A 57,671-nucleotide genomic window follows, 5' to 3' on the forward strand; every position below is an offset into this window, starting at 1 on the left:
TTGCTTCGGGCACGCTCATGCCTCCGAATTTACTGCGCCACAGGTAATAAGAAGCCTCACTGAAGCCGTGCTTGCGGCACTGCTCCTTGACTGGCATGCCGGCTTCAACCTCTCGCAGGAAGCCGATGATCTGCTCTTCGGTAAAACGCTTCTTCACGTCCAATCTCCTTCGGTTGGGGGATTGGACTCCAAATCGAATCGCTACTCAAAAGCGGGGGGACGTCGCGCGCCTACTGATCAAACAGTATGGGGTCAGTCCCTGACGATTGGGCCCGAGAGGTACTGCTCATCGGTGACCGGTTCCATCCAATTCACATTGGTGCCGTCGAGCATTTCGGTGATCGCCACATGAGTCATGGCGGTGGTGTCGGTGGCGCCATGCCAGTGGCGACGCTGACATGGGCACCAGATGACGTCGCCGGCACGAATCTCTGTGCGCGGGCCGCCTTCGCACTGCGTCCAGCCCACGCCGTAGGTCACGATCAGTGTTTGTCCCAGCGGATGGGTGTGCCACGCGGTACGTGCGCCGGGTTCGAACGTGACGATCGCGCCACCGGTTCGCGCCGGCTCGTCGGCCTGGAAGAAGCTGTCGATCCGGACGGAGCCGGTAAAAAAGTCGGCCGACCCTTTGACGGACGGTCGCGAACCATTTCTTGTGATCTTCATGCAGAGACTCCATTTGAAATCGACGCGCGTGTCGCTGCGCTTGCGGCGCAACGCATCACGTGTTCTTGGTCAAATGGTATGCCCGGAATCATGGCGTGATAATCCACGTCCGCCTGCATTCACTTGTGAGCAACGCTCAGCAATCACTCGCTAGCCCGTGGCGCATCAAGGTGGATTTTCGGAGGGTGCGTAAGCGATCCATCCCTTGAACGTGAAGCCTGCATAGAACAATTCGATGGATGCGAAGCCAGCCTGTCGCATCAAGGCCACATCGTGTTCCGGCGAGATCAACGGAAGCTTGGCATCGATAGCAATGATGGCTGCTTTCGCGTTCGACTCCGCGATGCCAGATGACACCGCGAACGCTGCGTATCGGGCCAGCCAGCGAGCCTTGTCGGGTGCTTCCTGCGGAAAACTGTGGTGTGCCACCACCAGTGGAGCACATGGCTTCAGGCGGCGCCGTAGCGCCGTGAGTGTGTGCAGTCGTTCCTCGTGCGTGAGGAAGTGTAGGGTCAGCAGGCAAGTGGCACCGTCGAAGCGTTCATCAGGAGCGTCGTCGACATAACCTTGCAGCAGCTCCACGCGTGAAGCGAGCGGCCCCAGTGTGTTTTCCGCCAGCTTGAGCATCTCCGCCGACGGATCGATGCCTAGCAGTCGCCACTGGGGATGCGCCTCCGCAAACACCTTTAGTTCAAGGCCGCCACCCGCGCCAAGGACGAGTACACGACCATCCGTCGGGACACTCTCGGCCAGAAGGAGTGATGCCATGTGCTGAAGGGCGTGAAAGCCGGGGACTTGCCTGACAGGCCCCTCGGCGTATCGGGCAACGGCGTCGGGGTCGGAGAACGAGGACACGATGTGCTCCCGATGAAGTGAGCTAGTCAGGTTGATGGACCGTCGCTGCCGCTTCAGCCTTCCGGCCAGACAAGCGAGCGGTGGATCTGCGCTCCCGCCCAGGCACCGTCGCCTACAGCAAGAGATACCGAGTGCGGCGCACGGGCCACATCACCGCAGGCGAAGGCGCCTCGGATACTGGTTTCCTTGGTTTCGGCCGTCCAGATCTGTTTGCCCATGAGGGTGTCCATCAGTTCGCAACCCAGGTTGCTGGCGACGGGGCTGGATGGCGTGCAACGCGAGGCGGTGAACAGTCCGGCCAAAGGCAGGCGTCGTCCGTCGGCAAGCAGCACGTCGGCGTCGCCATCGAGCTTGTCGATGAGTGCTTCCTCGATGACTACGCCGCGCTGGATCAGGTCGCGTCGCGCATCTGCGTCGAGGGAAACACAGCCGTTGGTCAGAAAGGTGACTTGCCCCCATTCCGGAAGTAGTTGCGCCTGATGTATCGACATCGGCCCGGTGGCGATAACGCCGATACGACCCTGGTCGAGTTCGTAGCCGTGGCAATAAGGGCAATGGAACACCGCTTTTCCCCAGCGTTCGGCCAGTCCGTCAATGGCGGGAAGTTCATCTGACACGCCTGTCGCAAACAGTAGGCGTCGGCCAGAGTGGGCATCTCCATCATCTAGCATCACGCTGAAATCGTCCTTGCTGCCGGATGCTGATGTGACCAGCCCGTCTATCCAGCGCAGTGATGGATAAGCCTGCAACTGGCGACGCGCCTCGGTCGCGATATCAGCGGGGCTCACGCCGTCCTGTCCAAGGAAGCCGTGCGAATGACTGGCAAAACGGTTGCGTCGCTGGCCGGCATCAATCACCAGTACCGTCTTGCGGGCACGTACCAACTGCAGTGCCGCAGCCATGCCGGCATAACTGCCTCCAACCACGATGACATCGTGCATGTTCTAAACCTTTCGTGTACGCCGTTGTGCGTGCCGCCGCGCAAAGTCGGTGGCAAGGTCGGCAAGAGTGATGTGGGCGAAGCGCTCTAGCAGGACGGCTTCCGCTTCAGAAATGGCGTCGGCCAGTGCGGCGTTCACGGCCTGCTCGACCAGGCATTCGGGTCTTTCGTTTCGATTGCCGATGGCGAAGATCGCCGGTTCGCCGAGTGCTTCATGCAGATGAAGCAGCGTAACACGGGAGAGGTCGGCGGCAATGCGCCACCCGCCGGCATGCCCTCGATCTGACGTGACGAGTCCCGCGTCGCGCAGCAGTCCCATGGTTCGCCGAACAACGACCGGGTTGGTGCCGAGGCAATTGGCCAGGGAATCGGACGTCATGGGCTGATCCTGCTCCGCCATGTGCAGAAGGGCGTGCAACACAGAGGAAAGGCGGCTGTCGGATTTCATGTAACAACGATAGTTACATGAAATCCGGCGGGCATCAAGCGCATGGCGTGAGTTCTAGCGTCGGACCATGACAGCTCCGGCGATGAGCATGGCGGCGCCGAGCCATCGGATCGGATGGGCGATATGTTGCGGCACGCCAAAGAGGCCGAAGTGATCAATGGCGATGCCCGCCGTCATCTGTCCCACCACGATAAGGGCCAGCACGGTGGCTGCCCCGAGTCGTGGAATCATCAGGATCGCCGTGCCCACGAAGATCGCGCCGAAGACGCCGCCCATCCAGGACAGGGGTGTTGTCCGGGCCAACAGCACGTCGCCAAGGCGAGGACCCTTGGTTGCCAGGGCGAGCATCAGCATGACCATTGTGCCGATCAGGTAGCTGGTAAAGCCTGCCCACCACGGAGATCCGATCGCGGTGCGCAGATTGGCGTTGAGTACTTGCTGCACGGCCACGCTGATGCCCGCGCCGATCACGAGCAGGTAAAGGCAGGCATTGAGTGCGATGGTCATGAAGGTTCCGGCACGAGAGGGGCTGTGTGCAGAAGCGTAGGCTTCGCTGGCCGCACTGTCTGGAACGAATGTGACCTGCGCTATCGGGTTCGGTAGCGCCCAGGTGTCACGCCAAAGGCGCGGCGGAAACAGCGCCCCAGGTGACTTTGGTCTGCAAACCCGGACATGACCGCGGTGTCGACGAGTGGCGTTCCCGCGCGCAGGAGCTTTCGTGCGTCGTTAAGTCTGGATGTCATCGCAAAGGTTTTGGGTGGCATACCATGAGCGCGTCGGAATGCCCGTGAATAGCCCTCGCGACTCATGCCGATGTTCGTGGCGGCGAGGTGAACTGGGGTCATAAAGTCACTGGGCAATGACAGCGTGCTTTCGACAGAGGATGCGCGATGCTCGGGGAGTGCATGAAAAAGCAGTGCCGGCGAAAAGTTCTCCTCGTTGCGCCAGTCATCCTTCAGGCGAGTAAGTAGTGCAGCCACGTCTAGAGTGCGGGCATGGGTGTAGATGTTCAGGCAGGTTACGCCGTGTGGTTGTGGCAAGGATCGATGGGGTAGGCCGGATGGAATGCATATGCCTTCACCTGCCTCTACGATGACCACTTTGCCGCCAATGACGAAACGCCTGCGACCGGTGAGCACGAAAGTGATCTGGTCTTCATCGTGAAAATGATCGGGAAGTGCCACCTCGGTGCCGTGCACCAGCGCAAGCTCCACGATGTCCTCGATGCCCGGGCTCCAGTACGTCCACGCGCCGCTGGGGTTTGCGATGGAAACGATGCGGTCGATGGCGAGTGCGGAGTTCAATAGGGTTCCCGGGAAGACGCTTGCCTAGCCGGATGGGGAGGTGGTGGCGCGGGGCGCTTCGCATCCATTCTAGATCAACGTGCCACCGGTTTTTGCTGTTGTCTCCCGGATAGCTCGCGTTGTCACGTCTGTTTCTCCATGGGGCGTGTCGGGACTGGGCAAGTGACGGCTTTAGAGGTAATGCTGTGATCCGGGATGGGCGCTTTCGATGCGGGCGGCCACGGTCGATGGATGAGAACCTGATCTTTGTGTCACGCCACCAGGAGCGACGCCATGCTGATCATCAAGGGAAGTCTGGGGTTAGAGTCTGACGGGCGAAACTTTGGCGGCCACGATCGCATCGCCCTGTTGGCCAAGATAGGTGAGCTGGGCTCGATCGCTGCGGCGGCGAGAGAGGTTGGCTTGAGCTACAAAGGGGCCTGGGACGCTGTGGATGCCATGAACAATCTGGCAGACGAGCCCCTCGTTCTGCGCGCCGTGGGCGGCCGTAGCGGTGGCGGTGCCGACCTGACGGATCGCGCGCGCCGACTGATTGAAGTCTTTGGTTACATGGAGGCGTTGCATCAACGATTCATGGAGCAACTGAGTGCTTTCGCCGACGATCCCCTTTCCGACATTGACCTTGTGAGGCGATTCCTGATGAAGACGAGTGCGCGAAATCAACTGGCTGGCGTAGTGGCGTCGGTAGAGGCTGGTGCGGTCAACGACGTGATACAGCTCGATATTCAGGGTGGGCAGCGGCTGGTGGCCACCGTGACGAGCGAGAGCACCAAGAGCCTGGGTCTGGCGCCCGGAAAAAAGGCGTTTGCCTTGATCAAGGCATCCTCGGTCATTGTTGCGATCCCTGACGGCTCAGTGCGGCTTTCGGCGCGCAACCAGTTGGCCGGCGTCGTCTCTTACGTACGGCGTGGCGAGGTCAATGCAGAAGTGGGGATCGAGCTCAAGGGCGGCACCGTACTGGTGGCCATCATTACGCTTGCCAGCGTGGATGCGCTTGGATTGCGCGAGGGCCTGGATGCGATGGCCATCGTCAAGGCATCGAGCATTATTCTGGGGACGCTGGAATGACCCTCGCGGCGTGCGGAGCGCTACGCGTTTCCGCACGCCGTCGGTCCTGCATCGCTAGCTCAGAACTTGTAAGAGATCATCAGGCGGTTGTAGGTGAATGATTCATTGCCCGGATTGAGGTTGGCAATGCCACCCACCGAGCGTTCCCAGCGGTCGCGCAACTGAAAGCCTTTGAGCGCGCCGTCGAAGTTGTAGATGATGTCCAGGTACAGGTCGTGGCTGTCGCCACGCTCAAGTGCCGTGTACTTCGCGTAGGCAGCCACCAGTTGCAGCTTCTTGTCGAAGAAGTTGTATAGCGCGCGACCCTTCCAGGCATGTCCCGGGCCGATTTCCACCAGGCCGCGAATCATCGAGGTGGTGAATAACGGGTCGGTGCCGTAGTTCACCGTGTACGGTGAAATCAATGCACCGTCGCCAACGGCGCCCGATTCGCCATCCAGCTTGTTGTAGGCAAAATCGATGCGTCCGTCGTAGATCGACGTACCGATATCGGCGCCCCATGCCTGCGCCTTGACGCGATCGCCCGCCACGCCCACCAGCTTGGTCTTCGTCTCGACCAGGATGTTGTCGCTGCCACTACCGTTCTGGGTGAGTGCCTGCACGGCAATGAAGGGGTTGAATGGCGTTTCGGTGGTGAACGTGTAGCTGCCGTTGATGTAACCCATGTGCGCGAAGCGCAGAAAGTCGTAGTACCACGCTTCGGCTTTCAGGCCGCCGTTGACGTAGTTGGTGCCCGCCGCCCACGTGCCCGGCGTCTTGGGTGAGTTGATGGGCAAGGAGCCGTTGTTGCCATACATGGAATCACTGTCGAACTTGGACGGGTAATACAGGTTGTCCGCATACATGCCGTTGGATGTACGGCTCTTCCAGCTGTACTCGCGAATGGCGTAGATGTTCCAGTCCGTCACCGGCGTGAAGCCCATCAATAGCGCGTTGTAGGACGAAGGGATGACGCGCGAGTCGTTGTTGCCCATCCATGGCGTATCCAAATACTGGTAGCCGCCGCGGAAGAGAAACCAGTCGCGCTTGTACTGCACAAACGCCTGGCTCCATGCGCCCAGCGAACTGTTGGGGCCCATCAACGAGGTGTCTACTTTCGCCGGGTTGTCGCTCTTGGTGCCAAGCATATTGGCCGTGACGAACGATCCGCCGAAACTCAGGCCGCCGAGCACCGTGCCGGTTTGTGCATTGATCAGAGCGGCAAGGGAGAGTGCATGCGCATCGGGCGTGGTGCGGGCGTCGTACATGCGGTTGAAATCGTACAACCGCAATTGGCCGTCCACATGGCCGTTGGTAAAGAGGTCGTTGAAGCTATCGTCTGCGTGGGCTGATGAGCATGCCGCGATAACGCAGGCGGAGAGCATCCACAAGCGGGAGTTGCGCATAAACACCCCTTTTCATTTCTCTGAGCCGCGGTGATGGGAGCGCCTGCCGAAACAGCGCAGGCGCGCGTGACGACCGTACAAACGCAGGATCCTATCGATATCACCTTCACTATATAGCGGCTGGAAGCTTTGGTGAAACCGCCTTGGAACAAGGCAACGGGGCCTCATGCCGCATCTTTTTGCGATGCGGACGAATTGAGGGGAGGGGCTGCCTTTCTGTCGTCAGGGCGGGGTTTCCGCCCGCATAGTGAGATGCGCCCGATCGTCTTGGCGGCAACGAGCGATCAGCCCCTTTCAGCCGGCCCGTTCCATGGCTGGCCTGCGGCGACGCGCTCGCCAGAACAGGAACCCTGTGACGAGCATGAAGGTGGGTAGCGCGGCACCAATGGCGAGCAGCGCACGCCATATGCCGCCGCCGACAGCGGCGGAATGGATGGGAAAGAGTGCGTTGGCCAGGCGTGCCCCGGGGCCTAGTCGGGTGGCATCTTCACCACCCAGCACCTGGGCGGTGTAGGGGTTGAGAAAAAGTGTGCTCCGGCCGCTCGGGTTCCATTCCCCTGGGCGCCGCACACGCATGACGAGCGCAGCGCCGGGGCGCATCGGCAAGCTGATGCGCGTGATGATGGCGTCCGCGGCCGCCGCGTGTGCGGCCTCTAGCAAGGTGGGCCAGCGGATGCCGCCGCCATCGCTGGTTACCTTGGGCGGCCGAGCCGGCTGCGGTTCGCCAAAGGCCTGGATGAGCCCTGTGCGCACCGCGCCGCGATACGCCATGGTGGTGCCGGTGCCGATGGTTACGAGCAATAGGGGAAACGCGAGCACGCCGACCATGCGATGCCAGCTTGCCCAGCGCAGGATGGGCGGATGCGCGTGCGGCTTCAGGTGGGTAACGGCCCGGCGTCGGCCTGGCCAGTAAAGCCACAGGCCGGAAGCAAGCATGAAGAGTCCGCCACATGCCACGATGCCGAGTACGGTTTCGCCCGTGCTGCCTGATAGCAGATGCGTATGCCAATCCAGCAGAATCAGCAGCGCGTCGTGGTTCGCGGCACGCACCAGCAAAGGGTGTCCGTCGACGGGATCGAAATAGTGGCGGTCGCCGTTCTTTGCGACGCCCTCGAACGCCGTCAACCCATCTCCAGGCAGAGCGATGCTGCGCAGTTGCTTGCCTTCGCTGGTGGCGAGTATCTGTTCGAGCGCTGGCCCAAGCCCCGTCTGCTCGGGAACGGTGCGACCGATGAGCTCGGGATGCGTCATGGCAAGCAGCGGCCGCTCGAACAGCAACACGCCACCGGCCAGCATCACCAGGGACAAGAGCACACCTAGACTAAGCCCAAGCCACAAATGCAGCGTCTTCAGCGCGTGGCGGAAACGCCGCCGGTGGTGTGCTTGCGGCGTGCCGCTCATGAAGCCTTCCTCAGAAATCGAACGATGCCTGCACGTAATACGTGCGCGGCTGCCCCACGTAAAGCCCGTCGTTGTTGTCGGTGGACCGCGTGAAGTAACGGCGGTCGAAAAGATTCTTCACGCCCAGGCCCAGTTTGAGGTTCGAGAGTGACGGCCCGAAGGCATATTCGCCGCGCACGTTCCAGGTGGTCCAGCCGGGGATATCGCCCAGGTCACCGTCCGGCGTGCCTGTCGTCTGGTAGACCGCGGGGTGCGCGGGATCGAAGCTCGGCGAGCCGGGAGAATGCTGGCGCGATTGCGAGAACGCATCGAGATTGAACGTCCATGCGGTGCGCTGGTAGCGCAGGCCAAGGTTGGCCGTGCGGCGCGAATAGAACGGCAGGTCACGTCCCGCGAACGAACCGTACTTGTACATGGCATGCGTATAGGTGGCCGTACCCCACAGGGTTAGGCCCTGTAGGCGGGGGTCATACGCACCGAGATCCACATGCCCGCCGGACTCGATGCCTTTGTGCGTGGTGGCGCCGAGACTGGTCCAGCCATCCACCGAGTCCGGCACGCCGGGCAGCTTGCCCACGTACTGGAGTTCGTGGTCGAAATTGATGCGGAACAGCGTGAGTTCTCCACCCCAGGCTCCGTTGTCGTAACGCGTGCCTATCTCGTACGTGCGTGCCTTCTCGGGCTCCAGGCCCTGGGCGAACTGGTTGTTCGAATCCTTCTGGCTGATCTGGAAATACTGCAAGGCACCGAATGACGTTTCGGCGTTGGCGTACAGCTTCCAGGCGTCCGTCAGGTGATAGATCACGTTGAGCGAGGGCAGGGGCTGCGAGTAGTGCTCGCGGCGGAAGGTCGGGCCTTTCACGATAACGGTGCTACTGGGATGCGCCTGCCACCAGCTATTGATGCGCTCATAGCGAAGGCCTGGCGTGATGGTCCAGTTGCCGACATTGATGGTGTCGTCCACGTAGAGCGCGTTGGCTTCGTTGGAGCCAGTGTTGTTGCCCGTCAGTACGTAGGGCGCCTCATAGATGCCACTGTCGAATGGCGTGTAGTTCAGTCGCGAGACGAACTTGTTGTTGCGCAGCGTGCGCTCGTTCATCCATTCGGTGAGATAGCGATAGCCCACACTGATCTCGTGCGTCCACTGCCCCCAGTCGAACAACTGCGAGTAGCGCGGCTCGATGGCGAAGGTGTGGTAATTGCGCGGGTAGGCGTTGAGCTGGTGCGTGTACAGGCCCGTGGCCGCGTTCTGCGTGATGGTTTCGATATGGCTGCCGCGGAAGCTTTGGGTGTAATACGTCTGCACCTCGAAACTGCGCCGGTCATCGGTGTGGCTGTAGCGCAGTACGGCATCCTGGCGGCGACCGTGGAAGTCATCGAACGGACGGCGCGACTGGAACGGGTCGGCATTGTAGTCGGCCTGAGTAAGGCCGCCGGGCATGCCTGCCTGGCCGTCGTAGTAATGCAGGCTGCCGCTGATCTCATCGGTGGAACTGAGAGCGTACTTTGCCTTCAGCATGAGATCGTCGATGCTTTCGTTGTCTTCCTTCTCGCGATAGCCCGGGCCGTGGGAGCCGTTGTAGAGCAAGGCGAGGCCAAGGCCCGATGCTGTGGTGCCGCCAAGGAACAGGTTGCTCTGTGTGCGGATGCCGCCGTACTCGCCGCCCTGCAACTGCACACCCGCATCGCCGCCGAAGTTCTGCGGGATGTCGCGCGTAACGAAGTTGATGATGCCGCCGACATTCTGCGGCCCATAACGCACGGAGCCGCCCCCGCGCACCACGTCGATGGCCTGCAGGTTGCCCAGCGCCACCGGCGCCATCGAGACCTGAGGCTGCCCATAGGGCGCCACGGCAATGGGTACGCCATCCAGCAGCAGCGTCGAGCGCGGAGAGAGGCGGGAGGTCAAGCCGCGTACGCCCACGCTAAGCGACACATCGCTGCCGCCGGTGCCGTTGCTCTCCTGTACTTGCACGCCCGGCACTTTGCGCAATGCGTCGCGTAGGTTCACGGCGCCGGCCTCGCGCATGTCTTCGCGACGAATGACGGTGCGTGCGCCGGGATGGTTCGCCACCACGTTCTGGTTCGCTTCGCTCAGCCAGTCGCCCACCACGGTGACGCCCTCCAAGCTGGCTGGCTTCTTGGCATCGGTGGAGGCGGGTAGCGGGGCATGTTCTTGCTGGGCACTGGCAACACCGGTGTAGGCGGTGCCGGCAAGCGCCAGAAGGACGGCGTGTCGAAGGGAGGGCATGGCGAGGAGGCAACTTCTTACGAAAAGTCGCACATCCTAGTTGCGAATGATTATCATATCAAACATTGGGCCGACTGCCGTGCGGACGGCGGCGCTGCTTCACAATGTGCATAACCAAAGACTGATATCTGTCTGCTGTCAGTGGCGTGCTGATATGTCCCTTCGCGCGCCACTTATGTGGTGAGCATCACACTCATGACGTGGTACTGGAGCACGTCTTGCGTACTCGCCGCTTTATGTCTTCCTGAAGGCGAGGGTGTTTCACTGCCGCTTCACAGCCGAACCGCTGTCATCAATACTTTGCGCGTGCGTACAGGGTCGAATTGGACTTTGGAGGGGAGCAATGCACGTAGGACCGAGGGCGGGGGCCCTTTTGCGACAAGCCGGAGTGGCTGCGATCTACCTGGTCGCGCTCATGTTGTTTCGTCAGATTTCCATCCCACACTGGATCTTGCTGACTGGATTTCACCTGGCGGTTCTGATGCTCGTACCGTACCGGTACTGGCCAGCGCTGTTTGTGGGTGACTTCGTTCGTCTGGCCTACATTAGCCTTACATGCCTGGATCAATACGGCCCACTCTGGGCATTAGCGAACAGCATTCCTTCGATCGCGTACGAGGCGCCGATCGTGTGGTGGTTCCGCGAACGCTGGCATTTGTTCCCGGCGAAGGGCGCGGTGAACATGGTGGCCTTCGTTGCGTGCGCGCTTGTTATCGCGGCCATCGCCACCGTGGAAACCATTGGTCAGGTGCAACTCGCGCCGCTACCGCCGGGCTACGACATACAGTACGGTGAAGTGATTGCCCGGCTGATGCTGGGCAACTTCATGGGCGTGCTGACCATCACGCCTTTTGCGCTGGTGATTTACCAGAGTTTCGTCGCCGCGAATCATCGTGTATCCAGCTGGATTCACCAGGTCCTGGACAGTCGGCTCTTTCTGGAAAGCGTCTTCATGGTGGTGCCGACGCTGGGGTTTCTGGCGTGGATCGGTGAACACGACGATCACACGCGCATCGTGGCGCAGATGGCCATGTTCCTGCCGGTCATCGTCATGGCGTTCCGTCATGGCTGGCAGGGCGGTGCGATCGCCGGCACGATAGCCAGCATCGGCACGGTGCTGCTGATGCCGGCCACCAACGATCACGCCACACTGCAGGCCGAGACACTGGTTGCCATGGCCATATCCACCATGTTGCTAGTGGGGGCGCGCCTGTCCCATCTCGACCGACGTGCGGAAGAAGAGCGGTTCGACACGCGCATGGCGATGGCGTTGGCCCAGCGCAACGTGGCCCTGGGTGAGGCGCAGTTGCGCGTCACCGCTCAGGCACTGGATCAACTGCGCGACTCCATTGGTGGCGTATTCGGGATGATGCTGGGGCGCTTGCGGCATTTGCAGCCTGTAGCGGACGACGCAGGCTTTCGCCGGCAAGCTCAGATTGCGCAGGAGCAGATCTATCTGCTGACTGATTGCCTCAGTCCTTCCCAGCTCCGGGAGCGTGGCCTCCCGGCGGCGCTGGTTCACGGCAGCCTGGCGCAGACCCTCCAGGAGGCCGGTGTCAAATACTGGTGCGACCTACGTGGTCCAGTGAGCCTCTTTCCGCAGTCAATGACTTTGGCCGTCTATCGCATGACATGCGAAGCCATCGCCGACGCGCTGCTTACGCGGGATGCGTCCGATGTGTTGGTGAAGATCCGCTGCGGTACTCGGCACGGCGGATGGATCGTTCTAATGATCGAGACAAAGCGCCACCCGGTGAGAATGCAGCACGTCGACTGGGCGCTGGCGCATCGGCTTCGGGCTAGTGCGACGGGCTTGGGGCGCAAGGCTATCGAAGATCGTGCCGCCACGTTCGGCGGCCAGGTGCGGGAACGAGCCTTGCGCCATGGCCGTCGATTGATCGCATCACTGCACGAACCGCACCCCCGCGACTGATCGCGGGGGTATGGGGATTGCCGGATTACTGAATGCCCTTGATGTTGCACTCGATCGGGTCGCAGGTGCCCTGCGGCGTCAGTGCATTCACGCGCATCGTGCCGCCACCCAGTGACTGGATGCCTTTGATATTGCACTCGATCGGATCGCAGGTGCCCTGCGGTGTGGCCGCATTCAAGCGCACCGCGCTGCTGCTCTGAGCCTGGATGCCTTTGATATTGCAGTCGATCGGATCGCAGGTGCCCTGCGCCGTCGCTGCATTCAAGCGCAGCGTTCCATCGCTCAGGGGTGTGACCGTCACGGCCGTTTGCCCATCGTTGTAAACGTTGGCCGGGTTTGCCGTAGCCGTGGCCGTGGTGGGAACTGCAGCCGGCTGGTTGGGCGTGGTCACCTGTTGCGCAAAGCGACCGATCGGCAGCGTGATGAACTGACCACCCCCGGTACCAACACTGCCCAGCACATTGCCGTTCGTGTCGTTGACCTGGATGTAGTTGATGCCACCCAGTGCAAAGACGTACACGTGGAAATGCGGGTTGGTGCTGACGTCGGAGGCATTTGGCCACGCCTGGCCTAGGCCAGTGGCCGGTGTGGCTGCCATGGCGGCGCCGGTGAGGGTGGCGAGCGACACCGCGAGAACTGCACGTGACAACAAACGCATAAAGGACCCCTTATGGGCTGATGGAAACGCAATCCATGTTTCGAGGCAGAAATCTATCACCCAACGATGAAGGGCAGGCCAACAATTTTTTCGAATGAGTCATTCGTCCTGGTGATGACTCCATTGGGACTGGGGCCTCCTCCCCGCTCCTGTCGCCTCCCTAATACCGTTTCTGTTGGCAGGGATACTCGATCCAAATGTCTCATTGGCGTCCAAATGAACCGCGTCTGCTTCGGTCAGAATGATGGCGAATGGCCAGAAGAAGTATGCCTTCCGGTGAGTGCGCTTCCCCCAAAGACAACAAAGGCCGCGTAAGCGGCCTTTGTTCTTCGTATCGATGGTAAGCCTTTACACGATGGGCACTTGATTGACGTTGTTCTTGGGGTCCAGCCAGAACGCTTCGTTCGCGAAGCGACCAAAGATGTCGCGCGGCAGGGTGGGTTGGCGCTCCATCGCTTCCACCTTGGGTCGAACGGAATGCAACCCGGGCATGCCGACGCGGGCATCGAACTCATCCGCGTTGTACTCAATCTGGTCGAAGTCGTGTTCGAACCAGGGTTCGCCGAGGAATTGGTAGACCGCACGCATGGCCGTGGCCGGGTCGCTTACCAGGCTTTCGTAGGTCAGCATCAACAGGTGATCTTGCGCATATCGACCGTAGAATGCTTCCTTGGTGGCTTGGTAGGCGAAGCCCACCATGCCCCGGGGATCAGTCAAGGCCTCGATGCGCGAGTACACCGTGGTGTTGGTGTCGAAGCGAAATACCTTGCTGACGCTGACGGGCTGCTTTTGTACTAATCGCTCCATGCTGTCCAGCACCCAGGCTAGCTGGCGCACGCACGCAATGACCTTCACTCCAGGGAATAGCGTGTTGAGCAATTGCATTCGGCTGCACCACAACCGACTAGTGTCGAACACCACGCCGGCATCTGCTTGAACCGAGTAGAAGTTCTCGACTAGCCCGCGCAACACGGCGATGCGCTGCTCGTCGGAGACATCGAACGAGAAATCGTTCTTGCTACTGGCTTCCGCGATCACCACGCCCATGATGTCGGCGAGTGGACTGGTCATGCCTGCACGGAAGCGCGGATTCTGATTGAGAATGGCGGCCAGTAGCGTGGTGCCGGCGCGCGGCAGCCCGGAAATGAAATGGAACTTCCGTGGCGGGTGGCTGGCGTCTGGCGTAGCAGGCATACGGACAATCTCCTAGTGATCAGTGGCGGGGCTGCAAGATCGCCCTCGATTCAGGGGGCTGGTGCTGTCGACGCGCGCATGCGCATCTCGTAGCCGACTTCGACCATGCGGGCTTCTCCCTTACCCGATACGCGAAGTAGCAGCTCCTCGGTGGCGCGCTTGCCCATCTCGCGCACAGGCTGATGAACGGTAGTCAGTGGCGGCCACACTTGCGTCGCAATGGTGGTGTCGTCGAAGCCGCAAATAGAGATCTCGCCAGGAACGGAAACCCCAGCCTCTGCAGCGGCCCAGATTGCGCCAACGGCCATATCGTCATCAGCCGCAAAAATGGCAGTAGGTCGGCGTTTCAGTGCGAGCAGGTGGCGGGTGGCGGCCACGCCGGACTCAAAGGAAAACTGGCCCTGGACCATGTACGCAGGGTCTTCCTTCAACCCCGCGCGCTTCATGCCATCGCGATAACCGGCGAGGCGCCAGATGCCTGCGCCGTGCTTGGGGTCGCCAAGGATGTGCGCAATGCGACGATGCCCCAGTGACGCAAGGTGCGCCACCATTTCCGCAGCGGCTTCGCGTTCGTGCAGCATCACGCCGATGCAGTCCTTGGGTTGGCGCGGGGCGATCGACGCAAACGGAAGCTCACTCTCGCGCAGGTACTTGAGCAGCTTCGCGTGATCGGTGATGGGTGGCGTAAGAATCAGTCCATCCGGTTGGTGTCGGGAAAGAATGCCCTCGACGCGCTCCACGAAATCCGGTGCGTTGGACACCAGCGGCTGCACCATCATGCTGTACTGCCTGGCTTCGCATGCTTCCAGTACGCCGGCCTGGACTTCCATGATGTAGCTCGGCGACAAGTTGTCGTAGAGCAGGCCGATCGAGAAGGAGCGGTTTGTCGCCAGGCTTCGTGCCGACGTGAGCGGTCGATAGTGCAGCTCTGCTACGGCAGCCAGCACACGTTCCCGCACCGAGTCGCGTACGTTCGGCTCGTTGTTGAGTACGCGCGATACGGTCTTCTTCGAGGTGTCCGAAGCACGGGCGACGTCATTGATGGTCACGCGTGACATGGAGACCCCTGTGTCTTCAATGAACTGTTCCTCGTGTAGCGCCAGTCGTAACACGTTGGGTGGAAACGTTCCAGCCCGTCACTTCGACGACAGGATCGGCGGTTCCCTGTGCGGCGTATTGCGCAGTCAGGACGATCGATTCACCCGGCCAAAGCGTGATGTCATTGTCAGTCCAGCGTATGGGTAGTGCAAGGTCGCCGTTCGCGCCGCGTCTGATCGATACGTGCTGGAAGAGCGCCACAGCCTTGGATGATTCGGGCACCGATAGGGTGACTGTGGTCACGTTGTCATTGCCCTCGCGTCGCGTCGTGGCGTGGACTTCACTCGTCGCAGCCGGCAGTGATGCCAGTGCCGTCAAGTCTGCGTATTGCGTCAGCGGGGTGAGATACCAGCTCGACTTCGCCCAGTCGAGCACGTCTGTCCGGGTGGATAGCCAATAGACGTTGCGGCTGATCGGCTTGCCGTCGGAAGCGGTGAGGTCGAGCTCAATGAAGTACGTGGGTGACAGCTTGGCGATGGCCGGCAGCGTTGCCAGTGGCTGCGCGTGGTTCCCCGCGAGGTCGATGCCTTGCAGATGCTTCTCGTAGAGCACGCTGCCGTCCAGATCGCGCACGCGGATACCCGCCTGCAGGCCATGGACGTCGTCAAGCGTATGGTTCACCAGCACGATGTCCTTCGAGTCATACGAGTATTGAATGTGTACCAGCTCGTTGGCTTTCTTCGCACCGAAGTAGGCGCCGGCGGGGTTCATGAAGTAGTCGTACAGATGCCAATGCAGCGACGGCCACGCATTATTGAGCATCCAATAGATCACGCCGGTGGCCGGCTTCGCGGCATTCATGCGCGCGTTGAACGCCTCGAACTGTGCGCGAACGTTGTCGTAGTTGTCGAGCTGTGCCTTGGCGACATAGTCGGAGAGGCTGGTGGGTGCGCCGTAGCGATGCGCGAGCGCGTTGTCGAACGGCGTAAGCACGGCGAATTCCGACCAGTCCGCGGACGCGTGGTATTGCCTTGCATTGGGGTATTTCCACAGCGCTTCCTGCTCCTGTGGCGACAGCATGCGCTGCACGTCCTCCAGTCGCGGGATGTCCGCGCCCGCGCTGACTTCGGAATCAAATCCGAACGCACCGCCGAGCTTATCCGCGTACCAATAAGCAGGCGGAATCCAGTCGTACGGTCCGGCCATTTTCATGCCGGACGGGCCGGTTTCAGCGGTGCCCTGGTCGGCCGCCGCCGAGATGATGGGGAGCGACCAATCCTCCGCGTGCAGCGTATCGACGTACATCTTGGCGATGGGCGGCGGAGGTGCATTGTCGCTGCCGATATAAAAGCCAATCACGGAGGGATGGTTGCGAAGCAGGCGCGCTTCGCTGGCCATGGAGTTTTCAGCGACTTTCAGGTCGGCGGCAGTCCATGGTGAACCGCCGGTCTTTGCGGCTGACTCCCACTTGTCGCAGCACTCCCAGCCTGCCAGCACCAGAATGCCGTTCTGGTCGGCAAGGTCATAGAACCGCTGGTTTTCCAGCTTGCCCTCGCTGCGAATGGTGTTGAGGCCGAGGTTGAGCACGTAGTTGAACTCGGCGTCCATGCGGGCAGGGTCGTCGCGCAGGAACATGTCCGGCGCCCAGCCGCCACCGCGGATCAACAGCGGTTTCCCGTTGATAAAGAACTGCCGATAGCCCTGCTTGGTCAGGCTTGAGCTGACACTGCGTATACCGAACGTCGCCGTTGCCCGGTCGGAGGTAGCGCCCTCGACGGCGGCGGTCATCTCCAGTGAGTACAGCGGATGGTCGCCCATGCCCACGGGCCACCAGATCTTTGGGTGGGCCAGTGCAAGCCCCGGCGTGGTGGCGGGCGAGAATGAAACGATCTGCGTTTGTCCAGGTTCGAGGTGGACGGTTTGCTGCAAGGCGACGCCGGCCACGGTGCCGGCGATGGTTGTGTCATGTGCCACGGTGTCGAGATTCTTGGCGGTGACTTTCACCGTCAGCGTAGCGTGCGAGAGATCCGGCAGCGATAGCGCCGAAAGAACCTCTGGGTAGCTCAAGGCGACGGGGCCTGTTTGCACGATATCCACGCCGCGCCATGGCCCCATGTTGTTGTCCGGTGGCGTCGGGTTCCAATCCACCCAGCCAATCGACAGGCTCTTTCTCGGATCGGTGGGATGTATCTGCATGGCGAGGACATTCGCGCCCGCGTGAACCCAGCGCGTTACGTCAAACTCGTAGACGGGATAGGCACCGGCGACGTCGGCGTGATCAGCGACCTGATGCCCGTTAAGCCAGACGTCGGCACTCGCGATCAGGCCGTTAGCGCGCAGCAGCGTGTGCCGTCCTGCGGGATTCTTCGGCAGCGTGATGTCGGCGCGGTACCACCATGGCGTCACGAACAGGTTGCCGCTGGCGTCCGGCACCTGCACTGCACGCAGGTTGTCGCTATAGAACACGTCGTTCTTGAATGCGTGATTTTCCAGCAGGCCCGCCATCACGGTCGCCCGGCCGCTGACGGGATACCATTCCTTGGTGACAAAGCCAGTCGCAGAGATATCGGCGCCACCTTCCTGGGCCTTGGCGCTGTCCTGGATCAGCCAATGATCGACGCCGGTGACGGTGCCCGCGTCGACCGGCACTTTGGTGGTGGCGTAGGGCGTCTGGGCATGTGCGTCCGGCGCGAAAAAAACCGCCATCGCGACCATCATGCAGAGTGTGTGTTTGGCTGGCGTTTGCATGGCGTCAGTGCTTCCCGAGATAGGTTTCGCGTACTTCCACCGGCGCGAAGGGCCAGGACTGGTTGAGACGGGCCCAGATGGCAAATACCACCAGGCCAGCGGCGATCCATAGGCCGGACAGCACCAGCGACAGCGTGGAGGCCGACACGTACACGTACACCCATCCCACCAGCGCGATGATGCAGGGCACGGGATAGAGCCATTGCTTGTACGGCCGCTCAAGGTTCGGCTGGCGCTTGCGCAACACGACCAGTGCGGCGATCTGCGCGATGGACTGCACGATGATGGTTGCGGCTAACAGCATGTTGATGACTTCGGTGAGGTCAAAGAACGTGCCGATGGCCGTCACGACGCCCATGGTGAGCAGCGCCACGTGAGGGAAGCCGTGCTTAGCGTGCAGGTGCCCAAACACGGAAAGAAACACCTTGTCCTGCGCAGCCTGGAACGGCACGCGTGACCCGCCAAGCAGGCCAGTGAATACGGAGGCGAACGCGGTCACGATGATGAGTACGGTCATGATGGCGGCAGCCAGATGCCCCCAGCTGCGCTCCACCACCAGCGACGCCACGGATTTGGATTGGGCGATTTCCTGCCACGGCGCCACGCCAAGTACGCTGATGTTGAGTAGCAGGTAGACGACCATCATCGCAATCACGGAGATGATGATGGTGCCGGGCATGGTTCGTCCCGGGTTGCGCAGTTCGTCACCGATGTAGGCCGTGGTGTTGTAGCCGAGATAATCGTAGATGCCGATGATCAGCCCGGCACCCAGGCCCATGAAGAACTTGCCGCCAAACGTGTCTGCCGGATAGGCAAAGGCATAGTCCGCATGGAAGTGCGAGAAGCCCGCCGCCGATACGCCGATGACGGAAACCAGCATGATGACCCACAACCCGATCGTGATCGCACGCACCGATTCGATGCGGCGATAGAGCATCCAGGTAACGACAGCGGTCGCCGCCAGGCTGATCGCGTGCACCGACCACCAGCCCAGGTTGGGGAAGAAGAACTCCAGATACTCCACCATGCCGATGATGCCCGTAGACATCAGCAGGGGAATCGCCAGCAGCATCGTCCAGATGAACAGGAAGGGCATCAACTTGCCGGTGCGGTATTGGAACGCTTCGCGCAGGTAGACGTACGTTCCGCCGGAGCCCGGCATGGCCGCTCCCAGTTCAGCCCAGACCAGGCCGTCGGCCATGGCGAGGATGGCGCCGGCAATCCAGCCGATGACCGCCTGCGGCCCACCCATGGCCGCGACCATGATCGGAATGGTGATGAACGGCCCGATGCCGCACATCTGCGTCATGTTGATGGCAGTTCCCGAGAACAAGCCGATGGAACGGTGGAAGCTGTTGTCGCGAACGGGCTGGGGCGCGCTGGAATCCTGCATGCTGGCCTTGTCGTGATGGGGTTCGAACGGAGTGTCCATGGGGTTGCCCGTGAAAACGATCGTGTTGCTTTCGATTCAACCCGTGTCGCGCGATCCCCACACCCGCAAACGCGGGTGTGGGGATGCCGCCAGGCCTAGGTCCGTGCGAGATGTTGCTCCGTTTACCACTGGCCGCGCACACCGAACATAAACATGCGCTCGGAGAACGTCGAGTGCGCAGGCTGGTCCGGCCACACCAAGTAATACTTTTGGTATTCATTGGTGAGGTTGGTGCCATCAAGGAACACTTCGGCGTATTTGCTGAACTTGTACGAGATCGATGCGTCGAGGTACTTCTGTGGCGCTTCGTACATCTCCATGCCCGTGATGCCACCCACACTGTCCATCACCGCGCGCCGCGAACGATAGTTGTACGCAACGCGAGCCTGGAAGTGATCGTCCTGATACCACAGGATGAAGTTGCCGGATTTGGTGGAGTTGTCCTGGAACGGAATCTTGTGGCCGGCCAGATCCGTCTCGCCCGAGTTGCTGGGTGCGTACGTGCCGTTTATCTCCATGCCCGTCTTGGACAGGAAACTCGGCAGGAAGGTAAAGCCCTGGCGGTAATCGAACTCTGCACCGTGAATGCTGTTGCCGGTGCCCTGCACAGGCTGGGTGATCACGATGCAATGATCACGAACGACGCCGTCCTCATCCGGCAGCGTACAGTTGGTCACGCTGCCGTTCTTGATAAAGCTGTCCACGTCGATGCGGAACAGCGCAAGGCTGAGCATGCTGGTGGGGTTGATGTAGTACTCCAGCGATGCGCCATAGTTGGTGGAGCGCCACGGATTGAGGTTCGGGTTACCCGTCGAGGTGCCGTTGGCGACGCGGAAGATCGGCCCCTGCGGCGTTTCTGCCAGCGAGTAGTTCAGCTGCAAACCACCGGCCCAGGTGCTGAGATCCAGCGGCATCATGTTCTTGGAATACGCCAGTCGGAACTTCAGGCTCTCGGTCAGATCCAGGGAGAAGTTGGCCGACGGTAGTACGTCCTGATAGCTGCGCTTGGTCTGGGCGGTGCCTGCGTCGACCGGTTCGTCGCCGTAGGAGCCTGGAGCGCCACTCAGGTGCTGAGTGACATCGAGATTGGTGTGGATCATGCGCACGCCGATATTGCCGGCATACGGCATGTCCCAGAGGGTGCCGTCGAAATCACCTTGCAAGTAGCCCGACAACTCCTTCAGCTGCACGGCCCAGGTCGTTCCTGGCTCAGCCACCTGGACCGTGTCGGGGTAGAGCGATTTCCAGAACGAGATGGGATTGACCATCGCGTTAGGGTTGACCGCCCAGAAGTTGATGCCCGAGCCCAGCAGGTTGGTGTATTGCTTGAAGTTGCCTGATAGCGGAGCGGCTGCATTGGGCATCTGCACGGCGGATAGCGGGCCGGCGCGGTAGTAGCCCGTAGCATTGCCTGCCGTGCAGGAGCCGCTATCCATGACCACGTCGGCACCGACATAGCGCACCAGACATCCGTTTGGATCGGTTGCACCCATGCCGCCATAGACCGGCGTTTCCAGCGTCCAGCCATCATTGCTCGCGCTGCGGATGCTGTTGCGCAGGCCGAACTCCAGCTTGAAGCCATCCTGGAAATCGAACTTGCCATCAAAGCGCAGCGCGTTGAGTGCCACCTTGCGGTCGTAGTCGCCGGAAGACTCCAGCGTTTTCATCGTCCAGCCGTTGGGATTGGCGAAATCGGAAGCCAGCGAGGCGGGCATGCTCACCGTGAGGTAGCGGCCGCCGAAGTTGGCGACGATCGGCACCGTGTTCTGCGGGATGCCGTTGGCGTTGAATACGCGATTACCGCCCAATTGCGCGGGATAGACCATCGTGCCTGGCGGCACCGAGTTCGGATCGACGCCGTCCATTAGCACGTTCGGCCACAGTGCACCGTCGGAATCGGATACGTTGACGTCGGTTTCCTGGTTCGACTGAGATGCGGTGTCGTGGATGCCGCGAATGCTTCCCGTGAACGGGCCACCGTCGTCGTAGTCCAGTTGCAGGTTGAGATTCTTGGCGACGGAACTCTTCTGGATGATCTGCGAGTACGACTCCACGTCGCCGGGCCACTTCTCGTACACCTGCGTGGTGTAGAACTGCGAGCCTTCCCAGCCCGGCTGCGGCGTGCCGTAGGCGCCGAGGGCAGGGCTTCCCGTATTGCGCGACTGTAGTGGCACGTAGGTCGCGCCCTGCCAGTTGGTGGAGTTGAATTGAATGCCGTAGTTGCGGTCGTACTCGCGCTGCTGCGAATAGAAGTAGTCGCTGGTTACGCTGAAGCCGCTGCCCAGGTCCATTTGGAATGAGGCGTTGCCGGACTTGCGCTTGCGCTGCGTGATGATGTCATTGAGGCCGATGTCCTGGCTGCCCATGAAGACACCATTGGACTTGCCGTCGCCATTGACGTCCACGCTGCCGTCCGCGTTCTGGACGATCTTTGACGGAATGGGCGCACCATTCCATGGCGTCAGGAAGCCGTTGTAGCCGCCCGCGCTGGCGGCGTTCTCGCCGTTAAGCACGACACCGTACTGGTCGAGGCCTTCGGTGGAATTAAAGCGCCGGGTGTTGGAGAAATCTCCCGAGATCAACAGGCCCCAGTGGCCGCTGTCGTTGTACGAAATGAGCCCGTTGGCCTCCGGCCCTAAATGGTTGGTGGTGGTGCCGCGCTCACCATTGGCGGAGTAACTGTAGGTGAATCCGCTGGGGAGATCCCAGGGTCGGTAGGTATGCAGGTCGATGGCGCCACTGATGCCGCCGTCGGTCTCGTTGGCGGTGGATGATTTCACCACGTCCACGCCATGGAACAGTGTGGACGGCAGCATGGTGAAGTCAGGCTGCTGCGAATCGATTTGATCCGCCGTAATGAACACTTCGCCATTCAACATGGTGCCGACCTGCGGCAGGCCACGCACATCCACCGAAGTACCTACGCCTGCGTCGCGGTTGATCTGTACGCCGGTCACGCGCTGCAGGGAGTCGGTGATGGTGGTATCAGGCAATGCGCCGATATTCTCGGCCGTAATGCTGTCCTGAATGTTTGCGGCATCGCGTTTAAGGTCGATGGCGCGCATCTGCGACGCACGAACGCCGGAGACATTCACGGCCCCAAGCGTGGCTGCGTTCTTTTGTGCGTCACTGCCGTCAGCCTTGGTGTCGGCTTTCTTGGCGTCAGGCGCCGGCGGTGTAGCAGTTTGGGCCGGGCTGGCTTGCGCTGCCTGGCTATCTGTCTGGACATCAAGAAATGTCGATGCTGATGCCGTCGTCGACACGGCGGCGAACAGCGACATGGTGACGGCAAATGACAATGGATGCTTGCGAAGTACGGTGGACATGGGCTTTACCCTCGTTGGTGTTGCCTGTCGAACCTCAGGTGCTCCGTGGAATTCGGAAAAACGCGTACCGCTCGGCGGTGCCTGCGATACGCACGCCGTTGTGATGCAACTGCTCGTTGTCCCCAACTTTGGCCTTGCGAGCCAAAGAGACTTACGTGGTGCTACTGCGCGGACCCCAGACTCCGCGTATCACTTACTTCGAAAACATCACTCGCCCTAACGCCCACTGGCCATCGCGTGGATCGCCGGTAGCGAAGACACATAGGGTGTGAACGCCGGCCCCCGCCGGCGTGGCAACCTTTGCGTCAAGACGTACTTGCCCCTTTGCCTGCGCGACGCCATCCAATGGCAAGCTCGCAAGCAGCGGGCCCGTGCAGGAATCAGCATGAATCTCAAGTTCGCCGGCTGCACTGGTCTTGCGGCGCACCACGGCGTCCTTGGCTTCATCGCCAAAGCGCCACGTGATGCGTTCGGCAGTGATCACGACCTGTTTGACGCCACCTAGCGATGCTCGCGGCCAAAGCCAGCACGCGTTGCCGATGTCGACCGAGTAGACGGGCCTGCTTCCCTGCGTTGGCATGCTGCCCTCCAGACGCGAGGCGGGCTGCTTGGAACAGGTGGCAAGCGCGCTGCTGTCGCGACTCAGTAGGGTGGCTTCATCCAGCACTTGGCTGCGCGGCGCGGCAAGTTCGAAGCCATCCTCCGCAAACGTTGCGGCGCGCAAGGTGGTGTTGCCCGGCAGTGTGAGCGGCTGAGCATGGGCTGTGGATTGCGCGGTTGGCTCGGAGCCGTCCGTCGTGTATCGAATCGTGCCGAATTCCGCCTGGTTGGACAGCACGACCCGTAACGCGCCATGGCTGGCTGCGGCTACCTGGAAGGTGGGTGCGAAGGCATTGTCGGCGTAGTGGATGCCTAGCGCGCGGTAGCGCGCCAGTTCTGCCGGCAGGCGTTGGAGGAAGTCGTGCCAGTCGCGTGCGCTCGCAGGTGACCAGCCAAGCTCGGACAGGGCCGCGACGCGCGGAAATATTGCATGCTGGTCGTGCGCAAAGGTGGGCATCTGCTCGGCCCATAGGCCGGCCTGCACGCCGATGATGTGTTGGGCTTCGGCGGCGCTTGCGCCGCTTGGAATGACGACGGTGTCATAGGCCTGCCGCAATGTCGCTGCGGGTGGCGGCCCCGGCCAATCATCCGGGAGGTCGGACTGATAGTGGTCGAAGTACAGCGATTCCTGTGGCGTCATCACCACGTCGTGACCTTGCTTGATCGCAGCGAGCGCCACTTGCTCATTGTGGTCGTCGTGCCAGGACATCACGACTTGCGAGGCCGGCAGCGTCGCGCCGGCAACCAATTCGTCGTCCCAGCCCACCGGGGTGCGTCCGTGTTCGATGAGATGCGCAGCGACCTGATTCATGAACCAGCCCTGCAGCTCATCCATGTTCTTCAAGCCTAACGTGTGCATCTGCGCACGCACTTCAGGCGATGCGTTCCACTGCTGCTTATCCGCCTCATCGCCACCGATGGAGATATATCGAGAAGGGAATAGCTGCATCACGTCGTCAAGCACGTCATCGACGAACTGCAAGGTTTTCTCGTTGGGCTTGAGTAGCCACGGGCTGACGCCCCAGTCGGTCCACACATCGGGGCGCTTGCCGGTGACGCCCAGCCACGGGTATGCGGCGATAGCTGCCTGCGAATGGCCGGGCAGATCGATTTCCGGTACCACGTCCACATAGCGCTCGGCGGCATAACGTACGATGTCGCGTGCTTCGGCTTGGGTATAAAAGCCGCAATAGGGCAGGTCGGCAGAACCGGTCAGTTCAGTGTCGAGACCCACTGCCTTGCGGCACGCGCCGATTTTCGTGAGTTCCGGATACTTGGGGATCTCGAGGCGCCAGCCTTGATCCTCGGTGACGTGCCAGAGCAGCACATTCAGCTTGTTGAGCGACATCCAGTCGATCAGCTTCTTGATGTCGGCCACGCTCTGGTAGTGCCGGCCGGAATCGAGCAGAAGTGCGCGCCACGCAAACCGCGGGTAATCATCGATGACGCCATGAGCAACCTCGACGGGTGCGCCATGCGTCCATCCGGCCGGTGTCAGCAATTGCCACAGAGTGACGCTTCCGTAAAACGCGCCGCGTGGCGTGCGTGCCGTGACCAGGATGCCGTCGTCATTGATGGTTAGGCGATAGCCGGCATCGCCCGTGACCTCGGCGCTCGCATTGACGTCGAACGTGATCGCCGGATGCGCATCACTCGTGGATGCCATGCGCAGATGCAATCCCTGGGTGTCGGCCACACGTTGCACGAATTGCTCTGCGATGGCCTGCACTTGCTGGCGATCCGCGCCGCGCACGGCGATCAACGCGCCATCCGTGATCTTGGTCGCGCCCGATACGGCCGGAGTGGCCTTCGCGGGCTGCGGGAGTAACGACCATACGGGAGTGGCTGGCGTGGCGACGACCGCTCCCGTCGTCACCAGCCACGCGACGGCCATTCGACAGAAGAACCTGAATGTCGCGCTGCGGCTCATGCGCCGGCCCCGCCTGCCGCGATGGGCATCGGCGCGCCCACGCCGGGCATGCCATGCCTGAGATACCACCTGGCCGCGCCGTGTACGCCGCGGAGGCCGTGTTCGGTTACCCGTACTGGTATCTGGGAGAGCAATGCGCGCGCACTGCGCCCATGCAGGAATCGCTCCTCGAAGGCGCTTCGCTCGAGCAGCTCGAAAATGGATGACAGGAAGCCGCCGGCCAGAAAGACGCCGCCGGTAGCCATGAAGGTCATCGCGAGGTTGCCAGCAAAACTTCCCAGCGAGGCGCAGAAGATCTCCACGGCTTCCACTGCTTGGGCATCGTCGCCTTTCATGGCTGCCTTGGTGACGGCTTCGGGCGCAGCCAGCTTCGGCGCGTCTCCATGTATGGCGCACAGTGCCACGTAGACCGCCAGCAGGCCTGGGCCCGATACGACGTGCTCGAACGGTACATAGCCGCCATCCGGCGCCAGGTGGGCAAGAATCTGCCGTTCGCGAAGCGAGTTTGGTGCGAAATCCATCTGGCCGGCTTCGGTTCCCAGCACGAAGCCGCCGCCTGCGGCGGGGATGTGTACCGCTGCACCGAGGCCAGTGCCTGGTCCAATCAACAGGGTCGGGCCGCCGGTAGGTGTGGCGGGCCCGCACAAGTGGCGCCCGCCGTCGGCAGAGGCATCATCGAGTGCATACGCCAACGCTTCGAAATCGTTGAGTACGGCAATCTCGTCCAGGCCAAGCGCGTGACGCAGTTGCGGCAGGTGAATAGGCCAGGGAAGGTTGTCGTTCACCACCTCGTTGCCCATGATCTGGCCGGCGCAAGCGAGTACGCAGTGCTTCACGGGGATCTTCACGTCGGCGTCGATAAAGGCCTGCAGCAGTTCCGACAGCATCGGAAACTCCGCGCAAACGAATACGCGATAGGCGAGCGTCTGCACTGCGCCGGCGCCATCGTGCGAGGCGCGCATCAGCGCAACACGCCCATGCGTGCCGCCAATATCGGCCGCCAGAAACGGCGCCGCCGGAATCCCCGTCAGTCGGTTTGAATGATCTGTTGCCACGTCCAGCGCGCCCTCTCGCATTGGATCTGTTATCAGCCTGTAACGACATTGACACCGGTGTCAAGTCGTGGCGCAGCATGGGTGAAAAAAGTGCCCACGGGGCGGGGCCATGCTGCGGCCCTGCGATGCTGAGGGTCAGTTGCGGGCGGCCATCAATGCCTCGAGTCGCGCCAGCCACCCAGCCAGCCTTGCTCGAAAAGTTGGCCTGGTGCGCGCTGGGGCGGGCGAGCGCAATGGTCTTTTGATGGTGGTGAATGCCACCGCTCTCGCGTGAACGAGAACGGTGGCAACGACACGGCTACTCCACGATATTCGCCGTGACGTGATACACGCGACCACCCCAGCCATCATTGGGGAAGGCATCGGACACCTTGAGGTAAATCGGCTTGGCGCCATCGGTGGCGATGCCAAGGTACGGTGTCAGATCGATGCTGCGAGCGGCCTTGTTCGAGCCGTCCGTGATGGGTTGCATCTCTTGCAGCACGGTTGTCCAGTGCACGTTATCGGTGCTGACTTGCACCAGGAATTCGTTGTCGATGGTGAGAGTGACTTGCGCCGAGGTGGTATCGGCGGGGAAGGGGAATCGATAGGTGAAGTGGGCCGTGCCGTCGGCGAAGCGGTTCTGCACGCCGTTGCTCTGCGAGCCGTCGGGGTCGAACAGCCACGGGGTTTCGTTGACCGTGCCAGTGTCGAAGTCGATCTTGTGCGCGATCAGCACATCGGCCTGGGTAGTGAAGTGCAGTCCGAAGGCGGCGAGGTTTGCGGTGATCAGGTGATGCCCGTCAGTTGCGGAACTCGGCACGGTCACTTTTAGTGAAAGCGTGTCGCTTACTGGGACAGCGTTACCGTGCGGCTGCAGGCGTATCAGATGGGCTCGCGGGGAGACGTTCCACCCGGCAGGTGGGTCGATGGAGGCGAGCGCTTGCAGCGGGAAAAATCCGGTCGCTGAGGCACGAAGATCGATCGGAATAGCAGTGGCGCCTGACGCGGACGGCATGACCACCGGTTGTGCCGGAGTCATCGTCGCGGCCAACGATGCCAGTGGCGTCAACGTCGGCACGTTGCCGATCAGCGCGCTGAGCGCACTGGCCTGCGTGCGCCAATCGAATACATTGGGGTGGTCATCGCTGGTGATGCCGGACCAGCGCGTACCAAGCCGGCCGGCGGCGTCGCGGTCGTTGCTCCAGATGCCTTCTGCCTGTGCGTCGAGAAATGCCGCGTACTGGCGATCGTGGGTGGTGTCGACAAGGTCAGTCCAGTAGCGCATGAAAATGCCCTTGAACTGCTTGCCGTTGTCGTCACAGGTCTGGTCCGCGGCATCACAGCTCTCGGTGAGGATGCCATCAGTCACCAATGCGTTCGGAGCGATCGCTGCATCAGCCAGGCGTCGCACGCTTGCCAGAATCTGCGGATCTCTGGTGGCACGCCACAGTTCCAGGCCGGCACCTATCGCCATGCCCTGGTTGTAGGTCCACACAGTCTGGCCATTGTTGGTGCAGGAATCAGTGAGTCCGTCGTTGACCAGGCCGTTGGCATTGATCATGCCGCTGCTTTGAAACCACGCCCAGGCAGTGCGGGATCGGGTCAGCCACACGTGGTCACCCGGAATCCGGTTGTGCAATTCGGCAGTGAGTCGTATCCACAAACCGTTGGTGACGGCGTTCTTGTACGTGCGCTCCGCATTCCACCACACGCCACCACCGCAGGTGCTTGTGTCCCAGTAGCCGTCGACGTAATTGGCGATGGTGACGGCCATATCCAGGTATTTCGGGTTCCTCGTCAGGTCATAGGCTTGCACCCATGCAAGGCCCCACCACTCGGAATCATCGATGGCTCGGCTGGTGAAGTTGCCCAGCAGGGGATCTCCTGACAGTACGCCGGCAGGAAATACGCCCTTGTCTTTTTCGAAGGTGTTGTCGAGCTGGCCGAGATAGCGGCGATCACCGGTGCGCTGCATGTAGTCGCCGATGGTTTGCAGTGCGACCGCCGAATTCCACCAACTAGACGGAAACCAGGCCTTGTTCGGGTCGTAGGAGCTCATCAATACGTCCGCCGCCACTCGCGCGCGGGCGACGGCTGTCGACCCGTCGGCTTGTGGATTGGCCGGATAGATTTGTTCGGCGGCGATCGATGGGAGGGTGGCGCTTGTGATGATCAGGCTGACTACAACCAGCCATGTCCGAACTCGTATGCGTATGGCTTCGAGCTTCATGATCAGGAGTGCTCCTGTCGGATACCCACGAAGGGACGAGGGGCGGACCCTCGACTGAGCGCGACCGGTCCGTGGGCGGTGATCCGGCGCGGAGGCGTGCATCTTTGCGGATGTTTAGACGTCTAAATTTGCGCGGACGAACCGATATGGAATCCCCTCCATATTTTGTCCGGAGTACTACTATTCCCCGTATTGGATCGATCTAAATTTGAAATCTAAAAAAAGGCCATAAAGCGATGGCCTCGATATCCAGACACTCGGAAAGCAGTGCTGACGGCGAACTTTAACCTGCTCTTGCACCACAATGCTTGTTGCATTGCAGAAGGCCGAGGTCCACGCCATGCCTCTTTTGATTCGGGCGATGCATCGCCGCTACGTTTCACCTGAGAAAAGCACGAGTGAGATACAGCGATAGGATGAAGTCGCAACGCAAGGCCGCCATTCGACTAGGTCTACTTTTGTGCGCATGCCGCAGAGCACCGTCGACGCTTTCACATTGGTGATGGTTATGCGAAGAGTTGGGCGCGCAGACGTTGTGCTGCTTCCTTAGCTTCTTTGGGGCATTGGTGAGTTGGCCTTCCATCGTGCTAGCTTCGCCGGTGCCGCCGGGTGGCGGCTAACCAACTCAATGGAGTGACGTTATGAATACGCTAGAAACCAAGATCGAGGATGTGGTCAGCGAGGGCAATCTCTTTGCCATTCAAATCGACGGTCCGATGCAGAAGGATGCAGTGACCGGCGTTTTGGAACTGAAGCCAATGGGCTTCCCGCAGGATGCCCGCTGGTATTACAGCGGAGGTTAAGAGGGCGCTTGGTTCACTGAGTTTTTGTTCTGGCGATGTAGCGCCGTCCCTCTCTGGGGGCGGCGTTTTGTCTTCAGGGAGTTTCTATGCTCAAGGCTGAGATCGCGCTGCATGACTTGTCATGCCATCCGAGTTGGAACAATGGCGTGCTGGCGATAGGCGATAGCTGGGTAAAGCCTCACCGGCATGCCGCGTTGGAAACGCTGTTTGTATGTACCGAGGGGCAGTGGTTACTGGTGGTGCGCGAACGTCACGCCACTGCATCTACGTCTGAGATGGACATCACCGGCCCCGTCAGTGCGGAGCGGTTCGATGAACTCTACCGCGCGTGCCTCGTATGGCCTCTCGATTACGTGATGGTCGAGGTGGCAAAGGCAGGGCACCGGATGAGGGTTCGGTCAGGTGCCTACGGTGTCGCTCCTGTCTATTGCCGCGCGACAACGAACGCGCTGGCGGTCTCCTGGGACCTGGCCGATTTTCTTGCGCACCCTCTTTCGATGAATATCGACATTGCGAGCCACTTTCTCGCGCTCGGCTCGATCTACTCCGCGCAGCACATCTGCTCCGGTATCACGATGCTTACCGAGCGAGCGTCGGTTTTTGTGGAGCCGGGCAGGGCGCGCTATCAATACCCGGCTGCGGTCGATACGGCCTTGGCGTCGCCAGCGCAACTGGATGCGGATGAGGCGGAGGAGGCTTTCGGGAAGCTCCTGCACGGCATCGTGATGGCGCGCCCTGCGGTAGCCAATGAGATCGCCGTCGAACTCAGCGGCGGCATGGACTCGGCGACGGTTGCCAGCGCATTGACGAAAGCCTATGGCGCGGTTGCCAGTCGCGGAATTCTGCTGAGTGGCGATGAGCGCACGATCCAGGTGGAGCGGCGCGAGAAGATCGCTCAGCGGCTCGGTCTGCGTGATCAAACCGTGGATATCGATGCTCATCTGCCGACGCTCGATCTCCAGCCGGGCGAGCGAATGGTGTATCCGCACGCCGAGTTGTACATCGAGGCGTTCGATAATCTTTGGGGGAGCGCAAAAGCGCAGGGGCGCGAACTGCTCTTTACTGGTGTAGGTGGCGACGAGCTTTTCCCCGCCTATCAGGACGAGACCGTACAGAAGACGGGCACCGATGGCTCGCTGGTGGGAGATGCGAGAGAGTACGCGGGCAAGCTGCTGACGCCACGCGCGCGGTCCGCCATTCAATCGTCACGCATGTTCGATGCACCCACCGGGCCCGTGCCGGTCTCTTCATTGCTTGCGGGCGCTTGCCAGGCGCCTCATATGCTTCGGCATGGTCTATGGCCGGTTAATCCCCTGAGTGATCCCCGGCTGGTGGCCTTTTGCCATCGGCTTCCGCGTGCAAGCCGGCATGGTCGCGCCACGATGCGAGGGTATCTGGGTACACGCCTTGGTGACGACGTTTTCCCTTTGCACTATGTCAAGGAGACGTTCGCGCGCGTGCTTCCCGAGCTGATCTCGCGGCACGCAAAAACGTTGGCGTCCCAATTGCGCGAGTGCGCGCTGGCGGACCTCGGCCTTGTTGATCACCGCGCCGCACTCGCGTTGCTGAACCAGGTGGCGACTACGCGTAGTGATGCGCCGGCGGCGCCACTGATCGCCTTCCTTTGGCTGGAGAGATTCGCCCGGCAGCTGAGCAACGGTTCGGAAATCAATGCGGCGGGGAGCGGGCGGGTATTCAAATCTGCATGAGGCATATCGGCATCTATGTAGAAATGGCGCGCTAGATCGCGAGCTTGTAACCGACGCCGTAGACGGACTCGATGAGTTCCTCGCCACCCGCCACTTGCTCGAGCTTGCGGCGGAGTACTCTGGCGTTGGTCACGCTCACCACTCAGCCACACTCCCGTCGGCGTGGCGCCACACCGGGTTGTGCCAGCGGTGGCCTACTTTGGCGCGCTCGGTCACGTAGTCCTCGTTGACTGCAATGCCAAGGCCGGGGCCGGTGGGGATATCCACGTAGCCATCGTTGTAGGCGAATACACTGCGGTCGGTCACGTAGTCCAGCAGGTCGTTGCCAGTGTTGTAGTGAATCCCCAGGCTCTGCTCCTGGATGAAAGCGTTGTGGCAAACACCATCAAGCTGCAGGTTGGCTGCCAAGGCGATAGGGCCAAGCGGGCAGTGCAGGGCGAGCGCTACGTCGTAGGCTTCGGCCATCGCGGCGATCTTGCGCGTTTCGGTGATGCCACCCGCGTGCGAAGGATCGGGCTGAATGATGTCGACACCGCCTATCTGCAGCACGCGCTTGAAGTCGTAACGTGTGTACAGGCGTTCGCCCAGCGCAATGGGCGCGGGCGAGATGGAGGCCAGCTCCGGCAGTGCTTCCAAGTGATCGGAGAGCACGGGCTCCTCGATGAACATCAGTTTGAACGGGGCCAGTTCACGCATCAGTACCTTGGCCATTGGTTTGTGTACGCGGCCGTGGAAGTCCACGCCGAGGCCGATGTTGGGGCCCACTGCGTCGCGCACCGCCTGCACGTTCTCCAGTACGCGTGTGACCTTGTCGTAGCTGTCGACGTAGTGCAGCTCCTCGGGGCCATTCATTTTTACTGCGGTGAAACCTCGCTCTACAGCGGCCTTCGCGGCGGCGGCGGTATCGGCCGGGCGGTCGCCGCCGATCCACGAGTACACACGGATGCGTTGGCGCACCAGGCCGCCAAGCAATGCGTGCACGGGTTGACCAAGATCCTTGCCCTTGATGTCCCACAGTGCCTGGTCGATGCCGGCGATGGCGCTCATGAGCACGGGGCCGCCGCGATAGAAGCCGCCGCGGTACATCACGTTCCACAGATCCTCGATGTGGCGTGGATCCTTGCCAATCAGGTAGTCCGATAGTTCGTCCACGGCGGCGGCGACGGTGTGTGCGCGGCCTTCCAGTACCGGTTCGCCCCAGCCGCTGATGCCCTCGTCTGTGTCGATGCGAAGGAAGCACCAGCGCGGTGGGACCAGGAAGGTGGTCAGGCGGGTAATCTTCATGATCGTGGAATTTCCTTAGGTATGGCTGGGCCAGGCGCGAGCGAAGGTCTGCGCGGCAGCGCTGACCGTGGCCGCATCCTGGCCGGGCTTGTAGAGGGCGGAACCCAGGCCGAAACCCGTGGCGCCGGCATCAAGGTAGACCTGCATGCCAGCGGGCGTGATGCCGCCTACGGGCAACAGAGGTGTGCTGTTCGGAAGCACTGCGCGCCACGCGCGCAGTGCTGCAGGAGTGACGAGTTCGGCGGGGAAGGCCTTAAGCCCGTCAGCGCCGGCGTGCAGTGCGGCGAAGGCTTCAGTGGGCGTTGATACCCCGGGCACGCAGAACAAGCCTGCGCGTTTGGCGGCGGCGATCACCGCCGTGTCGGCGTGCGGCATGACGATCACTCGGCCGCCTGCGGCGGCAACTTCCTCCACCGCTGCGGGCGTGAGCACGGTGCCCGCGCCGATCAGGCAGCGCTCGCCGAGTGCGGCATGTAACCGGCGGATGCTCTCCAGCGGCTGCGGCGAATTAAGGGGTACTTCGATAATGCGCAGGCCTGCATCGGCAATGGCGGTGCCAATGGCGACCGCCTCGTCGGGATGAAGGCCGCGCAATATGGCTACCAATGGCAGCGGATCCAGCCAGTCGCGGAACTGCATTAGTGAGAAATTCCTGCAAGAGATGTATCGGGTTCGAGCAGTCTTGCGGCGATGGCCAGGCGCCACAGGCCGCGTGCGGCGGCGTCGTCCGCCGCGTCGATGGGGTTGATGCCGAACAGGGCGGCGGCGCGGTGGTAAAGCGTGCGCTGTGCCGTGTCGCCGACCAGTAGTGGTGGTGCGTCCGCGTGCAGCCAACCTTGCGTGGAGGCAATGCGCCATTCCTCGCCGATCATCAGGCCGGACAGGTACGACGGCACTGAGGTTGGCGAGAGTCTTCCGTCCAGTACCAGTGTGCGCGCGGAAAAGAGGCGCAACAGTGCGCCGGCTTCGCCGCTGTCGCGTGAGGCACGCACGCCGGCGTCGAAGGCTTCGGTGTCGATGCCGCTGTTCTCGCCGTCGGACACGACTGCGCTGAGGATGGAGTGGTGGCGCAATAGTGCGAACAGTTCGCCCGTCATCAGCGTCGTGATGTGGGTGATGTGGCCGTCGTACGTCGTTACCCACTTGCTGTGCGTGCCGGGTAGCACCAGCGTGCGTTCGCCGGTGGCATCGCTGGGTAGTGCGCCGAATACCTGGGTCTCCTCTCCGCGCATCACGTCAGGGCCAGTGGCATCGCGCACGCCGGGCACGATGTCTAGCGAGCGGCCGTCGCCAGCGTCTACCGAACGGATGCCGGCTGCCAGCGCGCCGAGGTCGGCGGGTGCGTTGATGTAAGGCACCTCGAGCCAGCCCTGGCGGCTGCCAACCATGCCGGCACTCAGTAGTGGCAGGCCGGTTGGCCAGTCGGCGAGTACGTCAGCCAGCGCGCCCGCAAAGCCGCCATGGGGAAGTTGGCGGACACCCCAGGTGCGATGGCGGCGTTCGCTGACCTCGCCATGGGCGTCGAACAGGAAGGCGCGCAGGCTGGAGGTGCCCCAGTCCAGGCCGATCAGTCGCATCATCGAATCAGCTCTCTGCCGAGCGGCCCTTCTGCATGTTGGCGCGCGACTCCTCCACCACGCCTAGCATGGCGAGGCGGGCCGCCTCTGGGTCGCTGCGACGAATCGCTTCGAGCACCTTGCGGTGGGCGGGTAGTGCGGACTTGAAGTTCTTGGCGGTGCGTGCGGACAGCACGAAGAAGGTGCCGAGTGCGTTCTCGATCACTGTGAACAGCGAAATCATCAACTCATTGTTGGTTGCATTGAGTACGGCCTCGTGGAAGGCAAGGTCGGCGACCGCCCAGGCCTCCAGGTCGACGGCTGCTTCCATGGCCGCGTAGGCTTCGTCGATCTGCTGCAATTGTTCGTAGGTGCGCTGTTTTGCGGCAGCAACGGCGGCACCCGGTTCGATCACCTCGCGCATCTCTGCCAGCTTGCGCACGAAGTCTTCGGTGGGCATCAGTTCGCAGCGCCATGCCAGCACGTCGGCGTCGAGCTGCTGCCAGGCGCGTGCGTCGCGCACGCGGGTGCCGACCTTGGTGCGTGATTCGACCAGCCCCTTCGCGGAGAGCACTTTCATCCCCTCGCGCAGCGCTGTGCGACTCACCTCAAGCTGCTCGGCGAGCAGTTCCTCGCGAGGGAGTAGTTCGCCGGGCTTGAGGCTGCCACCAATGATGCGTTGACCGAGTTCGTGAACCACATGGCCGTGCAGGCTGCGAGCGGGCGTGGTGGCCCGTGCTCGGCGTGCACGTACGGAGGAGGGTGGGCTGGAGTGTTTGGTCATGGGGTGCACCTCTGCATGGCAGTCGGCCTAATTGTCACACAAGAAACTTTATGGCAAAGACGCCGAGTGGCGTTCTTTGCACTACTTTAATACTACTAATGATCTTTGTGGCAAGGGCGAATAAATTTTTTGGCGACTTGTGATGCGTCGCGGCATGGCCCTGATGATGACAATTTTCGCTTTATATCCGGAAGATATGTCTTATTTTTTCGCCGTACTGGCATTGATGCTGTTGCGTTGCACCTAAAAAGTCGCTCCAGGTGGAGCCAAGTTCGTGTTGTTATTAATCATACCATATGCTCATATGCCGATCCACGCGAACCAGCCTTCTTGTCGGTTGGCGTCGCACAGAGGGTCCGCTTCGGTGAACTCGAGCGACCTCGGCGGTCGCTGCCATCACCCGGTGGCACGGCTACCAAACAAGAACAGCGTCTTTGGGAGAGGAAGACATCATGCAGACGAAGAAGCTCACGGTGGGCATCCGCAATGCGTTGTTGTGCGCGTTCGGCGCCGCATGCGGGTTAGGGGTGAACGATCTTTACGCGCAGGTCGCGACGTCCGCTGCGGCGCCTGCGCCAGCGACATCGGCCGCGCAGGACGGGGGCGCTGCCGCCACCGATGCGCAAAAGAACGCAACCAATCTCAATGCCGTGCAGGTGACCGGTCAGCTGGAGTCGCTGTTACGCGCGCAAGAAACCAAGCGCGATGACATCGGCGTGGTCGATTCGGTGTCCGCTGCGGAAGCGGGCCAGTTCCCCGACCAGAATGTTGCCGATGCATTGCAGCGCGTACCGGGTGTGTCGGTGAATCGCAGTGGTGGCGAATCCTCCCAGATCACTGTGCGCGGCTTTGGCCCGCAATTCGTCAACGTGCTGGTGAATGGCCGCGATATGGCTTCATCCTCAACCGACCGCGCGTTCGATTTCGACGTGCTGCCGGTGGAGCTGTTGCAGCAGGCGGTGGTCTACAAGACGGGTATGGCTAACCTCGACGAGGGCGGCATCGGCGGCACCGTCAATCTGGTGACTGCGCAGCCCATGGATTTCAACGGCTTCCACGCCTCTGCGAGCGCGGGTGGCATGAACGACACCTCGGCTGGCGGCAAGGTCACGCCTAAGGTGTCGGGCATCATTGGCAACACCAATGCCGACCATACCTTCGGTTGGCTGGTCTCGGCGGTTTACTACAAGCGCGACCACGAGACCCAGTCGGTGGATACCTCCGGCTGGATGCATATGGGCTTCCCGTGGGTAAATCCGAACTACACGGACGTCTATCTTCCGCAGAGCCTGCAAGGCTCGGTCACTCACGAGAAGCGCACTCGCCAGGCGCTCAGTGGTGCGATCGACTGGAAGCCTATCGACGACCTCACTGTGAAAGTGGATGGCTTGTACTCCGAGTACAAGGTGGACTACGGCTACAACGCTTTCGGCCTGTATACCAATCCGTATGTGATCGACTCCATCACTCCGGGCGCAAACAACACCGCGCAATCCTTCAGCGAGAACGCGACGGGCGGCATGTCAAACGACTACATCAAGGAGTCCAATCCACGTGACTCCAAGAACATGCAGTTTGGCCTCAATCTGAACTACCAGATCGACAAGGACACGCAAATCGATCTTGATTCCTCGGTTTCGCGCGCCTGGAACAAGCAATCGGCGAACGGTTACTTCGTGGTAGTGGGTGCGCGCAACATCGGCGTCAATCCGGCTTGGACCAATAACGGCGACAGCCTGTTACCCAGCTACACCGATTTTCTCTCGCCCACCGACGTCAATGATCTGCATGCGCACGTGACCAACGAGGGTACGCAGAGCCCGAACGTGAGCAACGGCATCTTTGCGAACCGACTGCACCTCTCGCACACGTTCCAGGAAGGCGTGCTGTCCCGGTTGGACTTTGGTCTGGAACAGTCGTCCCAAACCAAGACGATGGATACCTACAACACGCCTAACAGTTTCGGCTGCGCGGAATATTGTGGCTACGTCGCGACCATCCCTGCCTCGGCGATCGGCGCGCACGTGGCGAATTTCGGCTCGCTGGTCGGCGGCGTCTCGCCGGGCTTCCCGTCGCAGTGGGTCGACTATGACGTCAACAAGCTGTTCGCTTATCTCGCCACGCCTGCCGCGTACAATCAGCTGCCGAATGCCGACGCTTTCAAAGCGCAGTTGGATGCCAATGGCGGCAGCTTTGGTGCAATCCCCGATCCACAGAAGTACAGCCGCATCCACGAACTGGTGCGCGCGGCCTACGCGATGGGTACGCTCGACGGCAACATGGGCGAGATGCCGTGGGAATTGAACATGGGCTTGCGCTATACCAAGACCGATACGACCTCGGAGGCGTACTCGGTGCCGCTGGTGTCGCTGGTTGTGAATCCCAATGACCCGACCAATGCGATTCCGACCTACGGCTCGATATCGCCGATCAGCGCACACGGTAGCTACAGCAACTGGCTGCCGTCGGCGAGCTTCCGCCTGAACCTGCCTGATGACCTGCTGTTCCGCGCCGCCGTGTCCAAGACGCTTACGCGTCCGGATCTAAGCAACCTGTCTGCTGCGGTCGGCTACGATTTCCGTCCCACGGATCAGACCATCACCAAGGGCAATGCGGAGTTGAAGCCCTATCTCTCCAAAAACCTGGACCTGGGCTTGGAGTGGTACTTTGCCGATACCAGCTACGTGTCGCTGGATACCTTCTACAAGAAGGTGGACAACTTCAGCACGCTGGTGACCAGCACCACCGAGGTGCTCGGCTTTCCGTTCCTGCTGACCGAGCCTGTGAACCTCAATAGCGCCACCATCAAGGGCGCGGAGTTCACCTTCAATTACCAGTTCACCCACTTGCCATCGCCGTTCGACGGTCTGGGTGTGGCGACCAATTACACCTATGTGACCAGTAGTGCATCGGCTAGTGGTAGCGAGATCAGCACCACTGGCAAGTTCGCTATCCCAGGCATTGGCAACTCATCCAACGCGAGCTTGTTCTACCAGAAGGGTCCGGTGGAGTTGCGTCTGGCCTACAACTGGCGCCAGGCCTACCTGAACTCGATTGCCGGTGCGCAGGGTCAGCCGACCACCGTCAAGTCCTATGGGCAGCTCGACTTCAGTGGCACCTACCATCTGAACAAGAACGTCTCGTTTTACCTGCAGGCAACCAACCTCAATAACGAGAAGATCTATCAGTATCAGGTCTATCTGGATCGCGAAAGCTACGCTGAGGCCGATGGCCGGACGATTGCCGCTGGCGTGCATATCGACTGGAAGTAAGCTGGTTTGACCTGGTTTGCGGCGTATCTGCGGCGAACTGTATCGAGCGGCTGCGTCCATCAGGGCGCGGCCGCTTGCATCATGAAGGGTATGGATATGATCGAACTGAGCGGCATGGCGTTAGCGGCAGGCATTAGTCCGCCATTCGGCGGCGGCCTGGCCTATTTCGACGCGTGGCGCGAGGGCGTCAGGGTTCCGCTGATGCGGCCGCTACGATCACCTGCGATGTCGCCGGATGCGTTCGAGCCGAACCGACTGGCCTGCTATCCGTTGGTACCCTGGAGTAACCGCATCGACCGCGGCGGTTTTGAGGTGGACGGCGCGCATGTCGCACTGTTGCCGAACCGTGCGGATGATCCGTATCCGATTCACGGCACCGCTTGGCAGCGGGCATGGCGGGTGGAGCAAGATGGGCCGGACGGCGCTTTGCTCGTGCTCGACGACGCGACGCCGGGTGCCTATACCTACCGGGCGGAGCAGCGCTATGCACTGCGCGGCGACACGCTGCGTATAGCGCTGACGGTGCGCAACGAGGGTGAGGCGCCGCTGCCGTTCGGACTCGGGCTACATCCGTTTTTCCTGCATCATGACGGTGCGCGCTTGCGCGCTGCGGCGACGCAGGTGTGGCTCAATGATGGCCATTCCCCGATTCCGGTCGAACGTGTCGCGGTGCCGTCAGCCTGGGATTTTCGCGCCGGCCGCGCGCTGCCTGACGAAGAGATCAACCACTGTTTCGTCGAATGGGATGGCCATGCAACCATCGAGTGGCCGGGGCTGGGGTTGGCACTCGATCTTGCCGCTGATATGGATGCCTTCATTCTCTACACGCCAGTGGGTGCCGACTTCTTTTGCTTTGAGCCGGTAGATCATTGCATCGATGCGGTGCATCGCCCTGGTGGTGCACTCGCCAATGGCATGACGCGGTTGGCGCCGGGTGAGCGGCTGACACGGCATGTTGCATTCCGCGTGCGACCGTTGGTAGCGGACGCTGCGCCGCTTTCTCCCTTTGGCACCTGATGTTGCGAGGATACTTTCCATGAATGCAAGCACCCACCACTTCAGCGCCACAAGTCAGCCGCGTCTACGGGGCAAGCGCGCACTGATTACCGGTGCGGGCAGTGGCATAGGTAGCGCCATCGCTGAACTGTTCGCGCGCGAAGGTGCGGATCTCGTTCTGCTTGACCTCACCGCGCCTCCCGCTATGGAGGTCGGTGAGCGGCTGATACAGGCGACCGGCCGCCGCATCGTTACAGTGAGTGCGGATGTGTCTTCGTCGTCGCAGGTGGAGGCGGCGTTTGCCGGGGCGCTGGGCGCTTTCGATGGGCTGGATATCCTGATCAACTGCGCCGGCGTCAATGTGTTTGGCGATCCGCTTCAGACGACGGAAGAGGACTGGCGCCGCTGCCTGGATACCAACCTCGCAGGCGCATGGCACTGCATCCGCACAGCCTTGCCATCCATGCTCGCGGCGGGCTACGGCCACATCGTCAATATTGCCTCGGTGCATGGACACAAGATCATTCCCGGCGCGTTCCCGTATCCAGTCGCGAAACACGGGCTGATCGGGTTGACTCGTTCGCTGGGTATTGAATATGCCGCGCGCGGCATCCGCGTTAACTCGATCTCGCCGGGGTTGATCATGACGCCGGCAGCCGAACGCTACTTCCAGTCCTGTCCCGATCCGGAAGCGGAACGTCGCCGGCAGGCCGAGCTACTGCCGTGCAAACGTATCGGTCAGCCGGAGGAGGTTGCCTATGCGGCGTTGTTTCTTGCCAGTGACGAAGCGCGCTTCATCAATGCCACCGATCTGCTGATCGATGGTGGGCGCAGCCAGATCTACCACGACTGAGCACTTGCTCGGCTGGAAGGCGGGAGATCGCTCCCGCCAGTCTGGTCTCACGCCGGGCTGTGGCGACGATTCAATCCGTGCGGCCCGTCAATCGCGCTTCCATCGCCTCCAACGGTACGCCGGCCGTTTCGGGCACGCGTCGCAGAATGAACACGAAGCCGCTCGCGCAGATCAATCCATAGGTCCAGAAGCTGCCCGCAGGCCCCAGGCGCGCATTGAGCCAGGGAAATGTGTAGGTAAGCACGAAGCAGGCGGTCCATAGGGAGAACACACCCAATGCCACGGCTTGCGCGCGGATGCGGTCAGGGAAGATCTCGGCCAGTAGCACCCAGGTCACTGGCGCCAGTGTGGTGGCGTACACGGCAATAGCCGCCAGTACCAGCAGTAGCACGGGCAGGCCCGTTACGTGCAGCGCGTAGGCGGCGCCGATCAGTGCATAGATGATGGCCAATGCACTCGCGCCGACCAGCATCAGGCGGCGGCGCCCCCAGCTATCGACCAGCCGCAACGCGAGCACGGTGAACACCAGGTTCACCGTGCCGGTGGCGACGATGGACTTGAGTGCATCATTCACGTCGAAGCCGGCTGACGCGAAGATGTCCTGCGCATAGTTGAAGATCACGTTGATGCCGCACCACTGCTGAAACACAGCCAGCACTACGCCAATCACCAGGATGGGTCGTACTTCAGGTGCCAACAGTGAAAAGCGCCTAGCGTTGCTGGTTGCCCCGTCGTGAGTCGCTCGGATCGCTGCGAGCACTTCGCGCGCGTAATCTGCGCCGCCAACGCGTTCAAGTACGGTGACGGCCTGAGCATCGCGGCCGCGCCGACTCAGCCAGCGCGGTGACTCGGGAATCGTCAGTGCAAGCAGCAGGAAAAGCACCGCGGGCACGCCACCGGAAAGGAACATCCAGCGCCAGCCATGCTGCACGTTCCACGATTGCAATAGTGCTGCGGCGTCCATGTCCGCTGGCACCGGACGAGCGATCCATAGGTTGACCAGCTGAGCGAGTAGTACGCCGATCACGATAGTTAGCTGATTGATCGCAACCAGGCGGCCACGGACTGCCGCTGGGCTGACCTCCGCGATATACATCGGTGACAGGCCGGAAGCCAGGCCGATACCGATGCCGCCGACGATACGGAACGCTGCAAACGAGAGTGCGTCATTTGCTTCGGCGGCACCGATCGCGCTGACAACAAACAATACCGACGCGATGATCAGCGAGGGGCGGCGGCCATAGCGGTCCGCGAGCATGCCTGCGCACATGGCGCCAACGATGCAGCCGACCAGCGCCGAGCTCATCAGCCAGCCGGACATGGCTGGGTTGCGCACGCCAAAGTAAGTCTCGTAGAACAGCTTGGCGCCACCGATTACTACCCAGTCGTAGCCAAACAGCAGCCCGCCGAGTGCCGCTACCAGGCAGATCAGCCAGAGGTAGGCGGTGGGTGCGACGGCGGCGCTGTCGGGCAGGGTGCCCGGCATCGAGAAATCGTTATGCATGAGGACATCGGCTCCGCGGGCAGGGTGCGCCCGAGTGGGTGTGGCATGTGCGTCTTGTTTTGTAAATTGTCATACAAAAAGACAAGAAGCAAGGACGTGTTATCGCCTATTTATCGATGACTTGTTGCCAATAGTCATACAATATGTTTGCATCCATGAATCCACTCGCTCGGCGTGTTGCGTCATGGGCGTCTATTCAAAATCGCGGAGCACGATGACGTGATGGCTGCAACAATCTTTGAGGAGCGCGCCAGGTGATGCGACATTCCAGCGGCAAAATGTGCGCCATGGCACTCGTGTTGAGCTTTCTATGGGGCGGTGCTGCGCCAATGTCGCTCGCCGCCTCGCCCGCTGCAGCAAAAGCGGCGGCCAGTGCTGGATCGGTGATCCGTTACGACGCTGCGCACAAGCTGTTCCGGATCGATGCGGGGCACGTCACCTACGCTTTTGGCATGGATCCCGAAGGCATGTTGCAGACGCTCTATTGGGGTGCGCGACTGGCTGCGGATGATCCGCTGGGCCCTGCGCATGTATCGCCGGGGTACTCCTCGTTCGACTCGCCCGGCAGCACGTCGCCCCAGGAGTACGCAGGCTGGGGCGGTCGCATCACCATCGCGCCGGACCTAAAAGCCCATTTCGCTGACGGCAATCGCGATTTGGTGCTGCATTACGCAAGTCATCGCATCGATGGCAACACGCTTGAGGTGGAGCTGCGTGATATCCGTCTCGATGTGTCAGTGTGGCTGCGCTACACAGTCGACCCGGCGACAGGCATCATCGGCCGCTCCGCGCGCATCGAAAATCGCACCGCGCAGGCGATGACTGTCGATGAGGCCTCGGCAGCGAGTTGGAACCTGCCGGCAGGCGATGACTACTCGCTGCGCTACCTCACCGGCGCCTGGGCGCGCGAATGGCATCTGCAGACTCGCGCCATCGTGCCGGGCGCCACCGAGCTTGGTAGCCGGCGCGGCACCACTGGCGACCAGAACAACCCGTGGTTCGCCATTGAGCGTGGCGGTCAGTGGAATGAGGAGCACGGCGACGTGTGGTTCGGCGCGTTGGCCTGGAGTGGCTCCTGGCACATCCGCGTTGACCAGGACGTGCTGCATCAGGTGCGCGTCACCGGTGGCTTCAATCCGTTCGACTTCGCCTATCGGCTGGCCCCTGGGCAGTCGCTGCAAACACCCGTGTTCTACGCGGGCTACACCTCGGGCGGTGTCGGTGAGGCATCGCGGTTGATGCACCGTTTCGAGATGAACGCCGTGCTGCCCGAGCATGCCGAAACCAAGCTTCGGCCGGTGTTGTACAACTCATGGGAGGCCACCGAGTTCAAGGTTGATGAAGCCGGCCAGGAGAAGCTGGCGGAGGCGGCGGCCAAGCTCGGTGTGGAGCGCTTCGTCGTTGATGATGGCTGGTTCGGCGCGCGCAACAGCGATCACGCAGGCCTGGGCGACTGGACGGTCAATCGCGACAAATTTCCGCACGGCCTCGCACCGCTGATCAGCAAGGTGCATGGGCTGGGCATGAGCTTCGGTCTATGGGTCGAGCCCGAGATGGTCAATCCCGATAGCGATCTGTACCGCGCGCACCCGGATTGGGCGCTGCACTTCGATGGCCGTCCGCGTAGCGAGGGGCGCAACCAGCTCGTGCTCAACCTTGCTCGCAAGGACGTCGCCGATTACGTGTATGGCGAGCTCGATCGCTTGCTGTCAGGCAACGACATTCAATTTCTCAAGTGGGACTACAACCGCAACTGGACCGAGCCGGGCTGGCCGGAGGTTGCGCCTGAGGAACAGCAGAAAGTCTATGTAGCCTTTACCGACAACCTGTACGACATCATCCGCCGGCTGCGCGCGCGGCATCCTGGTGTGGAGATCGAGTCATGCTCCGGCGGTGGCGCGCGCGTGGACCTGGGCATCATCGGCCTGACCGACGAGGTGTGGCCCTCGGACAACACCGATCCGTCAGACCGTCTGTCCATCCAGGATGGTTTCACCTACGCCTATGCCCCCGGCGTGATGATGGCCTGGGTCACCGGTTCGCCGAACTGGGTGAACGACCGGCGCAGCTCGCTGGACTTCCGTTTCTTGTCTTCGATGCAGGGCGGGCTCGGCATTGGCGCCAACATCCTTGAATGGACGCCGGAAGAAAGCGCGATCGCGCAGCGCTATGTGGCCGAGTACAAGCGCATCCGCACTACCGTGCAGCGCGGCCTGTTGTACCGCTTGTTGTCGCCGCGCGACGAGTCGCCGCGATCAGCTACTGAGTCGGTGGCCGTCGACGGAAGCCAGGCCGTGTTGTTCGCCTTCCAGCGGCAAGGCCACGAAGCCGAGTCGTATCCCACGTTGCGTCTGCGCGGACTGGATCCGCAAGCGCGCTACCGCTATCGCCTGATTCATGGCGAGGCTGTAGAAGGCACACCCGTCGAAGCCAGTGGTACGTATTGGATGAACCAAGGCATCGGCTTAGACGTCCGCGGTGATCTGCAGGCGGCCGGTGTGGTGTTCGAGCGAGTGGGGTCGTAGCGGATCATTGATCCGCTACGGAGAACCCAGTGCGCATGGCGGCGACGAGGGTGATCCATTGCTCTTTGCGCTCAGGCAATGCGCAAGCCTGTCGGGAACGCATAAACCTTGCCTGTGTCCGCTCCGCCACTTCGCGCCTTTTTCCAGGGCGGGGAGAGGTTGCTTCTAGCTAGCAGGTCGTAGACCTTTTCCCTTACCCAGTCCCGCTGACCGGGTGGAACCCGGTCTTTGATCGCATTGGCGCGGTCAAAAAATTCGATCCAATACTTTGCGCTGCCATTCGGCTGCAGCATGCATGGAACGATTGCTGCCAAGTATCTAATTTCGTTATCTATTTGGTTTTGACTTAAAGGCATCACTGTCACCGTGGCCACATTCAAGACTAACGATTTAAAGGCAAGAGGTGACATCCATAACCGCGAACGAAAGCCAATACTTGGCGGCCGGTACACGGATGCGGGGTGAGCGTAGGAAGACCACCTCTCACCAGTAAGACGTTTGAGCACGCCAGGAAGGAAATCCTTCGGGCGAGCGGCTTCAATCCGGCCAGGTTGGGGTCCGGTCGCTACTGGGCGGTAGAGTGGTTCGACGTGTGGCTGGGGCGCGCAGTAAAACCTACGCGGCCGATTCGTACCGTGCGCTGACGGCTACGGGGTCGTTGTACTCGGCGCGAACGCTCTTGCAATAGGGTCCATTCATCACAAAGCGGCGGCATACAGCGGGACGGCTTTCATAGATTCCACAGTTCATGCGTACGCTGTTCAAGGCTACGCACCAGCCGTCCTCTCCTCGCTTCATCACATGCAAGCCTTCTGGCGAGTGGGTGGTGAGGTGGCTGGGGATGGAATCTTCCGGTTGCAGGACGACCGTGAGACGACAGCAAACGGCCTCGCACAAGGAGCACTGTGCGGGGTCTTTGGCGGCGTTGGCTGTCTGAATCATGTGCAAGAAGGCTCTCCGCCTCGAATGTAGTGCAGTAGGTTGCCACGGTACGGTGGTGTATCGCGGTCATCCATGGGGCAGCGCTCTTCGGTGAGTACGAAGTGTTGCTCCGCCAATAGCTGGGTGAAGTGCTGACTGTGGTCACTGCCGGGGTCGGTAATCACCACCTCCGCCGATGGGTAGGCGTGCCGCTTGACGACTTCGGCGAGTAGTCGCGCTTGTGCCGATTCGTACAGCACATCACTCGCAATAATGGCATCGAAGCGACCTATCGATAGCTCGGGGGCATCCCAGGGGAGTCGATGGAAGTCAACGGTGGGTAGTGCGTTAAGTGCTGCGTTATAGCTAAGGAACGACTTGGCCAAGGGGTGTACGTCCGATGCAACGATATCGGCGCCACGACGCTTGAGGACAAGGCAGGCCAATCCGATGCCGCACCCCAGTTCGAGGATGCGCTTTCCGTCTAGAGCGAAGCGATGCATGGCCTGGGCGAGAAGACGCTCCGATGGCCAGAGCTGACCGAAAAGCCCCCATTGCGTAGCCGAAAGCCCCGTGTGTTTACGGTGCCCTTTGGGGTCGGAAAACTGCTGCTTATCGCTCAGAACCCGCAGGCGGTACGTGTGACCACCGATAGAGAGCTGCTCGTTGCGGGTTGCATAGACTTGCATTGATGCTCCCGGGGAGGCCCTTCAAAGAGGGCGAGGTGAAAGAGGGGAGCGAGGCATGTAGCCCAACGGGCCAATCATGACACGAGAGACGAGGATGTACTTGCGTAACTCACAGTACACCTCGCGTCACGCAGGTGACTCGCGTCATGAGCCGACACTTGACCTGACTTGGCGTTGGCCTTGATCGAGTAAGCGACGGCGTTGCCCTTGGTTCAAATCGCGCGCTACCGCATCCTGCGTCCAGTAGATGATGGCGGGCGATTGGAGGTCGCGCCGGAATGGCCTGCATCGCGCGAAAAACGATCGGTTTTCCGGTAGTTGTGCTCCACCTCGGTTGTATCGCGCTTCTTTGCAGAGCCGCGGTAAACGTCATGGATATCAGATAGCGAGATCGGCTTGGTAGGTGGCGCCATGGGCAAGTTCCTTGGCAATCGGGGGACGCACAGGCCATATCGATCTCTCGAGTTCGAGTGATCGATATGGAAGAAAACGGTCTATCGACTAATGAAGGCTGTGATACCAAAGCGCTTCCATGCCAAGGCGAGTAGCACACACCACCGCCCGATCCACGGTAACAAAATCAGCCTCGCGGAGACGGCGTAGATCGGCAACATGTCCAATGGCGTATAGCGACAACGGACAGCGCTTTACGACCTCACTCAATAGCGCCCATTGCTTGCAACTCAAACCCCGGGTTTGATGCGTGATCATGCGCTCTTGGTCGCGAACTTCCGTGCACACTTCATGTGAGTGAGCGCGGAGAAGTAGGGTGAACTAGCCCACCATACGCCCTTGTGGATCGCCAAATGTTAGTTTCTTCGCTTTATGTTCCACGCGGGCATCATGCGAGAGCGCTTCCGGGCCATCCCGTACCTTCACATGTAACCTTCATCGGAGGAGTAGTGTCACTTCACGGTATTCCGTGGAGGGGCGGCTATGCATGATCTATCTGGCATCACCAGCAATGGCTTTGATTACACCGCTCAGTACGATGCGGCGGCGCTGGATAGTGTCATTTGGGCCGCTACCTTCAGGAAGAGCGGGATCTATCGAGGGGTGCGGCATGGACGCGTCTTCGACGTTTCGAAACGGCAGAGTCCTGACGTAAAGCTCGCCGTGATGGAGGACATCGAGGAGATATGGGTCAACGAGCACTGACTGCCATTGGCGCGTAGCGTTGCCTCGCACGCGACCGGACCTTGTATGCCCTTCATGCGATCACGTTCGCACACACTACGAACATGTGTTGGCGAAACGAGCTGCATATTACGTTTTCGAACCGCAGCGGACATTAGCTTCGAGGCCGCCTTACTTATCGCGTTACCGGCATGAATGCCTGACGCTTTCATCTGCAAGAGCGTCGCTGCTGGTCTGATAGGTTGCGTTGCTTTGCTCGGCCCTCGTATCGATCGCGTACTCGATTGGGTGGATGCGCTCATCTGTCGATTTATCCGACACCCATGTCGAGCGTGTCGCTTGACTCCAACGGGCGGAGCCAGGGCATCCGCGGTTCGCTGTATACCCCGGGGCCATCATTAGTCGTGGATGCTGGGCTGCCGATGGATTTGAGCCTGAAGCGCCCGAATGGTCGCCTCGGTTGAGGGCGGGGATTCGGGGTAGTGGCTGGGGGTAATTGGTGGCGGGCGTTATCGTGGGTGAGGCGGGGCTGCTCTCGACCTGCAGAGCCAGTTTGGCTGCCCCAAACGACGCCTCTGGTGGCGCGGCCCTCACAGGAGGGCTCCCGTGTGTCACCTGGGGAATGCCCCGCGGCTTCTTTCGGGGGGGGGTGAAGAAAAAAACGATCGGACCCCTAAACTTCTTCCTTTCATCCTGGATAGACATCAGAGGCCCAGCTTTGCGTGGGGCCTACTTACTGAGCCTATCTGGGGATTGGTCGAATGGTCGCAGTCATTTCGGGGAGCGGTCTGGGTCTGGGTAACACGTCCTTGACCCAGTTGGGGCAAACGTCAGGAGGACAGGCGTCCATCGGGCAGGCCGGGGGCGGTCAATACCTCAACCTGGCCACCGGCAACCTGGTGCTGCAGAACGCCGATGAAGGCCTCATCGTCGACGGGCTCCCTCTGAATCTGCTGCGCACCTATAACAGCCTCGGGCAAGCGAGCGGCAACCAGGGGTGGTTGTTTGGTTTTACGCGCAACCTGAGTGCTGTCACCGGCACCCTGAATACCGCAGGCAGCACGCTCTCGCGCATTGCCGATGACGGCTCCACCGTCACCTACGCTTACAACGCCACCCTGGGCGTATACGTGAGCCAAGGGCAAAGCGGCGCTGGCGATAGGTTGTCATGGAACGCGACCACGTCTAACTGGACCTGGACCGAAGGCGCCAGTCGCGTGCAGGAAACCTACAACGCCAGTGGCCAGCTGCAGACCCTGAGCGACCCGGAGACCGGCGCGAGCTACAGCTTCGGCTACAACGCCAGCAACACCCTGAACACCATCACCGCCAGCGACGGCGATCAACTGCAGTTGGGATACACCAACGGCGCCCTGACCAGCCTGACGATCAGTGAGATTCCGCCGGGCGGCAGTACCGCCGTCGTGCGCCAGCAGGTGACCTACGGCTACGACAGCCAGGGCCGCCTGCAGACGGTCACCACCACGTTGGCCTCAGACACCCATAGCAGCAGTACCGCCAGCTACAGCACCAGCTATACCTACGACGGCACCAGCGACCGTGTCACCTCGGTGACCCAGAGTGACGGCACCACCGTCAGCTACACCTACGCCGCGGACAGCAATGGCACCGAACGTGTCGCCACCATCACCACTGGTACGGGCGCCGCGGCGCAAACGCTCACGCTGGGCTACAACCTAGCCACCGACACCACCACGGTGACCGACGGCCTCGGCAATATCACCACCTACACTTACAACGCCGCCGGCCAGCTCGCCCAAGTGGCGGCGCCAGCCGTGAACGGCAGCAGCCCGACCACCCAGTACAGCTACGACGCCAATGGCAACGTGCTGCAGGTCACCGACGCCAACGGCGGCATCACTAGCTACACCTACGACGCCAACGGTAATCGCCTGAGTGCGGAAGACTCGACCGGCCACACCGTCACTTACACCTACAACGCAGACAACCAGGTCATCAGCCAGACCACTTATAGCGTGGCCGCCCAGGGCGTGGCCGGGCAGAGCGGCTACGTGGCTCCCAGTGGCGCGCAGACCACGTACTACGTGTACGACGCCAGCGATCGCCTCAACTATGTGATCGACCCGGTGGGCAACGTCACCGAGCACGACTACGGCACCAGCAGTGGGTTGACGGTGCTGACCAGCACCAAGCAATACGTGGGTGTGAGCTACGCCCTGGCAGGGCTGAGTCCGAGCACGCCGCCGACCCTGGCGCAATTGCAGGGCTGGGTGGCGGGCGGCAACGTACAAGCTGTGCTTGGCCAAATGGTGCGCACAGACTACAGCTACGACGTACGCGGCCAGCTGAGCCAGTCAATCCAGTGGGATGTGCTCAATAGCAGCGGGCAAGGCACGCTCAGTGGCGACATCGGCGCCACGGTCACCCGCTTCACCTATGACGCCCAGGGGCGCTTGCTACAGAGTGCGACGGCGCGCGGTAGCAATCGCACCACCCTGGAGACCACCAGCTACACGTACGACGGCCTTGGTCGCCTGCTCAGCAGCACAGATCCGGTAGGCAACGTCACCAGCTACGTCTATACCGACAGCGGCAACCAGCTGGCCATCACCCAGGCGAATGGCCTGACCACCACGCAGGTGCGCAACAGTGCTGGCGAACTGGTCAGTAGTACCCAATCGGCCAGCGGGCAGGCCAGTCGCGTCACGTCGTATCTGTACAACGCTGCCGGGCAGCCGGTGGCGACCATCGATCCGGCCGGCAACGTCAGCTACACCTTTTACGATGCGGATGGCCGCGTCGCCGGCATGGTGGATGCAACGGGCGCGGTGATCGCCTATACGTACGACGCAGACGGGCATGTCATCGCCACCACGCGGTACGCGACCTTGCTCAGCACCGTTGGCTGGGTCAGTGGCGGCGCCCTTACCAGCAGCTACCCCGCCAGCCTGCCGGTGCCCACGAGCACCGCAAACGACCGTACCGCGCACACGCTATATGACGCAGCAGGTCGCGTCATTGCCACCATTGATGCGGTGGGTAACGTCGTGACCACCGCGTACGACGGTGAAGGCAATGCGCTTGGCACCACGGCCTACGCCACGGCGCTGACCGGCACGCAATTGACGAGTCTTGGTGCAGCGCCGAGCTGGAGCGCCTTGCAGGCGGACCTGGTCACCAGCGCCAACGATCGGACCACGCATATCATTTACGACGCCGACAATCGTCCGGTGGCGAGCGTCGATGCTGCCGGCTATGTCACTGTCTCAACCTATGACGCGGCCGGTCGAATCGTAAAGACCACGGGTTACGCCACTGCACTCACTTCTACCCAGATAGCCGCCCTGGGCGCCACGCCAGCGCTGGCTGTGGTGCAGGCAGACATCGTCACGAATCCGGCTGACCAGACCACTCGTACGTACTACAACGACCAGGGCCAGGTTGTTGCGCAGATCGACGCAGATGGTTACCTGACGACGACGTCCTATGACCAGACCGCGCACACCGTTGTCGATACGCGTTACGGCACCGCGCTGACCTCCGCGCAGCTCAGCTCCCTCACCGGCAGCGAGAGCACCGCGGCTCTCGTGGCGTTGCTCGGCTCATCGCCCGCCACCCAGTCGACCACCAGTGCTTACGACGCCGATGGGCGGCTGTCCCAGCTCGCCGCGGTGGATGGAACGGTAACCGTATACAGCTACAACACCGTCGGCCAGTTGTTGTCCAAGACGAGCACACCCGCCACCGGCCAGGGCAGTGCACGCACGACCAGCGCCACCTATGACGCCTTCGGCGATGTCGCCACTGCCACGGATGGCAATGGCAAGGTCACCACGTATACGTACAACGTACTGGGCCAGCGCACCACAGCCACGGATGCCCTGGGCAATACCACCTGGACCTATTACGACGCCGATGGTCGCGTCGCATACACGGTGCAGGGTCAGCCCAGCGGTGCCACGCTCAATGCGAATGGTGACCTGGTCGCCTATACCTACAACGCGTTCGGCCAGGTGGCGAGCACGCGTCGCTACGCCGGCATGCTTACACTTATTACCGGCACAAGCAGTGGCAGCACACTTAATGCTGCAAACGCGACCACGGCGCAGGTGGCCGCTGCGGCAACTGCGCTGGCCAACCCGGCCACGGATAGTACTGCAACCTATACCTACACGCTCGACGGCCAGGTCGCCGGCACGATCGATCAGCTCGGTTACCAGACCGCCAGCATCTACGACGCCTTCGGTGACCTGATACAGCAGCAACAGCAGTTGAGTGGCCCCAATAACGCATTGGCCGCAGCCAATAGCACCATCACCACCTACGCCTATGACGCGCGTGGCGAGCGCACTGGCCAAACGGATGGTGCAGGCAGCGCCGTTGCCAGCAGTACAAGTAACGCCTACGACGCCTTTGGTCGCGTGACAAGCACGACCGATGCGCGCGGTAACACCATCACCTACAGCTACGACAATCTCGGCCGCCAGGTGAGTTCCTCGCAAGTCGTGCAGGGCGCGACACGCACCACGCAGACGACCTACGATGCGTTTGATCGCGTGATGTACACGACCGATGGTGCTGGCAACGTCACCACGTACCAGTACGACCTGGCCAATCACAAAACCATCGTCACCACGGCCGACGGCGTCACCGTGACCACGGTGCGCGATGCCTTTGGCGATGTGGTGACCGTCACGGACGGTGCCGGCGACGTCACCACCTACACGTACGACGGCGACGGCAATCTGCTCACCACCAAGGATGCGCTGGGCAACCTCAGCAGCAATCAGTACGACGCGGACGGCCACCTGACTCAGACGACGGACGCTACCGGCCACGTCGTTACCTACACCTACGATGCCAGCGGCCACGTGTTGGTTCGTACGGTCGATCCGTCAGGCCTGAATCTTGTCACGAGCTACGCTTATGACGGTGAAGGCCGCGAACTGAGCGTTACCGATCCCACCGGCTCGGTGACCGCGTACAGCTACGACGCCGATGGCCATGTGCTGACCCAGGTGCAGGATGCCGGTACCGGCAAGCTCAACCTCACCACCACCTACACGTACGACGGTGCCGGCAGGCAGCTCACCGTCACCGTGGGCGCAGGCACGAGTGCAGCACGGACTACCCAGTATGTGTACGACAACCTGGAACGCCTGAGTCAGACGATCGTCGATCCATCCGGCCTGCACCTCGCTACCAGCTACACGTACGACAGCAACGACAATCTCACCAGCGTCACGGACGCGAATGGGAACATCACGCGTACCGTTTACAACGAAGCCAACGAGGCCGTCCTGAGCGTCGGCGCCACCGGCGCCGTGGTGCAAAAGACGTACGACGCTGATGGTCGCATCACTTCCGTGCACGCGTATGCCACACCGCTGACGAGCGCACAGTTGAGTGCGCTGGGCAGTGCGCCAAGCCTCGCGCAGGTTCAAGCCGATCTCACGGCGACGGGGGCGGATCAAGTCTCCTACACCGCTTACAACGCCGAGGGTCAGGTGCGTTACAGCATCGATCCATCGGGCTACGTGACGGAGACGCGTTACGACAGCGCGGATCGCCTAAGCGAAGTGCTTGCCTACGCCTACGCTGCCACCGTCTCCGCCAGCACGGCAGCAGCCTTGCAGCAAGGCACAGCGTTGGCTTCGCTTGCTCCTTTGGTCAGTGGTGCCGGCAATACCGATGCCAACGCCCAGGCGACGCTTCATCTATATGACGCGGATGGCCGTCAGCGCTTCACCGTGCAACAGAACACGGTGAATGGCCAGCTTGTGGGTGAGGTAACCGAGCAGCGCTATGACGCGGCGGGTCGCGTCACTGCCGCCGTTCAATACGGCAGCCTGCTGACGCTTTCGGCTGGCCAGTCGCTGGCTTTGCAATGGTCGACCAGTAGTGTGGCTCAGGCCTTGGCTAGTGCGCCGAGCCATGTCACTGCGCAGGTGTACGACAACACCGGTCGCCTGCGCTACAGCGTCGACGCCACCAGCCATGTCACCGAAACACAGTACGATGCTGATGGCAGGGTTACCGCGACCATCGCCTATGCCAACGCCATCACCCTGCCGGGTACAGCGACAGTAGCCTCGATGGCGAGTGCGGTGAGTGCTGCTAACAGCGGCACCAGTGGCGCACGGCTGACCACGACGACCTACGATGCCGCCGGCCGCGTCACCGCGACGGGCGATGCGCTGGGCACCAATGCAAGTTTCCAGTACGACGCCACCGGTCTGCAGACTGTCCGCGCGAATCGCGACGGTCAGCAGACCTACGTGCTTTATGACAAGGCGGGTCGTAAGACGCTCGAGCAAAGCCCCGCTGTCACCGTTGGCAGTTACAACAGCAGTACGCAGCAGTACCAGACCGCCACGCAGTATCTGTACACCACCTACAGCTACGACAGCGTCGGTAACGTCACGGCGATCGGTCAGGGCACCGGTCCCGACTCGGCCCATGTAACGACGCTGTACACCACGAACTACGGCTACGATGCCGCCAATCACCAGACCAGCACGACCTACGCGGGTGTGGCCAGTACGCATGTGACGTACAACGCGCTCGGGCAGGCTGTGGTGGATGAGGATGCCGACGGCCACTACCAGTACAAGGCATACAACGCCGACGGCGAACTGGCTTACAGCATCGACGGCGATGGCTACGTTACCGCCACTACGTACGATGCCTATGGCAACGCACTCACCACCACGCGCTACGCCACCGCGCTCAACGTCGGGGCCATCAGTGGCTGGGGCGCCGGCCAGCCGCTAAGCCTGGCGCAGGTGCAGCAAGGGCTGGTTGCATCGGGTAGCGATCGCACCATTACCACGACCTATAACCAGCTGAACCAGAAAATCCAGGTTCAGCAATCGTCGATCGCCATCGTGCTGACGGTGGGTCCCTTGGCAGGGCAAGGGGCGAACGGCTCGCCCACAACCACCTTCACCTACGACGCCTATGGCAACCAGACCAGCAGCGCTGTACTGATCCAGCCGGCATTGACGGTGGGCTCCACCAGCTCATCGGCTGTCTGGGCCACCACGTACAACTACTACGACGCACTGAACCACCAGGTGATGACGGTTGACCCCGTGGGTTACGTCACCACGACCGCCTACGATGCCTTCGGCGGCATCACCCGTGTCACGCAGTACGCGCAGGCCATTGGTACCAGTGGCCTCACCACGGCCTCCCAGCCAGGGTTGCCTGCGGCAGGCACCTATGCCACCGGTTATGACCGGGTCATTGCTTACGGCTACGACGCCATCGGTCGCAAAAACAGCGAGTCCGACACCGGTGAATACGATGCAGTGGGTGGTACGGCTGGCCAGTTCAACTGGTCCGCTGGCGCCACCGCGGCGAGCAGCGTCACCACCTACGGGTGCGATGGCGAAGGCCGCCTCACCAGCCTTACCGTAAACGGACGTACGACGACCACTGCCTATGACGCGGCCGGTCGAGTGATCAGCGTCACGGGCCCCTCGCGTCAGGTGTTGGTGGACAACTGGCAGAGCCAGTTGGCGAATACCTCGCTAGACCTGACCACCAGCAGCCTGTACACGACGGTCAGCCCGGTCACCACCAGTCTGTACGACGCACTCGGCAACCTGCTGACGACTACGGTTTCTGCGGGTTCGCAGTCGCAGGTCACGCATTACTTCTACGACGCACTCAATCATCAGACGGGTGAGTCGGACACCATGGGCAACTGGTTTGCCACCACGTACGACAACAACGGCAATGTTCTAACCCAGAGCTCGACCCTCACCGGCAATGCGGGCTCGGTGGCCGTTACCACCACCTACACGTACGACGCCAACAACCAACAGCTGAGCACCGTGACGCAGCGCAGTGGCGTCGGTGGTAGCGATGCCTACTCGCAGGTGCAGTACAACGCGTTCGGCGAAGTGATTGCGCGCGGCGACAATAACGGTCTGGAGGCCCAGTACACCTACAACAATGCGGGTCAGCTCAGCACGGCTCCGGATGCCAAGAGCGGCGCCATACATACCTACGGATATGACCTGGCAGGCCATCAAGGTGTGGATGGCATCTATGTAACGGGTGGCAGCCAGCGCACCTGGACGGTCAATACCCTTGATCTGGATGGTCGGGTCGTATCGCGCACCACGCCGAGTAGTTCGGCGTCCACGGGCAGCAATGGCACGGGCCAGCGCTTCACGTATGACAGGTGGGGCAATGTCAGCTCGCAGACCGACGAAAACGGCAACACCACCCACTTCTACTACGACAGCCAAAACCGCCTGATTCAGCAGGTGGAGTCGAATGTGCTTGTCGTGTCGGCCAGCGGCGTACGCACGTGGCAACAGCCGACCAAGGAGTGGTACTACAGCGTTGATGGCTGGCAGATCGGCTCCATCGACGAAAACGGCAATCAGAGCTGGAATGCCGTTGACGCGGTGGGCAACGTGGTCATTGCGCAGGATGGCGTGGGCAATCGCACCTACACCGGCTACGACTCGCTGGGCCGAGCCGTCGCGCAGCAGAACCCGCCGACTAACACCGCCACCGGCACCTACGCACGCATCACCTACACCAATTACAACGCGCTCAGCCAGATCGTGCAGCAGGGTGATTTCCTGCTGAACAGCACTGGCAACGGCCGCACGCAGCAGGCGCAGCAAACATACGCACTCGACTCCAACGGCGACCGCATCCAGGTCACCGATGCGCTGGGCAACACCAGCTACTACAGCTACGACAGCCAGCATCGCGTACTGACCAGCCAGACCGCCATCCAACATCAAAGCGGTTGGCAGGAGAGCTACACCTACGATGCCAACGGCAACAAGATCGGCTACACCGACGCCAACGGCAATTCGGAAAGCTGGAACTACGATTACTTCGGCCGCGTGCAGTCGCACGTCGACCTGAGCGGCGCCACCACCAGCTACACCTATGACGCCAGCTCCGGCCTGCTGGTGAAGCAGGTCAGTAACTGGGCGCCGAGCGGGCAGGGTAATCCAGGCTATGTGCCGGGCCAGCTTACCGGCAGTGGCAGCGAGCAGGATTACAGCTACTACGCCGACGGACAGATCCAGCAACTCACGCAAAAGGTCGCTGGCGCGACCTCCGAGTGGGACACCTATCAGTACGACGCCAACGGTAACCAAACCAACGACACCACCTACACCATGGATGGCGGCGGGCTGGCGGTGCATAACGCCACCAGCACCAACTACGACAGCCATAACCGCATCACCACGGTAACCACGGTCAATCCGGACAACAGCGTTGCCAGTACCCGTACCGTCTACAACTACGACGCGGCCGGCAACCGTCGCGCGGTGTTCGTGCAAAGCGCCTACGGCAATGCCGCGGCCATCAGTGGCAGTGGCGCACCGCCCACGGGCGGTCCTGGTACGCAGACGGCACCGGCGGGAAGCTACTGGAATACCAACATCAGTGGCACGTTCACCGACAACGTCGGTTTCGGGCTGACCTTCAGCGCCACCGGCCTGCCGAGCTGGTTGTCGTTGAACAGCAATGGTGTATTCAGCGGCACACCCACGACAGCCGGCAGTTGGACGGTGGCGGTCACCGCCACCGACGTCAACGGCCAGAGCGTGACCACCAATGTCGTGGTCAACGTGCCCGTCGCGGCACCGGTGTTCAGTGCTGGCGCCGCCAACCAGATCGGCGGCGTGGGCGGCGCGCTAAACTTCAGCGTGCTGGGTGCCACCGATCCAAACGGCGCCGCCATCACCTACAGCGCTAGCCAGTCTGGCGGTGGGGCACTACCTTCGTGGCTCAGCTTCAACGCCAGCACGCTGGCGTTCTCCGGCACGCCCGTGCCGGGCAGTGTGGGCACCTACACCATTGCCGTTACGGCTACCGCAGCCAATGGCGGCGTGACCACGGAGACCTTCACGCTCAACGTGCAGTCCACGCCGCCCGTCATCAACGGCACGCTCAGCAGCCAGACGGTCTACGGCACGCGCCAGTTCGCCTTCGGTTTCAATACCGGCGCGTTCTACGAAAGTGACGGCGACACGCTGAGTTACACGGCCGGCACGTACCAGATGCAGTCCATTCCGGGCGAGCCGACGACGGAAAACGATTCCGCGCTGCCGGACTGGATGACGTTCTACACCAACACGCTCACCTTCAGCGGCACGCCGCCGCAGAGTGCCGTGGGCCAGACGTTCAGCATCTACGTCAAGGGCGTGAACCCGCAAGGGCAGTACGTCAAGGGCTATTTCAACATCACTGTTGCCCAGTACGTGCAGCCGCCGCCGGTCTACAACGGCAACCTGGCCAACCAGTCCGGCGTCATCGGCGGTGCGTCGGTTAATCTGCCACTCACGCCCAATGCGTTCACCGAGCCGGATGGCGGTGCGCTCACCTATACAGGCCTGGTGCTCATCCCGGCCCACACGCTCACCATCAACAAGGGCGGCGAGCCCATCGATACCCAGATCGCTGCTTCGTGGGTGACGATGAATCTGGTGGGGTTGAGTGTGAATGCCTCCACGGGCGCGATCACTGGCGTACCGAGGGCCATCACATACGAAACGTCGTCGTTCTCGACCTTGGTTTACGCAACGATCAGCAGCTACCAGATCCAGATCACCGCGACCAACGCACAAGGCGGTGCGGTCTCGGGCACGTTTACGATGAATAACTCGTACGCGCCCATCGCCGTAACCAATACGATGCCGGCACAGACCTATACGCCGGGTGGCGCGGTCTTCAAGTACACAATGCCGTCCAACGTGTTCTACGACCCCACCGGGAACACGATGACCTATACCGCCAGCAACATGCCGAGCTGGGTGTCCTTTGACGGCTCTACGTTCTACTGCAGCGGTGGTGGGGCGGCAGGTGCGTACAACATCACGGTGACCGCACGCGATGCCATCACTGGAAGTACCGCCAGCACCACGCTGACGATCAACATGCAAAATGTGGCGCCCGTCTTCACCGCTGGTGCGACCAATATTTCGGCGACGCAGTACCAGACCTTCAATTATCAGCCGGCCGGAGCTACTGACGCCAACGGCGATGTCATCACCTACACGGCGGGCTATTGGAACGGTTCAAGCTGGATCGGCCTGCCTTCGTGGATCAGTTTCAATGCGTCCAACCATACCTACACCGGCACGCCGCCGTCCCCCGGCAGCTACACCTTTGCGATGTGGGCCACTGACTCCCATGGCGCGGGCGTAGGCGAGACATTCACGGTCAA

The 57,671-nt window shown here is 61.4% G+C and carries 38 protein-coding genes (1 of these 38 running past the window's edge); 11 read left to right on the plus strand and 27 right to left on the minus strand.

Translation table 11 applies throughout. From position 1 onward, the window contains the following. The 7 genes from DyAD56_RS19625 to DyAD56_RS24135 all read right to left on the minus strand — a co-directional run. Positions 1–157, minus strand: a 157-nt coding sequence (locus DyAD56_RS19625; RefSeq protein ID WP_146010572.1) for a transposase, incomplete at its 3' end; no start/stop codon positions are given. A gap of 95 nt (positions 158–252) precedes the next feature. After that, positions 253–666: a cupin domain-containing protein gene (locus tag DyAD56_RS19630; RefSeq protein ID WP_102304533.1), complete on the minus strand. Its 414-nt coding sequence runs from the start codon at positions 664–666 to the stop codon at positions 253–255. A 165-nt stretch (positions 667–831) separates the two neighbouring features. Then, a complete protein-coding gene (locus DyAD56_RS19635) occupies positions 832–1,521 on the minus strand; it encodes a class I SAM-dependent methyltransferase (RefSeq protein WP_102304534.1) in 690 nt (229 codons plus the stop codon). A gap of 53 nt (positions 1,522–1,574) precedes the next feature. Beyond that, a complete protein-coding gene (locus DyAD56_RS19640) occupies positions 1,575–2,462 on the minus strand; it encodes an NAD(P)/FAD-dependent oxidoreductase (protein WP_102304535.1) in 888 nt (295 codons plus the stop codon). Positions 2,463–2,465: 3 nt separating this feature from the next. After that, a complete protein-coding gene (locus DyAD56_RS19645) occupies positions 2,466–2,909 on the minus strand; it encodes an Rrf2 family transcriptional regulator (RefSeq protein WP_102304536.1) in 444 nt (147 codons plus the stop codon). Positions 2,910–2,963: 54 nt separating this feature from the next. Beyond that, positions 2,964–3,416 (minus strand): DMT family transporter, encoded by a 453-nt coding sequence (locus DyAD56_RS19650; RefSeq protein WP_102304537.1) that lies wholly within the window; start codon positions 3,414–3,416, stop codon positions 2,964–2,966. An 80-nt stretch (positions 3,417–3,496) separates the two neighbouring features. Next, positions 3,497–4,213: a helix-turn-helix transcriptional regulator gene (locus DyAD56_RS24135; protein WP_199179051.1), complete on the minus strand. Its 717-nt coding sequence runs from the start codon at positions 4,211–4,213 to the stop codon at positions 3,497–3,499. A gap of 273 nt (positions 4,214–4,486) precedes the next feature. On the opposite strand from DyAD56_RS24135, the gene DyAD56_RS19665 reads away from it, so the two are divergent. Beyond that, a complete protein-coding gene (locus tag DyAD56_RS19665) occupies positions 4,487–5,281 on the plus strand; it encodes a TOBE domain-containing protein (RefSeq protein WP_102304538.1) in 795 nt (264 codons plus the stop codon). 59 nt (positions 5,282–5,340) lie between these two features. Here DyAD56_RS19665 and DyAD56_RS19670 read toward each other — a convergent pair whose 3' ends face one another. The 3 genes from DyAD56_RS19670 to DyAD56_RS19680 form a co-directional block, all read right to left on the minus strand. Next, a complete protein-coding gene (locus DyAD56_RS19670; RefSeq protein ID WP_102304539.1) occupies positions 5,341–6,666 on the minus strand; it encodes a hypothetical protein in 1,326 nt (441 codons plus the stop codon). A gap of 294 nt (positions 6,667–6,960) precedes the next feature. Further along, positions 6,961–8,067 carry a PepSY-associated TM helix domain-containing protein gene (locus tag DyAD56_RS19675; RefSeq protein ID WP_102304540.1) on the minus strand — a complete coding sequence of 369 codons (1,107 nt, stop codon included), beginning with the start codon at positions 8,065–8,067 and terminating at the stop codon, positions 6,961–6,963. A 10-nt stretch (positions 8,068–8,077) separates the two neighbouring features. Continuing rightward, positions 8,078–10,318 carry a TonB-dependent siderophore receptor gene (locus DyAD56_RS19680; protein WP_102304541.1) on the minus strand — a complete coding sequence of 747 codons (2,241 nt, stop codon included), beginning with the start codon at positions 10,316–10,318 and terminating at the stop codon, positions 8,078–8,080. Between the two features lie 343 nt (positions 10,319–10,661). Between DyAD56_RS19680 and DyAD56_RS19685 the strand changes: the two genes are divergently transcribed. Beyond that, positions 10,662–12,251 (plus strand): MASE1 domain-containing protein, encoded by a 1,590-nt coding sequence (locus tag DyAD56_RS19685; protein ID WP_102304542.1) that lies wholly within the window; start codon positions 10,662–10,664, stop codon positions 12,249–12,251. Between the two features lie 25 nt (positions 12,252–12,276). On the opposite strand, the gene DyAD56_RS19690 is transcribed toward DyAD56_RS19685, so the two are convergent. The 8 genes from DyAD56_RS19690 to DyAD56_RS19725 all read right to left on the minus strand — a co-directional run bounded on the left by DyAD56_RS19690 (position 12,277) and on the right by DyAD56_RS19725 (position 26,232). Further along, a complete protein-coding gene (locus DyAD56_RS19690; protein ID WP_199179052.1) occupies positions 12,277–12,909 on the minus strand; it encodes a hypothetical protein in 633 nt (210 codons plus the stop codon). 348 nt (positions 12,910–13,257) lie between these two features. Continuing rightward, the gene (locus tag DyAD56_RS19695) at positions 13,258–14,103 is read right to left on the minus strand and encodes a sulfotransferase (protein WP_102304543.1); all 846 of its coding nucleotides are present in this window, start codon (positions 14,101–14,103) and stop codon (positions 13,258–13,260) included. Between the two features lie 50 nt (positions 14,104–14,153). Then, positions 14,154–15,161, minus strand: a complete 1,008-nt coding sequence (locus DyAD56_RS19700; protein ID WP_102304544.1) for a LacI family DNA-binding transcriptional regulator — start codon at positions 15,159–15,161, stop codon at positions 14,154–14,156. Positions 15,162–15,177: 16 nt separating this feature from the next. Beyond that, positions 15,178–17,847: a sugar-binding domain-containing protein gene (locus DyAD56_RS19705; protein ID WP_233202691.1), complete on the minus strand. Its 2,670-nt coding sequence runs from the start codon at positions 17,845–17,847 to the stop codon at positions 15,178–15,180. Positions 17,848–17,893: 46 nt separating this feature from the next. After that, positions 17,894–19,321, minus strand: coding sequence for an APC family permease (locus tag DyAD56_RS19710; RefSeq protein WP_233202693.1), 1,428 nt, complete (start codon positions 19,319–19,321; stop codon positions 17,894–17,896). 122 nt (positions 19,322–19,443) lie between these two features. After that, positions 19,444–22,647 carry a TonB-dependent receptor gene (locus tag DyAD56_RS19715; protein ID WP_102304545.1) on the minus strand — a complete coding sequence of 1,068 codons (3,204 nt, stop codon included), beginning with the start codon at positions 22,645–22,647 and terminating at the stop codon, positions 19,444–19,446. A gap of 193 nt (positions 22,648–22,840) precedes the next feature. Continuing rightward, a complete protein-coding gene (locus DyAD56_RS19720; protein WP_158241398.1) occupies positions 22,841–25,141 on the minus strand; it encodes a family 20 glycosylhydrolase in 2,301 nt (766 codons plus the stop codon). Positions 25,142–25,173: 32 nt separating this feature from the next. Further along, a complete protein-coding gene (locus tag DyAD56_RS19725; RefSeq protein WP_233202695.1) occupies positions 25,174–26,232 on the minus strand; it encodes a glucokinase in 1,059 nt (352 codons plus the stop codon). A 109-nt stretch (positions 26,233–26,341) separates the two neighbouring features. Here DyAD56_RS19725 and DyAD56_RS23980 point away from each other — a divergent pair, with 109 nt between their 5' ends. Further along, a complete protein-coding gene (locus tag DyAD56_RS23980; protein WP_158241399.1) occupies positions 26,342–26,506 on the plus strand; it encodes a hypothetical protein in 165 nt (54 codons plus the stop codon). 24 nt (positions 26,507–26,530) lie between these two features. Here DyAD56_RS23980 and DyAD56_RS19730 read toward each other — a convergent pair whose 3' ends face one another. Further along, a complete protein-coding gene (locus DyAD56_RS19730; protein ID WP_102304548.1) occupies positions 26,531–28,444 on the minus strand; it encodes a glycoside hydrolase family 76 protein in 1,914 nt (637 codons plus the stop codon). 641 nt (positions 28,445–29,085) lie between these two features. On the opposite strand from DyAD56_RS19730, the gene DyAD56_RS23985 reads away from it, so the two are divergent. Beyond that, positions 29,086–29,247, plus strand: coding sequence for a hypothetical protein (locus tag DyAD56_RS23985; protein ID WP_158241400.1), 162 nt, complete (start codon positions 29,086–29,088; stop codon positions 29,245–29,247). A gap of 86 nt (positions 29,248–29,333) precedes the next feature. Further along, positions 29,334–30,956, plus strand: coding sequence for a hypothetical protein (locus DyAD56_RS19735; RefSeq protein WP_102304549.1), 1,623 nt, complete (start codon positions 29,334–29,336; stop codon positions 30,954–30,956). Between the two features lie 135 nt (positions 30,957–31,091). Here DyAD56_RS19735 and dgoD read toward each other — a convergent pair whose 3' ends face one another. Genes dgoD through DyAD56_RS19755 form a run of 4 tightly spaced genes read right to left on the minus strand, consistent with a single transcriptional unit; the run spans position 31,092 to position 34,580 of the window. After that, positions 31,092–32,240, minus strand: coding sequence for a galactonate dehydratase (dgoD, locus tag DyAD56_RS19740; protein ID WP_102304550.1), 1,149 nt, complete (start codon positions 32,238–32,240; stop codon positions 31,092–31,094). A 15-nt stretch (positions 32,241–32,255) separates the two neighbouring features. Further along, the gene (locus tag DyAD56_RS19745; protein WP_102304551.1) at positions 32,256–32,879 is read right to left on the minus strand and encodes a 2-dehydro-3-deoxy-6-phosphogalactonate aldolase; all 624 of its coding nucleotides are present in this window, start codon (positions 32,877–32,879) and stop codon (positions 32,256–32,258) included. Further along, a complete protein-coding gene (locus tag DyAD56_RS19750) occupies positions 32,879–33,820 on the minus strand; it encodes a 2-dehydro-3-deoxygalactonokinase (protein ID WP_102304552.1) in 942 nt (313 codons plus the stop codon). The genes DyAD56_RS19745 and DyAD56_RS19750 overlap by 1 nt, the downstream gene beginning before the upstream one ends. Before the next feature lie 4 nt (positions 33,821–33,824). Continuing rightward, the gene (locus DyAD56_RS19755; protein ID WP_102304553.1) at positions 33,825–34,580 is read right to left on the minus strand and encodes a FadR/GntR family transcriptional regulator; all 756 of its coding nucleotides are present in this window, start codon (positions 34,578–34,580) and stop codon (positions 33,825–33,827) included. Positions 34,581–35,032: 452 nt separating this feature from the next. Between DyAD56_RS19755 and DyAD56_RS19760 the strand changes: the two genes are divergently transcribed. From DyAD56_RS19760 to DyAD56_RS19770, 3 genes are all read left to right on the plus strand, one after another. Then, the gene (locus DyAD56_RS19760) at positions 35,033–37,852 is read left to right on the plus strand and encodes a TonB-dependent receptor (protein WP_102304554.1); all 2,820 of its coding nucleotides are present in this window, start codon (positions 35,033–35,035) and stop codon (positions 37,850–37,852) included. A 96-nt stretch (positions 37,853–37,948) separates the two neighbouring features. Then, positions 37,949–38,869, plus strand: coding sequence for an aldose 1-epimerase (locus DyAD56_RS19765; protein ID WP_158241401.1), 921 nt, complete (start codon positions 37,949–37,951; stop codon positions 38,867–38,869). Between the two features lie 19 nt (positions 38,870–38,888). Next, positions 38,889–39,701, plus strand: a complete 813-nt coding sequence (locus DyAD56_RS19770; protein ID WP_102304556.1) for an SDR family oxidoreductase — start codon at positions 38,889–38,891, stop codon at positions 39,699–39,701. A gap of 70 nt (positions 39,702–39,771) precedes the next feature. Here DyAD56_RS19770 and DyAD56_RS19775 read toward each other — a convergent pair whose 3' ends face one another. Further along, complete coding sequence (locus DyAD56_RS19775) at positions 39,772–41,205, minus strand: sugar porter family MFS transporter (protein ID WP_199179053.1); 1,434 nt, start codon at positions 41,203–41,205, stop codon at positions 39,772–39,774. A 287-nt stretch (positions 41,206–41,492) separates the two neighbouring features. Here DyAD56_RS19775 and DyAD56_RS19780 point away from each other — a divergent pair, with 287 nt between their 5' ends. Further along, positions 41,493–43,730: an alpha-galactosidase gene (locus DyAD56_RS19780; protein WP_233202697.1), complete on the plus strand. Its 2,238-nt coding sequence runs from the start codon at positions 41,493–41,495 to the stop codon at positions 43,728–43,730. A gap of 71 nt (positions 43,731–43,801) precedes the next feature. Here the strand turns inward: DyAD56_RS19780 and DyAD56_RS19785 are convergent, their stop codons facing one another. The 3 genes from DyAD56_RS19785 to DyAD56_RS19795 form a co-directional block, all read right to left on the minus strand. Then, positions 43,802–44,140 (minus strand): hypothetical protein, encoded by a 339-nt coding sequence (locus tag DyAD56_RS19785; protein WP_146010574.1) that lies wholly within the window; start codon positions 44,138–44,140, stop codon positions 43,802–43,804. Between the two features lie 205 nt (positions 44,141–44,345). Next, complete coding sequence (locus tag DyAD56_RS19790; protein ID WP_102304559.1) at positions 44,346–44,672, minus strand: YkgJ family cysteine cluster protein; 327 nt, start codon at positions 44,670–44,672, stop codon at positions 44,346–44,348. Beyond that, on the minus strand, positions 44,669–45,340 hold the full coding sequence (locus tag DyAD56_RS19795; protein ID WP_102304560.1) for a methyltransferase domain-containing protein: 672 nt from the start codon (positions 45,338–45,340) through the stop codon (positions 44,669–44,671). The genes DyAD56_RS19790 and DyAD56_RS19795 overlap by 4 nt, the downstream gene beginning before the upstream one ends. Positions 45,341–46,276: 936 nt before the next feature. On the opposite strand from DyAD56_RS19795, the gene DyAD56_RS19805 reads away from it, so the two are divergent. Both DyAD56_RS19805 and DyAD56_RS19810 read left to right on the plus strand, forming a co-directional pair. Then, positions 46,277–46,498, plus strand: coding sequence for a TonB-dependent receptor (locus DyAD56_RS19805; RefSeq protein WP_102304562.1), 222 nt, complete (start codon positions 46,277–46,279; stop codon positions 46,496–46,498). Between the two features lie 740 nt (positions 46,499–47,238). After that, positions 47,239–57,671, plus strand: the 5' portion of a protein-coding gene (locus tag DyAD56_RS19810; RefSeq protein ID WP_102304563.1) for a putative Ig domain-containing protein. 3,685 nt of this gene lie beyond the right edge of the window; 10,433 of the gene's 14,118 nt are visible here — the first part of the coding sequence; its start codon is at positions 47,239–47,241; the stop codon falls past the right edge of the window.

The organism is Dyella sp. AD56 (assembly GCF_002878475.1).
Classification (GTDB): Bacteria; Pseudomonadota; Gammaproteobacteria; order Xanthomonadales; family Rhodanobacteraceae; genus Dyella.

Bases quoted from the DNA above. Each gene is read 5' to 3' on its own strand.
- DyAD56_RS19630 (WP_102304533.1), bottom strand. From the start codon at position 666: ATGAAGATCACAAGAAATGGTTCGCGACCGTCCGTCAAAGGGTCGGCC.
- DyAD56_RS19640 (WP_102304535.1), bottom strand. From the start codon at position 2,462: ATGCACGATGTCATCGTGGTTGGAGGCAGTTATGCCGGCATGGCTGCG.
- DyAD56_RS19645 (WP_102304536.1), bottom strand. From the start codon at position 2,909: ATGAAATCCGACAGCCGCCTTTCCTCTGTGTTGCACGCCCTTCTGCAC.
- DyAD56_RS19650 (WP_102304537.1), bottom strand. From the start codon at position 3,416: ATGACCATCGCACTCAATGCCTGCCTTTACCTGCTCGTGATCGGCGCG.
- DyAD56_RS19665 (WP_102304538.1), top strand. From the start codon at position 4,487: ATGCTGATCATCAAGGGAAGTCTGGGGTTAGAGTCTGACGGGCGAAAC.
- DyAD56_RS19670 (WP_102304539.1), bottom strand. From the start codon at position 6,666: ATGCGCAACTCCCGCTTGTGGATGCTCTCCGCCTGCGTTATCGCGGCA.
- DyAD56_RS19675 (WP_102304540.1), bottom strand. From the start codon at position 8,067: ATGAGCGGCACGCCGCAAGCACACCACCGGCGGCGTTTCCGCCACGCG.
- DyAD56_RS19680 (WP_102304541.1), bottom strand. From the start codon at position 10,318: ATGCCCTCCCTTCGACACGCCGTCCTTCTGGCGCTTGCCGGCACCGCC.
- DyAD56_RS19685 (WP_102304542.1), top strand. From the start codon at position 10,662: ATGCACGTAGGACCGAGGGCGGGGGCCCTTTTGCGACAAGCCGGAGTG.
- DyAD56_RS19690 (WP_199179052.1), bottom strand. From the start codon at position 12,909: ATGCGTTTGTTGTCACGTGCAGTTCTCGCGGTGTCGCTCGCCACCCTC.
- DyAD56_RS19695 (WP_102304543.1), bottom strand. From the start codon at position 14,103: ATGCCTGCTACGCCAGACGCCAGCCACCCGCCACGGAAGTTCCATTTC.
- DyAD56_RS19700 (WP_102304544.1), bottom strand. From the start codon at position 15,161: ATGTCACGCGTGACCATCAATGACGTCGCCCGTGCTTCGGACACCTCG.
- DyAD56_RS19705 (WP_233202691.1), bottom strand. From the start codon at position 17,847: ATGGCGGTTTTTTTCGCGCCGGACGCACATGCCCAGACGCCCTACGCC.
- DyAD56_RS19710 (WP_233202693.1), bottom strand. From the start codon at position 19,321: ATGGACACTCCGTTCGAACCCCATCACGACAAGGCCAGCATGCAGGAT.
- DyAD56_RS19715 (WP_102304545.1), bottom strand. From the start codon at position 22,647: ATGTCCACCGTACTTCGCAAGCATCCATTGTCATTTGCCGTCACCATG.
- DyAD56_RS19720 (WP_158241398.1), bottom strand. From the start codon at position 25,141: ATGGCCGTCGCGTGGCTGGTGACGACGGGAGCGGTCGTCGCCACGCCA.
- DyAD56_RS23980 (WP_158241399.1), top strand. From the start codon at position 26,342: ATGCTGCGGCCCTGCGATGCTGAGGGTCAGTTGCGGGCGGCCATCAAT.
- DyAD56_RS19730 (WP_102304548.1), bottom strand. From the start codon at position 28,444: ATGAAGCTCGAAGCCATACGCATACGAGTTCGGACATGGCTGGTTGTA.
- DyAD56_RS23985 (WP_158241400.1), top strand. From the start codon at position 29,086: ATGAATACGCTAGAAACCAAGATCGAGGATGTGGTCAGCGAGGGCAAT.
- DyAD56_RS19735 (WP_102304549.1), top strand. From the start codon at position 29,334: ATGCTCAAGGCTGAGATCGCGCTGCATGACTTGTCATGCCATCCGAGT.
- dgoD (WP_102304550.1), bottom strand. From the start codon at position 32,240: ATGAAGATTACCCGCCTGACCACCTTCCTGGTCCCACCGCGCTGGTGC.
- DyAD56_RS19745 (WP_102304551.1), bottom strand. From the start codon at position 32,879: ATGCAGTTCCGCGACTGGCTGGATCCGCTGCCATTGGTAGCCATATTG.
- DyAD56_RS19750 (WP_102304552.1), bottom strand. From the start codon at position 33,820: ATGATGCGACTGATCGGCCTGGACTGGGGCACCTCCAGCCTGCGCGCC.
- DyAD56_RS19755 (WP_102304553.1), bottom strand. From the start codon at position 34,580: ATGACCAAACACTCCAGCCCACCCTCCTCCGTACGTGCACGCCGAGCA.
- DyAD56_RS19760 (WP_102304554.1), top strand. From the start codon at position 35,033: ATGCAGACGAAGAAGCTCACGGTGGGCATCCGCAATGCGTTGTTGTGC.
- DyAD56_RS19765 (WP_158241401.1), top strand. From the start codon at position 37,949: ATGATCGAACTGAGCGGCATGGCGTTAGCGGCAGGCATTAGTCCGCCA.
- DyAD56_RS19770 (WP_102304556.1), top strand. From the start codon at position 38,889: ATGAATGCAAGCACCCACCACTTCAGCGCCACAAGTCAGCCGCGTCTA.
- DyAD56_RS19775 (WP_199179053.1), bottom strand. From the start codon at position 41,205: ATGCATAACGATTTCTCGATGCCGGGCACCCTGCCCGACAGCGCCGCC.
- DyAD56_RS19780 (WP_233202697.1), top strand. From the start codon at position 41,493: ATGGCACTCGTGTTGAGCTTTCTATGGGGCGGTGCTGCGCCAATGTCG.
- DyAD56_RS19785 (WP_146010574.1), bottom strand. From the start codon at position 44,140: ATGTCACCTCTTGCCTTTAAATCGTTAGTCTTGAATGTGGCCACGGTG.
- DyAD56_RS19790 (WP_102304559.1), bottom strand. From the start codon at position 44,672: ATGATTCAGACAGCCAACGCCGCCAAAGACCCCGCACAGTGCTCCTTG.
- DyAD56_RS19795 (WP_102304560.1), bottom strand. From the start codon at position 45,340: ATGCAAGTCTATGCAACCCGCAACGAGCAGCTCTCTATCGGTGGTCAC.
- DyAD56_RS19805 (WP_102304562.1), top strand. From the start codon at position 46,277: ATGCATGATCTATCTGGCATCACCAGCAATGGCTTTGATTACACCGCT.